This window comes from Streptomyces sp. NPDC041970 (genome assembly GCF_055588985.1).
In genome coordinates, this window is sequence record NZ_JBVJCD010000001.1 from 134,549 (window position 1) to 191,527 (window position 56,979).

Below are 56,979 nucleotides of genomic sequence, written 5' to 3' on the forward strand. Positions count from 1 at the left end.
CCCCCGTGCCAGCAGGCTGAGTACACCTAACTCGCGGTAGGTGAGTTTTGCTGCCGGCGGCTCTTCCACGTCTTTCCTCCTCCTTGCTTCTTGCGAAGGGCATGAGAAAAAACGTCCAGGGGCTGCCATCGCACGGCCCCCGGGCGCTGCTGATGCTGTGCAGGGTCGGCGCCCACCACGTCCGGTGGGATCTCGCCCTGGTCACCCCGATCGGCGCCGGCCGGCGATCGCGGTGCCGCCCCGGCCGCTGGTCAACCCCCGGTGGACCTGGACGACATCACGAGTCCGGCCTCATCGCCTTCGTCGCCCGGTTGCCGGTTCGGCCGGGACGCGACGGTCCGACCTGCCCGTCCACGCCCCGGCGGTTTGTCGAAGAACGCGAAACGGCCCGGAATCACGGGGTGGTGAGGATGGCTACGACAGGTCCGGGGCGCCTCCAACTCGTGCGTCCGCTCCGACGCCACGACGCATACGGCCAGTCGCTCGGTGACGAGTCCGTCGGTCATGGCCACCGCAGTACCTTCCGCCGCCTGATGAAAGTCCGGAGAAGCGTGGATCCCCACCAGGTCACCCGGTAGCCGGGTGTCTCGGCCTGGTGGTCGCGGCGTTCGAGGGGGGCATACGTCCGCTCATGCTCGTGCGTGATGGGAACTGCTCCCGAGTCAGTGTGAACTCCGCACTTTTCCTGGCGTGGCAGATGCGTTCGGCGTCAGGGATCGCATTTCTCCGCGCCTTGAGGAGCGAGGAGAAGCGCCGTTCGCACTCGTCCCCGATGTGCCGGTCGGGGCGCCCGTCCTCGGGAGACCGGAACCCTTTGGTGCATGGAGGTGGACGCACGGCGCGGCGATGGTTCCATGTTCCTGCGCCACTGCGTCATGGTCTTGTGCTCGCCGCTGCTTAGGAGGGGGACAAGGGCGTTGCGGGTCCAGCAGGTGAACCAAAAATCGTGCAGTGCGGTACGGGCCAGGTGGATGTTCTTGTCGAGCCGCTTGCGCAGTCGCTTCCCGGGTGCCGGTGCCGGGAACCTCGACTTCCTCGACGGCGCCTTGCTTGAGGGCCGGATGCCGCACGAACTGAGCACCGGCGGTTCTCTGGAGGGCTCCATGGTGCGCGTGTTGCCTCGGTTGGCTCCACGACGGGGGAGGGGAAGGGGGACGAACCTTCCTGGTCCGGAGGGGGATGGCTGCTCGCCGACTCGGAGGAGACCGGCGCGAGGCCGCTGCTGGAGCTTCCCTCCGTCTCCGTTCCGGGCGTTGCGTCAGCCTGCGGGACAGTGAGCCGGAAAGCTGAAAGTCCTTTCAGTCGATGTCACCCGAGGGGCGAACAGGGGCGTCGGTGTGCTCGCTCGGCCGAATCGAGCGGTATCACCGTCGCGTGTATATGTTGATGGCACTCCCGGCTCCCGTCCGTCCCTGTCCATTTCAAGCCCAGTCTCCGCTCGACCATGAAGACGTTACCTGATCGTGAGTTGAACCTGTCAACCCTTGGGCCACATTCCGTGGCAATGGTCTTACACGGAGCAGTCCGGTCATGGAAACGTAAAGAAATGGGTGCCAAACCTCGCCCCTGGAATATGGCCAGAAATTCCGATGACCTCCGCTGAGGGCATCGGTCGGCCCCTTGATCCTGTGCGGGGCCGCGCCCGAAGAACGGCCGACCTGAGCCGCCCGTTCGGCGCGGACGCCGACTGGCTCACCGGTATCGGCCCCCGTGGGGTCGGTCGCGGACCCGTACGGCCATGGGGACGGCCGGGGCGGTGAACGGCACCCTCGCCACCGAACTGATCGAGATCCGGGCCCCTTGGGCGGATTCCGGCCGGGTCGAGCGGGCGATCTTCCGACGGGCCGCACGGCACGACGAAGTGCGCCTGCGTTCCATGCTCGTCCACGCACCACCGACCGGGAACGGGAAATGCCCTGCGGGACCGGAGCGGACCCCGCGGTCCGTCTGAGAAAAGATCATTGGATGAAGCGAAATCCGGTCAGCTCCTATGTCGGATCAGCAAACGCGCTCTACTGCTCCGGACCAAGCGGTGCCGCTGCGGAACCGAGGGTTTTCGGGCTCCGTACGGTGCGTTCGAGAAAGGTCATTCCTCTCGCGGGGGAGCCTCCCAGGTGGCGGAGATGTCGCGGGCGACATCACGGAGGAGGTCGATGAGCATGTCCGCGAGGGGTATGAGGCCGGCGTCGGTCTTGGTCACGGCGTAGAGATGGCGGTAGGGCCTGGGGTGGGCCAGTTCGCGATGGGTGGTGCCCGGCGCCCGGGTCAGGGCCAGGCGCGAGACCAGGGCCACTGCGATGCCTGTGCTGACAAGGGCCTGGGCCACGTCGTAGGACTCGGTCTCGAACCGCACGGTGGGAGTGAAACCGGCCTCGCGGGCGGCGTCGTGGAACTGTTCGCGGGCGGCATGGCCGGCCAGGATGGAGACCCACGACTCGTCGCGCAGTTGTTCCAGGCGCAGTTCGGTGTCCGCGGGCTGTCCCGTGGCCAGCGGATGGTCGTCGGGGAGAACCACGACCATGGGGTCCGACAGGAGCGAGTGGGCCCGCAGGTGTGGGGGCGGCGTCAGCGGCGTGCCCCAGGACGCGACGATGGCGACGTCCAGGCGCCCCGCGCTGATCTCGTCCGCTCCCCGTCCGGACACCACGTCGATGACGGACACGTCGGCGTCCGGGTGGCGGTGTCGTAGAGTCGTCAGGGCCGGTGGCAGCAGGTGCAGGGCGGCCGCCTGGAACGTCCCGATCCGCAGCCGGAGCGAGAGGCGGCCGAGCAGTGCGGCCAGCTCCGCCTCGGCCCTGTCCAACGCCTCCTCCACCGTCCGGCCGTGGGAGGCGAGCAGTGCGCCGGCCGCGGTGAGCGTTGCTCCGCGGGGGCCGCGGATGACCAGGGGCACCTGCCAGTCGCGCTCGACCTTGGCCACCTGCTGGGTGACCGCCGCGGGGGTCAGGTGGAGTGCGTGAGCGGCCGCGGTCAGGGAGCCGTGCCGCTCGATCAACGCGAGAAGGCGTAACTGTCCCGGATCCACCACCATTCACTAATCCTAACGCTGCACCCTCCTTTCCTAACTTCTCTTAGGGGCATCGGACAGGAAGCCTGGAGCCACACCCGCCGGCCGCAATCCTCGGAAGGGGTCCTTTTCCCATGCCCACGCATGTGCCCGTTTTCATCGCCACCACCTTACTGCTGGCGATGCTGCCAGGCGCGAGTGCCGCCCTGATGATCAGACAGGTTCTGGAAGGCGGCCAACGCACCCTCCAGGGCACGCTCGCGGGCAATGCCAGCGGCTTCCTGCTGTGGTCCACGGCCGCCGCGGCCGGGCTGTCCGCCGTCCTGCTCGCCAGCCCCACCGCGTACGCGATGCTGCGGATCGCGGGAGGCGTCGTGCTGATCTTCCTCGGGGTGAAGACCCTGCGGAGCGCGCTCACCACCGTCGCCGCCCCCGCCCCTGCCGAGGGCGAGCACCGCACCGGCTTCGTGAGCGGGTACATCACCGGCCTGAGCACCAACCTCGGCAACCCCAAGGCGGGTGTGTTCGCCGTCTCGGTGCTGCCCCAGTTCGTGACCGAGAAGGGGCCGGTGTTCCTGTCGACCGTCGCCCTGGGGGCCCTGTGGGCGCTCGTCAGCGCCTCCTGGTACATGTTGCTCACCTGGGCCGTCGGCCGGGGGCGCGACCTGGTGTCGCGGCCGACCGTCCTTCGGGGACTCAACGTGACCACCGGCGTCGTCCTGGTGGGACTGGGCGCCGCGGTGGCCCTGGATGTCTGAGGGCCGGGCCGGTATCCCTTCCTGCATCCGGCCGCCCGAGGCGCCCGCCGCCCCGGGCGCCGGCCGTGACGGGGGCGCCCGGTACGACCGGCGGCGGAGCACGCCGAAGCGTTCGCCCCGGCGTCGCCGTCCGCTCATGCCCGCAGCCGCGCGGGCGCTCCGCCCGACGGCACGGAAGCGGGGAAGGCGATGACGCACGCCACGACGCCGGACGGAACCCGCATCGCCTACCAGCTCCGGGGGGAGGGGGCGCCGCTGGTCCTGCTGGCGGGCCAGGCCAACAACCACCACTGGTGGGACGCGGTCCGGGCCGACTTCCACTCCGCTCGCAGCACCCTCACGCTCGACTACCGCGGCACCGGTGACAGCGACAAGCCCGACACCCCGTACAGCACCGAGCTGTTCGCCCGCGACGTCATCGCGGTCCTCGACGAACTCGGCGTCGACCGGGCCGACGTCTACGGCACGTCCATGGGCGGACGTGTGGCCCAGCAGATCGCGGCCCGCCACCCTCACCGGGTGGGCGCCCTCGTTCTCGGCTGCACCTCGCCCGGCGGCCCGCACGGCGTCGAGCGGAGCAACGACGTCCGCCGAGCCCTGGCGCAGTCCCGGCCCGAAGCCGCGCGACAGGCCCTGCTGGAGCTGATGTACACCCCTCGGTGGCTCGCCTCGCATCCCGGCCCGCACCACACCCTCGGCGACCCCCGCATTCCCGCCCACGCCCGGCGCCACCACCTCGTGGCCAGCGACCAGCACGACGCCTGGGACCTCCTGCCGGACATCAGCGCCCCCACCCTGGTCGTCCACGGCAGCGACGACCTGCTCAACCCCGCCGCCAACGCCCCCCTGCTCGCCGACCGCATCCCCGGCGCCCGCCTGCACCTGATCCCCCATGGCCGGCACGCCTACTTCGAGGAGTGCCGCAGCCACGCCGGCCCCCTGGTCCTGGACTTCCTCACCACCGCGCACCGGCGGTGAGGATCCGGGCCCCGCGTGCCCGTGGCGCCGCCCGACCCCGGTCCCCCACGGACGGCCCCTTGCGCGCTACAGGTCGAGTGCGGCGTCCGCGGTCGCGTCGGAGGGCGGCGGCTGCGGACAGAGCCGCTGCACGGCGGAGCGCAGTTCGGCTTCGCAGAGATGGTGGGACAACTCGGGCCCGATCATCTCCCCCATGCGCCGAGCGGTCTGCGGGCTCGCGAAGTGGTCGCGCAGAACGGGGGAGGAGGCCGCCTCGCGGGTCAACAGCGTGACGAGCTCGGGGCTCGCCCCGGTGGCCGAGTGCCAGTGGGGGGCGAGCGGGCCGGAGGCCGGCAGCAGGCCGGCTCGCGCGGCCGCGATCAGGACGCGGCAGGTCTCGCCGGGACGCCGGTGCCGGGCGCCGGACCTCTCGTAGGAGTCCACGGCCTCCGCGACCGTCGCGGTCGACCAGTCCGACCGCGGCAGCCACGCGGACGCCCAGGCCACCGCGGCCGGATGCGCCACGGTGTTGGGCCGCAACGCCGGGACCACGTCCGGGAGGAGGCGCCGGCCGGAGTACTCGTGCAGCGCCTGGGCCGCCCACCCGATGCCGCTCCAGTGCGCCTCCGCGTCCACCACCAGGCGGCGGCCCGCCACCTGCTCCACGAGCCGCCCCACCGCCTGGGCCAGCGAGTCGGCGGATCTGTTCGCGACGTGCGCCACCCTCAGCAGACTGCCCGCCCGGTGGAGCCCCAGCGCGTTCGCCAGGACGTCGACGGGCAGCCCGAGCACGAGGCCGAGGACCTCGTCGAACGCATCGGTCCCACCGGTCAGCCACAAGGCCCGCAGCAGGCCGGGGACCTCCTGCAGATCCGACCGGAGAGCGAGGCGGAGCCGCTTGACCAGCCGGTTGACGTTGACGCTGGCGGCCAGTTGCTCGCCCCACTGCGGCTCCCACATGTGGGCGAGCGTCAACATCTCGGTGACCGCACGCGGGCTGGCGAAGAGGTGCATGGTGGACTCCCACCGGGTGGTGACCAAGGTGTGCATCCACTCGGTCTCCTCGGTGCGGTTGGTCACGCCGAGCCGGGCCAGGGCGCGCCCCACGTGGCCCTGGGTCAACGGGTCCTGATCGAACTTGAACGCCTCGACGAGCGTCAACCACCGCCGTCCGCCCCGCAGGGCTTCCAGTTCCGACGTGCCGAGTCCCGGTACGCAGCGCTCCACCTCGCTCAGCAGCTCGGCGGTGAGCGGTGGATGCACCACGCTGCGGAGCACGAGCTCCCGCAGGTGCGAGAGCTCCTGCCCGGCGTGCGGCCGGCTCAGGTTCTCCACGGCCGCTGCCGCGTCGCCCGGCTCCAGGGCGCGGAGCTGGCCGAGGGTGGTGGTGAAGGCGCCGACTCCGCGGCCGACCTGCAACCGCTCGGCCCAGTCCCACTGGGGGTTCTCCTCCTTGAAGGGGCCCAGGACGAGGTCGGCCGCATCGGCGTGGCCGCCGGCCCGGAGGGTGTCGGCCATCACCCGGAGCTTCTGTGCCACGTTGCTCGCGCTGCCCAGGAGCGGAGCGCGCACGGCCCTGTCCATGTCGAGCTGCCGTGCGTAGTCCACGCCGATGTCGGGCACGAGCGCGAGCCCCAGCCGGTGGGTGTGCACCAGGCTCTCCGGGTCGAGCCCCGTCTGGGTCATCCGGTCGCACAGCACCTTGCGGTCCAGCCGCCCAGCCAGCTTCTGGAGGAAGCCCTGGCCGAAGTACTCGTCCTGGATCAGCAGCATCGCCAGGCGCGGGCCCCAGGGACGGGCCGTGCCGCGCTGGGTGTGGATGCTGGAGACGACGAGCCCGAGCGCCCCGTCCTCGATGGCGTGCCGGAAGTCCGCGCCCGCCTCCCACAGCCCCCGCAGCAGGTGGTAGACGATGGCGGGCCGCCGCTCCCGCCGCATGACGTTCTCGACGAACTCCTGGCCGATCTCCATCGCGAGCCGGTGGCTGAACCGCTCCTTGGTGGCGCAGTAGAGGTCGTCCACGCGACTGACCGCGCTGAGCAACATGCCGGCGCCCCGCGCGTCCTCGAAGCCGCGGACCGTCTTGGCCAGTTCGCGGGCGAGTCCGGAGTCGGCGACCAGGTTGCCGTCCCGGTCCTCCCGGAACAGGAGCGTCCGCAGCGTGCCGCCGTGGATGTTCCGGACCGTCGAGATGAGGATGGCCGCCTCGGCGGGGGGCGCCGCCTTCACCACGGGAACAAGGGTGCGACCGAACTTCAGGTGGTTGAGGAGGCGGTTGCAGAGCCCGCGGTTGCTCTGCGCGAGGTCGTACAGGGCCTGGCTTATCTGGATGGCGTCCGAGTGCGCCAGAGCGGCCTGGAGCTGGGACTTGTACTGCTCGATGATCTGGTCCCAGTCGCCCGTGCCGTCGAAGTGCAGACGCAGCGAGATCCAGGACAGGATGGCGGCGAGGGACCTGTCCTTGGTGGGGGCGGCCTTGATGAGCAGCAGCGCGGGTTTGAACAGGGGACGCAGCGCCGACGCGGCAGGGTCGTCCTGGGCCTGCCGCGACCAGGCGAAGATCAGGTCGTCCATGCGCCGGATGGCGATGAGGTCCCGGTGGTTCGCGGGATCGGCGTCGCGCGCCAGCTCGTCGGTGCGCTGTTCGAGCCAGTCGCAGACCGTCGCCGTGGGCGTCGTGCCCTCGCCCGCCAGCTTGAGCAGGGCGCTGACGAGCCGGTACCGGTCGGTGAGGCTGGAGGGCCGCCCGAGGACCGTGTCCAGGCCGCCCCCTTCGCTGCCGACCCAGGCGACGAGGTCCGTCAGCTCGGTCGTCCCGGCCAGCCGGAACTCGTCGTCCCACAGGGCCGAGAGCCCGGAGGTGAGGTCGCGTACCGTCAGGTCCTCGACCTCCCGCAGGCGTCGGAGCACGGCCGGAAGAGCGGCGGCGGTCCAGTCGGCGTCGCTGTTGCGGCGGCACAGCCGCAGTACGGGCAGGGCCTTGCGCGGATGCGCCTTGGCCGCCCAGTCCGTGATCGCCTCGCGGACCGACGCGGACCTCAGCAGCAGCGCGAGCTGTTCGGGCGCGTAGGCGGCGCACTTGCGCAGCAGCGCGTCGAGCCGCGGCTGGTCGTCGCTCCGGAAGAGCTCCCGTACGTACGGTTCGAGCTGGGCGGGGAAGCCGTCCAGCCCCTCGGGCCTCGCGGCGGCGATCAGCGCCTCGGCCCGGACCGCGCTGGGGACGCGCGCCAGGCCGTGGTGGACGACGACGCCGAGGGCCTTGCGGGTCTCCTCGGGGATGATCCGCACCCGGGCGGTCGGAACCCCTTCGTCCAGCCATGACACCGCGGCCAGCAGGTACACCGCGTCGCGGGCTTCGGCGTCGAGGGCCTCGCAGACCGCCTGTGCCCGTGCCCGTACGCGGTCGGCCCCCAGCCCCTTGTCCGGCAGGGTCCCCGCGGAGGCCGGCTGGTCGGTGGGTTCCTCGCGCAGCAGATCGGCCAGCAGCCCGAGGTCCCCCCGGCACGCCTCGACGGCCAGGGCGACGGCCGCCGTGTCGTCGGCGCGGACCTTGAACGCGCCGGGCGCCTGCCGGATCATCCGCCGGGCCAGGTCGGGGACCCCGTGGGGCGGCACCAGGGTGACGTAGGCGGTCACCCCGTGGCTCTCCCAACGATGGGCGGCCCCGTCGACGTAACGGGTCAGGGCGAGCACGCCCACTCTCAGCTCGCCCAGGCACTCCAGGGCCTCGCCGACGTTGCCGTCCTCCAGGGCGTGCAGGTCCTCCAGCACCACGAGCACCTTCCGGCGCGCGGTGTCGACGCCGGTGGCGGTCAGCGCGGCGCGCACCACGGGCAGCAGGTCGCCGTCCGAGGGCAGTTGGCGACTGGCGGGAGACAGGACGAGGGTCGTCCAGCCGGCGGCCTCCAGCTTCCGCACCACCTGCTGGGCGCACACCGTCTTGCCCCGGTTGCGCGGCCCGGACTGGATCACCCGCGACAGGGGCCGCTGGTGGTACCGCTTGACGAGGAAGGAGGACCGTTCGAAGTCGACCAGCCGCTCGTCCGCCGGTCCGCTCCACCCCGGCTCGGAGTCGCCGGCGGCGGTCGTGTGGAGGATGCGCCACTCCTCCTCGTCGAGGATCCGCGCCGCCCGTCGCCGCACCGCGAGGTCCCACCGCTCCCCCCAGAGGAGGCGGGCGGCTCCCAGCAGCGTCGGCTCGGCGTCGGACTCCTCGGCGCCCGCCCGCCGCAGCCGCCAACCGTCGGCGGCGCGCCACAGTACGTCGAGCCCGGCCTCGGCGGCGGCCCCCTGCGCCTGCTCGACCACGGCCGGCGGCAGCCAGTCACCGCCCGGCGAGATGCCCGCCAGGGCGAGCACCCCCAGGTCGCCGAGGTCCGGGAGACCGCCCTCGGCGGCGATCCAGGACAGGGCGACGGCCACCGGCGCGGAGTCCGGGGCGACCGTGGAGGGGCTGAGGACGTACGGGGCGTCGACACGGGGGCGGGCCTCGGCGACGAGCTTCCTGCCCACCGTCGCCACGAGGGGCCGTGCCGCGTGCAGGCCCCGGTCGATCGCCGCCGAGTCGGGCAGCGACGACGGGAGCAGGGCCGCGTCGTCGGGGTCCAGCACGACGTCCGCGCCGGCGATGACATACCAGTCGTCCACCGGCGCCAGCAGCAGTGGCGCCCCGCCGACCGGCGCGGGCCGCACCGTGCCGCCGCCGGCCTCCACGCGCTCGGCCCTGGTCACCAGGTGGTCGAGTTCGGCCAGCAGCTCGGCGTCCAGTTCGCCCAGGAGGCCCTCCAGGCGCGTGGACTCGCCCGCGTACGCGAACAGCAGCGCGCCGGGGCCGATCGGCTCCCTCTCGCCGGAGAAGTCGAACGGGCGCCGGGGCAGCGGGACCTCCCTGTCCAGGGACCTGTGCCCGAGGCCGATGACCGTGCGGAGCCGTGACTCGACGCGGACCCGGTCGACCGATGGCGCCATCAGGTCCGTGGCCAGCGCATGGAGCGCCATGCGCAGTTCATGCGTCAGGGACGACGTCCTGGCGGCGGTGGACGGGCTGGGCTCGACATGGCTCACACGCGACTCCTCGGCTCCCCGTACGGTGCTGTTCATGGTGTGATGCGGACCAGGCCCTCGGCGGTGCCGACGACGATCCGGCCGTCGCGGTGCAGGTCCACCGCGTGGACGTCGAGGCCGATGTCGAAGTGGCGGGCCGGATCGGAGCCGGTGGGGGACGAGATCCGGATGTCGCCGTGGACACCCGCGCTGACCAGCACCTGCGTGTGGCCCGCGGTGCACAGCCGCAGTTCACCGACGCCGCTCGCGTGGGCCGTGATCCAGCGATGGGTGCGGCCGTTCCAGTCCGACCACCAGACGGAACCGTCGCCCGCTCCCGTGTAGACGCCGTGGGCGTCGGACGTGATCTTCACCAGGCCGCGCTGCTGCGGCGGTCTGAAGGTGTGCAGACGTTCGCCGTCGCCGTCCCACACGACGACCTCCCAGGCTGTGCGCGCCGCCACCCGGACTCCGTCCGCGGTCACCGCCGCCGTGGCCCCGCCCAGGCGCAGCCCCGGTCTGTCGATCCGCCGGCCGGTGACGCGCGCCCTGCGCCAGTGCCACCCCTCGCTCCCGGCGATCAGCAGGTCCTCTCCGACCTTGAGGCAGGTGTTGAGGGGGCAGTGGAGGTCCAGCGACGGGATCTCCAGGCCGACGCGGTTGAGCAGCGCGACCCAGGCCCCGCCCTTCACGTCCCCCGCGAACAGCGCGGGCCGCCCCTTGTGGTCGATGACCGAGGACGTGGTGATCCGCGGCGGGACGCCCCGGCGGCTCGGCACCTGCTCGGGGTCGGGGTCGAACGCGGTCCAGGCCGTGTCGTCGGCGTCTCCCGGCCGGTGGAAGACGCTGCTGCCGGTCAGCGCCAGCTCGCCGCCGTCGGGGAGGCAGTGCACCGCCTTGACGCTCCGGTCCGCCGGGAGGTCGCGGTCCTCCGGCTTAGGACGCCGGGACGGCGGCCGGCAGTCGACGGCCACGGCCTGCCAGCCCGACGCGTACGCGCGGGCGCGCCGGGAGAGTTCGTCCAGGGACCGCACCTGGGCGTGCAGGGCCAGCCGCGCCAGGGTGTGCCCGTCGGGCCGCCAGCGCGGCCCCATCAACTCCCGGCAGAGAGCGCGCACGTTGGCCACCCGGTCGTCGGTGGTCCTCTGGAGCAGGCCCAGGGTCCGGTACAGCGTCTCGCCGTCCATCGCGAGCAGGAACTCCGGATCGTCCAGGAACTCGTCCAGGACGCCCGCCAACCGCGCGTGGTGCGGGAGGTGTTCACGGGTGTACTGGTCGGCGCCGGACCAGTCGCGCTGCCCGGACGGCAGCAGGGGGAGCTGTTCGGTCATGGCCGCGACGAACAGCGCGTGGTACGTGCGCGCGTCAACGGCACCGGCCAGGTAGTCGGCGGTCGGAGGGCGGGTGAGCCTCCATCCGTGGCCGTTCATGCCGTCCTCCGGGACATCGAGGTAGTCCCTCGCCTCTCTGCACACGTCGTTGATGGCCGCGGAGTCCGCTCGGGGCCTGCCGGCCGCACGGACCACGGCGGCCCACAGCCGCCCGTCGGCCGGGAGCCCGTCCCCCTGGGCCAGCGCCACCGGAAGGAGCATGTCCCGGGCCCACTGGGGATCGTCGTCGTCCAGGCCGCGGCTGAGCCGCGCGAGCGTGTCCAGGAACAGGTCGGCGTTGGACCGCTCTGCCTGGACCCTGGCGTTCGCGGGATCCTGGGTGCTGGTGTCGACGGCGAAGAGGTAGGCGCGGAGCCAGGACCGGCCGGCCGCCGCGGCCGTGGCGAGCGCGATGGCGCGCAGCGACCGGGCGTCCGCGGTCGACCACCGCGTGCCCTTGCGGTTCCTGAGGACGTGTTCCACCAGCGCGACCACGTCGGCCTCGTGGAAGTACTCGTCCGCGTCGAGGTCGACGATCGGTCCCGCGAAGCCGTCCGGCACCGCGCTGGCGGCCATGACGACACGGGTCCGCGGCTGTGCGGCCAGGGGCGCCAGCACCGTGCTGTGGAGCAGCTCGGGCTCCTGGCTCGCGTCCACGGAGTCGAAGACGAGGCGCAGCCCCCGGTCGCCGAGGGCTTCCACCAGGCCGACGCCGTCCCGTTGATCGGGCACGCCGAAGCGGCGGGCCAGCTTGGCCACCACGGCGTCCGCACTCCGGCCGCGGACGTCCAGCAGCAGGTCGACGCATCCGCCGGGCGCGGCGGAGGGCGCCCGCGCCCCGGTCGGCAGGGGGCGCTCCCGCGACGAGGAGACGTGGACCCAGTCGAGCAGCACGGACTTCCCCGAGCCCCGCCGCCCGGTGACCAGGAGCGGCGCTCCCGGCTCCGACGACGGTGCTTCGGTCAGGTGGGCGGTGACGTCCCGCACGGCTTCGGCGCGTCCGCACAGGGCCCACCCGCTGTCGTCGTTGGCCTCGGGCGGCCGCCGTACCGGACGACGCGGATCGTGGCGCGGATTGGGGAAGGCCCGGATCTCCCGCCGAGGGGGCACCCAGTCCGGCAACTGGGGGTCCTCGGGGTTCGCGGACCCCTCCCTCATGCGGCGGGTCAGCTCCGCGAAGAGTCTGTACGCGCCGAGGTTCTCGTCGTCGTCACCGGCGTGCGTGTTGCGCAGGGCGCCCGCGAAGGCGTCGGCGAAGTGCATCTCCTGCGCGTCGGTGGTCCGGTCCGTGGAACTGATCAGGGTGAGCACGGGGAGGTCGGCGCCCTTGTCGCTCTGCTTGCGCGCCTCCTCGCCCAACCGGTTGACCGCCAGCCCCGACCGGCAGGCGTCGAGGAGGACGACGACCTCGCGCGGCCGCGGCCGCCCTTTCGCGCCGGGGATGATGAGCGACATGAGCTTGGCGACGTCCAACATGCTCGCCCGCTCGGCTTCCTTGCTGTCGTGCGCGGCGAGAAGGACGTCCCCGTCGCCGAAGTCGATGCCGTGCCCCGAGTAGTAGAAGAGCAGGACGTCGGGGGGACGGCCGTCCTCGCCCTCCAGCGCCTTCTCGAAGCCGCGTTCGAGGTCGTCGACCTCGGGATCGGTGCGTGAGGCGCGGTGGATGGTGAACCCGGCCTCCGCCAGGACGGCCCGCATCATCCGCAGCTCGTCGACCACGCGCGGCAGCGGCTCGAATCCCGCTCCGAACGTACTGGTCCCGCAGACGAGTGCCACCCGGTCGAGCTCCGCCGACCTGCCGACGGGGTGCGGGGCCGTCGTCACCGCTCGGCGGCGGGCAGCGCCGTGGCGACGGCCTCGGCCACCTCGTCGGTCGTGAGGTAGCGGAGCACGGAGTGGCTGCCGAAGAGGTATCGGCCGGGCCTGTGCCAGGGCAGGTTGACGACGGGGCGGTCGTCGACGCCGCCGAAGACGGGCGCGAGGTGCTTGACCAGGGCGATGGGATCGTCCTTGGCGGCCACGTTGACCCAGCGGGCGACGGAGGGCAGTGCGTCGCCCTCGGCGGGCGGCGGCGGCGCCAAACGGTCCCGCACCGCTCGCAGGCCCAGGGGGGAGCCGAGGCTGATGAAGCTGTGCACGTTCCACTCGGGGTGGGCGCGAAGCGCCTCGTAGGCCACGACGGAACCCAGCGAGTGACCGATGACGACCCGCGTCTCCGGGGTCACGACGCGCTCGAAACGCTGCTGCGCGCACGCCCGCACGGTGTCGGACGCGTCCAGATACCGGCGTACCTGGCGGATCATCCAGATGACGGTGCGGCCCGCCGGCTTCCCGAGCCCCTCGTGCCGCTCCAGCCGGCGCAGGGCCATCTGGCCGAGCCCCTTGCCGCCGGGCAGGGGGGCGTCGGCGCCTTCCGCGAACGCTTCCAGCAGCTCCAACTCGAACGGGTCGCGCACGTCGCCGATCCGGAACGACGGGATGTCCGCCAGCTCGTCCTCCACCCCGCCGCCCTTGCCGCCTCGGCTGCGGAAGCAACTGCCGTAGTACACGGCGGACACGTCTGCCGCGTCCGGCACGGGGCGCGCGGCGTCCGTCATGCCGACCCGCAGGGCTTCGTACCACTCGGTCAGCATCGTCTCGGCGTGCTTGTACTGGTAACCGATGCCGTGGCAGACGACCACACGCGACACTGCGCCCCCCTGGTGCCTCGGTCCGCGCGCTGGAGCCCGGAGACCTGAGGCCCCATGATGCCCCATTTCCCGAGGGCGGGTAACCGCTGTGCGTGGGCAACTCGGCGCGGCGACGGCGTAGTTGCCCACATCGCGGGGGCCCGCCGGCTGTCCGCCCGCTCAGGGTTCGAGGATGAGGCGGATCGGGTCGCCCTCTTTGGTCTCCAGCCGGCGCACCGCCTCGGCGGCCTCCTCCAGGGGCAGTACGCCGGAGATGGAGCGGGAGAACTCGAACCGTCCGGCCGCGACCAGTTCCACGAGTTGGGGCAGGGCGCCGGGCTGCGCGCCGTAGTGGCCGAGGAGCTTCTGGCCCTGGTAGGAGAAGGCGGTGCTGTCGTGGAGCGTGAGCGGCTTGCCCGTCAGCCCCACGAGCACGAGCCGGCCGCCCTTGCCGAGGAGGGAGAGCGCCTGGTCGCGCACCGCGTCGACCCCCGCGAAGTCGAAGGCGACGTCGAGCCCCCGGCCGTGCGTGGCCTCCTTCACGATCCGGTCCAGCTCCGGGTCGGCCGGATCCAGGGCGAGGTCGGCCCCGAAGCCCAGGGAGCGCTCCCTCGCCGGCGCGGCGGGGTCGATCACGATGACCGGGCAGGCCCCGACGGCCCGCAGGAGTTGTACGGCGTGGACGCCGAGTCCGCCCGCCCCCCAGACGCCGGCGGCCTCCGCCGCGCGGACCCGGCCGGTCTCGGTGATCGCGCCCCAGGGGGTGGTGACGGCGTCGGGGATGATGGCGCCCTGGTCGAAGGGGATGGAGTCCGGGAGCGGGAGCATACTGGCCGCGCCGGTGAGGGCGTACTCCGCCCAGCCGCCGTCGAACTCGACGCCTCGGGTCAGCCTGACGCCGTCGACGACCTCTCCGGCGCGCAGCAGCACGCGGTCGCCGGGCGTCCAGCCGGTGACGCCGGGGCCCAGCTCCGCGACCGTGCCCGACACCTCGTGCCCGAGGGTGACCGTGTCCGGACCGCCGCCGGCGGGCCGGGCGAGGGTGCCCTCGATCAGGTGGACGTCCGAGAGGCACACCCCGGCCGCCTCCACTTTGATCAGCGCCTTCTCCGGGCCCGGAACGGGCCTTTCCACGTCCTCGACGCGGAGTTCGTGCGTGGGGAAATGCAAACGCACGGCACGCATGGTGGCCACGGCGTCTCCTTGCCCTGCTCGAGGTCATGACTGCGAGTCGCCGACCGCGGGACTGCACGACGGCCGGGCTGTCACAAGCCATCTTGTCTTCCACCGTAACGGTCAGGCATGAGCAAAGCAGGGCGGAACGGGTTGATCTTCCCCATCGGGCATGTTCCGGCGGGCCGGTCGCCGGTCCGGGGCGGACCCGTCGCGCCGCCGGGCCGGTGTGCGTAGCCTCGGTACGGGGCGAGGGAAAGGACCGCGCGTATGGCGCCGAAGCGACCCAGGACCGAACTCGACACCCGGTACAGCTCCGCGCTCGCCCCGCGTCCGGGCGCGGAGCAGGCCGCCGCCACCGACTGGGACGAGGCCCTGCGCCGGTTGCGGGCCGCGGAGGTCTTCTGGATCACCACGGTGCGCACGGACGGCCGCCCGCACGTCACGCCGGTGATCGCCGTCTGGCACGACGGAGCGCTGCACTTCTGCACCGGTCCGGGCGAGCAGAAGGCGAGGAATCTGGCCGCGAACGCCCACTGCGCACTCACCACGGGGTGCGACTCGCTCTCCGCGGGCCTCGACATCGTGGTCGAGGGCACGGCGGAACGGGTGGCGGACCCGGCGCGGCGGGACGAGGTGATCGCCGCGTTCGCGGCGCGGTACGGCGACCGCGTCACCTCCCCGGAAGGGACCTTCCACGGCCTCGGCGACAGCGTCCGCGCGGGCGACGCCCTGCTGTTCGCGGTGGCGCCCGACACGGCGTACGGCTTCGGCCGCGACGGCCAGGCCTTCAGCCACACCCGCCACACCTTCTAGCGGGCCCTCCGGCGTCCGGCCCTCGGGCGCCCCGCGGCCGGGTGCGCCGGCGCCCGCACCCCGGCGCGGGCGCCGTGCCGTCGTCAGCCGGTGACGCGGTCCAGCCAGGTGATCAGGTCGCCTACGACCTCCTCGCGGTTGGTCTCGTTGAACAGCTCGTGCCGCGCGCCGGGGTAGCTGCGGTACGTGAGGTCGCTCAGGCCTGCGTCCCGGTAGCGCTCGACGGCGAGGTCGCTCAGGGAGAGGTCCTGGTTGAGCGGGTCGTGGTCGCCGACCAGGACGTAGACGGGCAGGTCGGCGGGGACGCCCTCGGGCGCGGCCAGACGCGTGGCCGCGGCGGTGGCGAGAGCGGTCAGCGAGGGCTCGTCCAGGGTGAAGCCGCACAGCGGGTCCGCGACGTAGAGGTCCACCTGGGCCTCGTCGCGGCTGAGCCAGTCGGCCTCCGTGCGGGCGGGCTGGAACCGGGCGTTGAAGGCGCCCATGATGTCCCCGCCGGCCGCCGCGAGATGGGCGAAGAGGCCGTCCACCGCGGTCGTCCCGCAGAGGGCGACCGCGTCGGCGAGGTCGGGGTGGTCGAGCATGTACTGCTGGGCGGCGAACGATCCCAGGCTGTGGCCGAGCAGGACGACGGGGAGCCCCGGATGGCGGTCGCCGATGATCCCGGTGAGGGTGGCCAGGTCCTCGACGAGCAGGTTCCAGCCGTCGTCGCCGAGGGCGCCGGGCCGGCCGGGGAGCATGGTCAGGCCGTGGCCGCGGTGGTCGTCGGCGTACACCGCGTAACCGCGCGCCGTGAGCTGCTCGGCGAGGGGCGCGTACCGCGCGCCGTGCTCGCCCATGCCGTGGGCGATCTGGACGGCGGCGCGCGGCGGGCCCTCCGGGAGCCAGCTGCGGACGTGGACGGCCAGGCCGTCGCTGCTGGTGAAGGTGAACATCGTCGCTCCTGGATTCGGTTGCTCGGTCGCTCTGCGCAGGATCCTGCCGCAGGGGCCCGCGGCGCGTGCCGGCCCCCCCGCCGAGCCCGGCGGTGGACGCCGCGGGGAGGTCTCGGGGCGCGGAGCGTCGCGGCCGGGGCGGGCGGTCCGTCGAGACCGCGCCGGGCCCCGGCGGACGCGGCAGGGCCTGCCTCCCGTCACACGCCGTTGATGACCTGGCCATCGTCGTGTTTCCGACCGCTTCTCCCCATGGGTGGGGGGACAACGTCACGCCCCCGTGTTTGTTCCGAGGAACAAACACGCCGCCGATAGGATGGCCGGGTGACCGGTTCCCACCCGCCGCGGGAAGTCGTGGACGTGGCGCGCGAGCTGCTGGCCCGCACGGACGCGATGGGGGAGCGGCTGGCCCGGCGTATGCGGGCGGAGGTCGAGGCGTACGGCAACGAGGCGCTGCTTCCGTTCGACTCGATCCGCGCGTCGTGCACGCACAACCTCGAACTGATGCTGCGGCATTTCACCGAGGCCGGCCCGGTCGACGTGGGGCCGCCGCAGGCGACGGGCCGCCTGCGGGCCGAGCAGGGCGTGCCGCTGGCGGAGACCCTGCACGCCTACCGCATCGGCTTCCAGTTCCTCTGGGAGGAGCTGGTGGCGCGGGCCCGCGCCCATCCGGAGGTCACCGACGCGATGCTCGTCGCCCTGAGCGCGGACGTCTGGCGGCTGGCCGACGCGTACTCCGTGGCCGTGGCCGTCGCGTACCGCGAGACGTCGTCCGAGCTGGTGCTCCAGCGGGAGCACGAGCGCTCGGCGCTGGTGGAGGCGCTCTTCACCGGCGTGATCGCGGACTCCGGGACCCTCGGCGAGACGGCCCGGACGCTGGGGCTGCCCGTACGCGGCCCGTACATCGTCGTCGCCGCGACCGCGCCCGCGCCCGGCAGGGAGGCGCTGCCCGCCATCGCGTCCGACCTGCGGGCGGTGCGCGTCCCCTCGGCGTGGCGGCTGCTCCCCGACGAGCAGGTCGGCCTGGTGTGCGTCCCCGGCGCCGGTGCGCAGGAGGCGGCCGTCGCGGCGCTCCGGAAGCACCCCGCCCAGGTGGGCGTCAGCCCGCCGTACGACTCCCTGCGCGAGACGCCGCAGGCGCTGCGCTTCGCCCGGCTCGCCCTGGCCGGACTCAGGGGGCGCGAGCCGGGAGTCGCCCGCTTCGACGACGAGCCGCTGTCGATGCTCGTGGCCGCGGCGCCGGCGGAGGCCGCGCGGCTGGTCCGGGTCGGGCTGGGGCCGCTCCTCGACCTGCCCGAACAGGAGCGGTCCCGTCTCCTGGAGACGCTGGAGGGGTGGTTCGCCTCGCGGGGGTCCGCCGCGGAGACCGGGCGCAGGCTGTACGTGCACGCGAACACGGTGCGCTACCGGCTGCGGCGCGTCGAGGACCTCACCGGGCGCTCCCTGCGGGACCCGCGGGCGGTGATGGAGATCGGGGCGGCCCTGCGGGCCTTCCGCTTCCTGCCGTGACGTCCTCCTGCCGTGACGGCCCGGCGTTTCTGTCTTGTTCCTCCCCTGGCCATCCGAGGACCGCCCGGTCACCATGGGCCCCCAACGAGCATGGCCGAACGGGGGACGCATGACGGTGGTCGGACGGGAACCGGACGAAACGCGCTCCGCCCCGGAGGAGCCGCCGGACGCGGGGGAGGGGCCGGAGCCCGGACGTCCGGAGCCCGCGAGCCCGCCGGAGCCCCCCGGCCGACCGGAGAGCGACCCCCCGGAACCCGCGAGCCGCGAGCCCGCGAGCCGGCCGGAGGGCGGCGACGGCGACGGGAACGGCGACGGAGGCGGCGGCGGTGACCGAGCCGGAGGGCCGGGACAGGACGAGGAGCCGCTGCCGTTCCCGCAGATGATCCGCCGGCACGCCCTGACCCTGACCCTGGCCTTCCTCGGCATCGTCGTCAGCACCGTCGTCGCCGCGGTGGTCTCCGCCTACCTCGACATCTGGTCGAAGGAGAGCCCGCCGCCGGGCGCCCCCGCTCTCACCGCCAACACCAGGACGTGGTGGGACCTGAGCAGCGAGGAGCGGGTGGTGGTGGCCCCGAAGACGGCCGTCGACCGCCGGGGCGCGTCCTACGTGCCGGACGGTCCGATGCAGGCCATGGACGCGCTCGTCGCGGAGCAGGGGCTCAACGCCGGGATGATGCGGGTCGACATCATCCTGAACAACCTCACCCAGGTGCCGGCCTCCGTCACCGGCATCCGCCTCCGCACGGAGGGGGTTCGGGACGTGCCGTCCGGGTTGGTGTACCGCTGCGGGGGCAACCAGGGGGGCGAGGACATCAGCCGGGTCCGGCTCGACCTGAAGCGCCCGGAGCAGCCGGCGGTGGAGTACGGGGACGACGGCCGGCCCGTGGGCCAGTACCCCACCGCCCGCATCCAGGTCGCGGCCCAGGGGGACCCGGCCCACTTCAACGTGGAGGTCCGGGGCGGGCGCGTGGCGTACGACTTCGTCCTCGTCGTGACGTACCGGCAGGGCAGCCAGGAGCACGAACTCACGGTCGACGACGCGGGCCGGCGCTTCACGCTGGCTCCGCCGATCGAGCCCGACACCCCGTCCTTCCGGTGCGATCACGCGACGCAGACGTGGCAGGACGTCGACCGGTGAGAACACGTCGGACCGCGGGCGTCGTCCTCGCCCTCGTGCTGCTCTGCCCCCTCCTCACCGTGGGCGCCCTGCACGTGCTGCGCCCCGGGCCCGCGCAGCTCGTCGGCGCGCGGGCGGTCGGCGGTCTGCTCATGGACGACGGCCGCGGCCGCTGGACCGCGACGCTGCCGGACGAGGGGCAGCGGGCGCCGAAGGAGTACGCGCGCGCCTCCCGAGGCTGCGGGTCCCTCTTCCGCTGGGCGACGCACGCCCACGCCGTGGTCCGGGGCACGGTCCAGGTCGGTTACGCGGTGGGAGCGGCGCCCGGCACCGACACCGCGGTACGCCGGATCAGGCTGGTCACGGGCGAGCGGGTCGACCTGCCGCGGGGCGACGACGTGGGGTGCGTGGGCGTCAGCCCCGACGAGCAGAAGGGGCATCTGGGCTCCCGGTCCACCGCCTACCTCGGCGGGGTGCCGACCCTGTCGCTGGACGGCGGTGTGTCCGAGCTCCGCGGGGGGTTCCCGGTGCGGGCCGGCGGCACGGTCAACGGCGTCGTCGGTGTGTCCACCCGCGCCTGCTCCTGCACCTGGTGGCTGGAGGTCGACGTCGTGGAGGACGGCCGGGCCGGGACCGTGCGGATCGACGACGCGGGGAGGCCGTTCCGCTCGGCTCCGCCCGTGGACCTGGCCACCCCCGCCGAGCAGGAGTTCAGGAACTGGACGGGCCGGCCCTCGATCCGTTCCGCCGGCGCCCCCGGACCGGAGCGGGACGGCGTCTCGGCCAGCGTGGGCCTGGCACAGATGTCGTCGGCGTGGCGCATCGGCATGGACGAGGCGGTGGACGCCCCGGACGCCCTCGCGAGCGGTTTCGCCGCCGGGGGAACGGCCTGCCGGCAGATGGGCGAGTCGCTGCTCGACCGCGGCGGGGTCCCGGCCGGTTGGGCCACGCTGGGCCTCCAGATCAGTGCGCCGCCCGACGTCCTCGACGTGACGGTGGACGCGTCGGTCCGCGTACGGCGGGCGGAGTTGCCCACGGCCGGGAACCACCAGTACTCGTGCGCCCCGCGCGGGGTGGACGTGGACGACGTGGACCAGCGGCAGAACAGGGGGGCGGACCGTTCGCTCTACCCCGACACCCTGCACGCGCTGGGCCCGTTCCCCAGCGGCTCCCTGAAATACGACCCGGACTGGACCGTCCACCGGAGCGTCGGCCGTGCGATGCCGCTCGCCGTCGACGAGAAGCGCCACCTCACCGAGGACGAGTCCGGCGCCAACGGCGTCTTCATCACGGCGGACGTCTACGCGGAGACGGCCACGTTCCACTTCACGGTGGACGTCACCGTCACCCTGCCGTCCGGGCGGCGGCACCACTTCGCCCTCTCCGACCACGGGCGTCCGTTCGTGCTGGGGCCGGGCTCCGAGCAACTGGCGTCGGTGCACCGCACGGACTACCACGAGACGAGCGCGGACCCCTCGGACATGGCGCTGTACGAAGGCATGTGAAGGCTCGTCACACCGTGAAGGCTCCGGCCGCCACGGGCGCGCCCGCCCGCGCCGGCCCGCGTCAGGCCGCTCCGCGCCGGCCCGCGTCCGCGCCGGCCACCGCCTTGATGCCCCGCGTGATCTCGTCCAGGACGGAGAGCTTCGGCGCGTCCTCGCCGACGTCGAACCCGGACCGGACCACGACGAGCATGTCGGCGGAGGCGGGGGAGGGGAACACCAGCGATTCCACGTAGCCGTCGTCGCCCTTCTCCGTCACCACCTTCCACCGCACCGCGTAGCCCTTCTCGCCCGCCACGGTGACGGCCTCGGACCTCAACTCCTCGTGCGAGGTGATCCTGCCGTAGGTCTTTCCGCCGTACGACTCCTTCGCGTTGACGGCGATGTCCTTCTTGGCCGCCTCCTCCGGCGTCCCGGCGGCCAGCTCCAGGGCCACCGCCGGGGCCGAGGAGACTCCGCCGCGCACACAGGTCTCGGCCGTGTCGCCGGGGCACGGGTGCGCGCCCGTCGTCACACCGGCGCCGACCGCACCTGACCTGCCCTCCCACCCCTCGGGCACCGGCAGACCGATCCCGGAGGCCAGGTCCGTGGCGAACCCCGGCTCCGAAGGCGGGGTCCGGCCGCCGGGACCCGAGCCGTCGTCCTCGCCGCCGCCCTCCCGCCCGCCGGGCCCGCCGGGGTCGGCGGACGGGGAGGAGGCCGAGGCGCCCGGTCGCCCGGCGCCGTCCTCGCCCAGCAGGTACACACCGCCCCCGGCGGCGGCGAGCAGCACCGCCCCGACGGTCACGGCCGCGCCGACGCGGAGACCGCGACGGCGCGCCGCGGCGGGCGGTACGCGGACGTGGCCGGTCCACTGCGCACCGTCCCACCAGCGTTCCTGAGCGGGGCCTTCTCCTGCGTGTCCGGGGTCTGCATACCAGCCGGGCGGGGTCATCTGGGTCACGGGGTGCACCTTATGCGGGCCGGGTGAGAATCACATGAACCGCCCGGCCCGCCCGCCCGTCACGGTGCGGACCCGCGCGGCCCCCGCCCCCGCCGCACGGACGCCTCCGCGGTCCGCGACACCGGGGGACCGCTCAGGGGATCAGCGCCCAGTCCGCCCCGACGGCGGCCGGCAGGCCCACCGCCAGCAGCCAACTGGCCAGCCGCGTACGGCCGTTCCTGCTCAGCTCGATCGCCACGCCGCACAGGATGAGCGCGAGGCCGTACACGCCGACGACCAGCACCGACGAGCGGCTGGCGATCCGCAGGGCGAGGACCACGCCCATCGCCGCCATGCCCGCCGAGGAGAGGGCGATCCGCAGCCGACGGGCCTGACGCGGCGTCAGCCGGCTCTCCCGCCGCGCCCCGGCGGCGGTGCCGTCGCCCCGTGCGGCGGGCACGTCCGGTACGCCCGCCGGGTCCTGGGTCCCCGCCGCCGGGTCCGGTGCTCCCGCCGGAGCCGGTACGCGCGCCGAGCCTCGCGCGGGGGCGGAGTCGGGCCCGTCCGCGGAGGCGGCGGTGGAAGCGGTGGAGGCCGTGTCGGCCGGCGCGTCCGGTCCGTCCGGTGCGGGCGCGCCCGTGTCGGAGTCGTCGCCAGGACCGTCCGCCGCGTCCGGGGAGTCGCGCCCGCCCGGCTCCGCCTCGTCGACGGCTATCGCGGCGTCGGCGTCCCGGTCGCGGGCGGACGTCTCGCCGCCCGGTCCGTCCTCGCGTCGGGCCCGGCGCTGGTCCTGGTCAGAAGTGCTCATGGAGCCGGATCGTAGTAGCTGTACGGCGGCCCGGTCCCCGGCACCCGGAACCCGCCCCGCCGAACCGGCTCCGCACCGCCGTGCGCCCTACCCCAGCAACCGGGGCGCCTCGGCCGCCGCGTCCACCGCGCGCCCCGCCTCCACCCGGTCGGCCAACTCCCGTGCCCAGGCCGCCAGACCGTCGATCCGGACCCCGTGCGGCCGGTCCTCGCCGTACGGCGCGAGCGCCCCCGCCCCCCGGCGCAGCAACCGGGCGCCACCGGCGGCGTTGCCGCGCGCCGCGTGGGTCAGGCCCACCGCGAGCTGCGCCAACCCCCGCCACAGCGCCCGTTCCTCCTCCGGGCCCGACTTCCACGCGTCCTCGAACACCTCGTGGGCGTGGAAGGGCATCCCCGCGTCCAGCAGCCGCTGCGCCTCCCGGAGCGTCAGCGGGGGCGTGCGGACGACCCCCTCCGGCTGCCGTTCGACGCCGGGCGCCCCGTACGGCAGCGGGCGCCCCAGCCCGTCACGCGGGCGCGCGTTGCGCGCCCGCCCCTCGGCATCGCGGTCCCTGCGTGTCTCGTCCACTACTCGATTGTGCCCCGTACCTGCAAGGAATCGGCGGAACCCTGTCGGTGGCCGCCCGCGCACGACTAGGCTCGACCGTCGACAGACTGCCACTGTGGGGAAGGGTGGGCATGAAGCCGTCCCGGCCGTTGTACGAGCGTGAACCGGAACTCGCCGCCGCTGCCGAGGCGGTGGACGGCCTGTGCGGTGCGCAGGCCGTCGGCGGGCTCCTGGTCTTCAGCGGAGAGGCAGGGATCGGCAAGACCGCGCTGCTCGCCGAGATCCAGGCGATGGCCGCGGGCCGCTGCACCGTCTGGTCCGCCCGCGGCGGCGAGACCGTCACCTCCGTGCCCTTCCACGTGGTGCGGCAACTGCTGCAGCCGGCGCTGGACCAGTTCCCGCCTGACGAGAAGCGGGCCCTGTTCGGCGACTGGTTCGAGATCACGGCGCCCGCCCTCGGGCTGGCCGAGCCGAGCGGCCCGCAGCCCGACCCGCAGGGCGTCCGCGACGGCCTGGACTACGTCGTCGGGCGGCTGGCCTCCCGCCTCAGCCACCGGCCGCTGCTGCTCATGGTGGACGACGCGCACTGGGCGGACGGCGAATCCCTCGCCTGGCTGGCCTCGTTCACCGCCCGCCTCGGCGAGCTCCCCGTCCTCGTCGTGCAGGCGCACCGCCCGAAGGAGCTGGCCGAGCGCGACATCGGCCACCTCGTCGACCACGTCACCGACCGCGGGGACGGGCGGTCCGCGGGCGGCCGGGGCACGGTCAACCTGGTCTCCCTGCGCAGCCTCACCCCCGACGCCACCGCCGTACTGGTCCGGGCGGCCCTCGGCGAGCACGCCGACGACCCGTTCTGCCGCGAGGTGTGGGCCGTCACCGGCGGCAACCCGTACGAGGCGGTCGAGCTGGTCGCCAAGGTCCAGGACCGCGACCTGCCGCCGCTGGAGGAGTCGGCCGGCGAACTGCGCGAGCTGGGCGCGTCCGCGCGCGGCAGCGGGCTCGTCGCCCGCCTGGAACGGCTCGGCACGAACGCCAACCGGTTCGCCTGGGCCGCCGCCGTCCTCGGCACCGACATCTCCCAGGACCTGGCCGCCACCCTCGCCGGGATGAGCGCGGCGGAGGCCGCCGACTGCACGGCGCGGCTGCGCGAGGCCCGTATCGTCACCGGCTTCGACCCCCTGGAGTTCGTCCACCCGCTGATCGCCACCGCGGTCTACCGCTCCATCCCGCCGGCCACCCGCACCGCCATGCACGGGCGCGCCGCCTGGGCGATCACCCGCGCGGGCCGCGGCGCCGCCGCGGCCTCCCGGCACCTCCTCGAAGTCCACCCGGACGACGACCAGGAACTGGTCGCACAGCTCAGGGAGGCCGCCGGCCAACACCTCGCCGTCGGCGCCCCCGAAGCGGCCCGGCGCTGCCTGGAACGCGCGCTGGAGGAGCCGCCCCGCCCCAAGGACCGGGCCGTCCTCCTGTACGAACTGGGCTGTGCGACGCTGCTCAGCTCCCCGCCCACCACGGTGCGGCACCTGCGCGCCGCCCTCGACATGCCGGGGCTCGACGACGGCCTGCGCGTCGACGCCACGTTCCGGCTCGCCGCCGCCTTCGCCCACAACAACCAGCTCAAGGACGCGGCGCTGGCCCTGGCCGCCGAGGCGGCGCGCACCGCGCCGGGCCCCGGACTGATGCGCCTGCAGGCGGCGCACTTCATGTGGGAGGGGATGCAGGCCGTCGAGGAGGACGGCCCGGCCCGCTCCCGGCGGCTCACCCGCAACGCCGACCACCTCAAGGGCCGCGACAACGGCGAACGGGCGCTGCTCACCCTGCGGGCCTTCGACGCCATGCTGCGCGGCGAGAACGCCCAGCTCGTCGTCGACCTCTGCGAGCGCGCCCTGATCGACGGGAGCCCGGCCCGCGGACTGGGGTGGACCGACGCCGAGTGGGGTTTCGAGTTCCCCACGATGGTGGGCATCGCCTATGCCTTCACCGACCAACTGGACCGCGCGGAAAGCCTCTTCGGCGAAGCCGTACGGGCCTTCGAGATCTCCGGCTGGAGCGGGGCGCACCTCGCGTTCGCCCACACCCTGCTCGGCATGGTCCACCGCCGTCGCGGCCGCCTCGCCGAGGCCGAGGGCTTCCTGCGCGAGGGCCTCCGGCTCGCGGACCGCGTCGGCTCCGGGCTGCCCGTCCACTGGGACGCGGCGTGCCTGCTCATCGACACGCTGCTGGCCCGCGGCCGTACCGAGGACGCCCGCGGGATCGCCGACCGGTACTCCTTCGGCCCGCCCTACCCGAGCGCGATGGTGCTGCCCGACGCCCCCTGTATGCGAGGCCGGCTGCTGCTCGCGGAGGGCCGCAAGGAGGAAGCCGTCGCCGAGCTGGAGGCGGCGGGCGCGGCTCTGGAGGCGCGCGAGCGGTACAACGGCGTCTGGGCTCCCTGGGCCGGCGACCTGGCCCGCGCCCTCGCCGAGGACGACCCGGCCCGCGCCGCCGACCTGGCCGCCCGCGCACGGGTGCACGCCGAACGGTTCGGCACGCCCACCGCCATAGGGGAGGCCCTGCGCTGCGTCTCCCTCTTCGCGCCGCCCGAGCAGGCCGCGCGGCACCTCGCGGAGGCGGTACGCCACCTGGAGACGTCCCCGTCGGCGTACGAGCACGCCCTAGCCCGTGTCGACTACGGCATCGCGATCGGCTCCCACCGCGAGCTGGCCCGAGCCCAGAAGCAGGCCATGGCCTGCGGAGCCGAGGGGCTGGCCGCCCGCGCCCAGCGGGCACGGGCGTCCATCCGGTCCTCGGAGTGAGGTAATGTTTGTCCTGCGCGGCCGCCCGGCGAAACCGGGAGGAACCGCATCGGGACGTGGCGCAGCTTGGTAGCGCACTTGACTGGGGGTCAAGGGGTCGCAGGTTCAAATCCTGTCGTCCCGACTGGAGACAGTCGCAGATCAGGGCCGGTTTCGGAGCAATCCGAAACCGGCCCTGATCGTTTCCGTCGGCCAGGTGGAGGCCGGGATCGGCGGGCCGGGGCGGTCGGGCTCGGCGTCGGTGCTCCTGTGCGCGTCCGGGCCGGGCGGCGTCCGGTGGTCCGTGGCCGGCGGTCCCGCGTGAAGGTGTGCGCGGAGTCAGCGTCGGCGGGTCAGTCCGTCGCCGCGTCCGAGTTGCGGACCTTGCGTACGTTCTCCCGCAGGCCGTGGTCCGCGCCCTGGGCGCGTTCGAGGTCGACCATCGCGGCGGGTCGGTAGTTGAGGATGTACGCGCGGCGGGCGCGGTCCGTCGTGTTGCCTCGCGAGGAGTGCAGCGTGCCGCCGGCATGGGCGACGCCGTGCCCCGCGGGGAGGGGGACGGCGGTGGCGCCGGGCTCGTCCTCCGAGCAGTCGCACTCGATGTTGCGGCCGTCGCTGGTGGGGCGGTGCGCGCGCAGGGGCTGCTCGTGGGAGCCGCGGATGTACCACATGCAGCCGTTGTCGAGGGTGGCGTCGTCGAGGGCGACCCAGAGCGAGACGGCGCGGGTGTCCGGCAGGTCGACCCAGTACGCCATGTCCTGGTGCCAGGGCGTGGCCACCGCGGAGTGCGGGTCCTTGTGGATCAGCATGTCGAAGTCGAGCACCGCGTCCGCGCCGATGAGTTCGCGGGCCGTCTCCAGGGCGCGCCGGTGCAGCGGCATGTCGCGCAGCGCCGGGTGCAGGGCGGACGGCCACATGATCTGCGTGATGTTCTCCCGCCCGCCCTCCCTCTCGCCGACGTGGCTGCCGAGGTCCGAGCGCTTGTCCCCGCTGGCTATCTCGCCTCTGAGGAAACGGTCGTAGATGTCCCGGTAGGCATCGACCTCTTCAGCGCTGAGGAGCCGGCCCACTTCGGCGAAACCGTCTTCCTTGAATGTTCGGGCCCGATCGTTCTCGGTCTCCGTCATCACCGCGAAGCCTTTCTTTCTGCGTACGTGAAAAGCGTGCTCAGATATGGCTCGTCAACCGGATTCCCGTATGCGGAGTGTGTCGACGTCGGTGCACCGGAGGACAGTTAGAACGTAATGGCAGAGGTGCGGACGGTCAATGACCGTGGTGACGGCATCAATCCGCGGAAGCGGCATCGTCCAGCACTTCGAATATCCAGTGGGAGAGTTCCCGGTCCGCGCGCCGGGCAGCGGAATCCCAACGCCGCCGCCGTTCGCTGGAGACGGGAATGCGCAATTCTTTCGGTTCCGTCTTTCCCGTTCCCGATCGGTCCGGGGAGACCTCTGCGCGTATGCGGCGGCGCAATTCGTTGCGGGACCATCCGGCCGCCTCGGCCCGGTCCAGCCAGGCGTCCTGCAGGGCCGGCGGCATGGACGCGACCTCCGCGTGGTGCTGCACGCTGAGCCCCGAGCGGCGGCGGTTCGGTGGGAACTTGCGCGCGATCCAGGCGTAGTTGCGCAGCGTTTGGTAGTCGAGGCGGGAGCCGTCGACGGCGTGGCGGTAGCGCTCCGGGAAGCGGTCCTGCCCGTAGACCAGCCAATCCCCCAACCACCACGTCGCGGAGTTGGCGGTCGCGGTGAGGGTCTGGCCGATGTTCAGCCACTCGTCGATCTGCAACCGGGCGGGGAGGCGCAGTGCTGTCGGGTCCGTACGCAGTACGGGGGCGCCGGCCGGAGCCGTGCGGTCGGCGCGGGACCTCGCCGAGACCGCGGGCGCGGGGCCCGTGGACCGCAAACCCCTGGGCACGTGCCGGGGAGGTGGCGCCGGATCGGCGCGCCGACTTTCGGCGGAACGTCTCATCATGCCTCCTTGATCAACTCGCGTCGATCGTGGTCGTCCTTCATGCCCCTGACAATGGCTGGGGTTCGATTGGCCGAGAATGAGCGGTCGACCGGCGGCCGCGCACCGGAGCGCCGCCTCAGGGCCGTCCCATCGCCCGGTACTCCCACCCCGACGCCCGCCACCGGTCCCCGTCGAGCGCGTGCCGGGCGTCCACGATCCGCCGTGCGGCGACCGCTCCGGCCAGGTCCTCGGGCGCCAGCTCCGCGTACTCGCTCCACTCCGTGAGCAGCAGCACCACCTGGGCGCCCTGGGCCGCGGCCACCGCCGACGCGGCGCAGTTCAACGCCGGGTGCGCCTTGCGGACGTGGTCGAGGGCGGCCGGATCGTGCACGGACACCACCGCTCCGCGCTGTTCCAGGGCCGCCGCCACCGCGAGTGCGGGCGAGTCCCGGATGTCGTCGGAGTCCGGCTTGAACGCCGCGCCGAGCACCGCCACCTCGACCCCGGCGAGGGCGCCCCCGACCAGCTCCCGAGCCAGCTCCACCACGCGGTCCCGGCGGCGCGAATTGATCGCGTCGACCTCGCGCAGGAAGCCCAGGGCCTGCCCGGCGCCCAACTCCTCGGCCCGCGTCCACAGCGCACGGATGTCCTTGGGCAGGCATCCCCCGCCGAACCCGAGGCCCGGACGGAGGAATCTCGCGCCGATCCGGTCGTCGAGGCCCAGCGCCTCGGCGAGACGGACGACGTCCGCGCCCGCCTGCTCGCAGACCTCCGCCATCGCGTTGATGTAGGAGATCTTCGTGGCGAGGAAGGCGTTGGCGGCGCTCTTGACCAGTTCCGCGGTCTCGAAATCCGTCACCACATAGGGAATGTCGTCGCCGAGGGGGGCGTAGACCTCCTGGAGCACGGTCCGGGCGCGCTCGCTCCGCACCCCGAGCACAATGCGGTCCGGCCGGAGCGTGTTGGCCACCGCGAATCCCTCGCGGAGGAATTCCGGATTCCAGGCGAGTTCGGCCCCGGAGCCTGCCGGCGCCTTCCGTGCGATGCGGTCGGCGAGCCGTGCCGCGGTGCCCACGGGGACGGTCGACTTTCCGACGACGAGGCATTCCCGTACGAGATGGGGGGCGAGGGAGTCCACGGCCGCGTCGAGCTGCGAGAGATCGGCCGCGTATCCGTCGGGACGCTGCGGGGTGCCCAGGCACAGGAAATGGACGTCGCCGAATTCCCCGGCCTCCTCGTAGGAGGTGGTGAAGCGGAGGCGGCCCGAGCGCACGCCCCGCTTCAGGAGGTCGCCCAGATCCTTCTCGTGGATGGGGAGTTCGGCCCGGTTGAGGCGCTCCACCTTCTCCGAATCGATGTCGAGCGCGAGGACCTGGTGTCCCGACTCCGCCATGCAGGCGGCGTGGGTGATGCCGAGATAACCACTCCCGATCACCGTCATGCGGTAGGACTTGGGCATGTTCGTGCCCCTTCGAGGTGTTGGAATGAAGGACGGTCGGTACGGACGGGCCGAGGCGGCCCGCCCCGCGCGGTCGCGCACGGGAGCGCGCGGGCGCGCGAGGCCCGCCCGGAGACGTGCGGCTCGTCGCGGACAGGACTGGGTGCGGACAGGACTCGGTACGGAAACGGCTCGATGGGGAAACGGCTCGGTACGGAACGGCTCAGAGCGGGAACGGCCCGGAACGGACACGGCCCATCCGGACCCGGCCCGCCCTCGGCACGGCCCACCACGGCCGCACCTGCCTGACGGCCGCGCCCCGCTCACGGGCGGCGCGGCCGGTGCGGATCAGACGGGCGCGTCCAGGACCGGCGCCGGCTTGACGCCGGGCCCCGGTTCCGCGCGCCGCAGCCGCCGGATCGGGGCCGTGGCGATCAGGGCGGCCGCGCACCCGGTGCTGATCAGGGCGGAGAGGAGCAGCAGCTCGTGGACGCCCACGAGCGAACTGGCCGGGCCGGCGATCACCTGGCCGAGCGGAACGGCGAGGATCGACCCCGCGATCTCGTACGCGGAGACCCGGTTGAGCCGGTCCGCGGGGATCTGGGTCTGCACGGTGGTCGCCCACTGCACTCCCCAGAACGCCCAGCCCACGCCGCTGACCGCGTACCCGAGGAGCAGCGCGGGCAGCCCGAGGTGCGGGGCGAGGCTCGCGGACAGCGGCATCATCGGGAACAGGAACATCGCCACCGCCCCGCCGAGCAGCGGTCGCACCGGTCGGGCCCGGATGGCGACCAGGCCGCCGACGACGCAGCCGGCGCCGAACGCCCCCTCCGCGTAACCGAACGCGGCGCTTCCGTGCGCCCCGGTGATCGACGCCGCGCCGAGCGGCACGACCGGGCCCCAGACGAAGACGCCGAGCACCCACCAGATCAGGATGACCGCCCACAGCCACGAGCGGGAGCGGAACTCGTGCCAGCCGACCTTCAGGTTCTGCAGGGTGGTCTCCGAGCGGTCGACGACGTACGCGCCGAGCCGCAAGCCCAGCAGGCTCAACCCGCTGGCCGCGAAGGTCGCCGAGATCACCGTGAACGCCCAGGCCGGGGAGGCCGTCGCGACGAGCAGTCCGGCGGCCGCGGGCCCCGCCATGGTGGAGACGCCCTGGGCGACCCGCAGCACGCCGTTGGCCCGTTGCGGGTCGGTGGAGACCTGCGGCACCAGCCCGTTCACGCCCGGCTGGAACATGGCGGTCGCGACGCCGCCGAGGGCCGTGATGGCGACGATGAACCACAGACCGGGCCGCCCGTTCGCGAAGGCGACGGCCGTCGCACCGATCAGGCAGCACCGCACGGCGTCCGCGCCGATCATCAGCGGTCGCGGGTGGATGCGGTCCGCGAGGACGCCCCCGAACACCACGAACAGCGCGAACGCCCCCATCCACGCGCCCAGGGCGTATCCCACGGCGCTGACGCCGTACCCGAGCGCCAGCATCGCCACCGAGAGCGCCACGGGCAGCATCGCGTCACCGAGCAGCGAGGCGATCCGGGCCGTGAAGTACAGCGTGAAGTTGCGGGTCCACAGCGGCGCCTTCGGGGCGGCGGAGGCGGATTCGGTCATCTCAGAACTCTATCCGGACGTCGTACACCCGTAGCCAGTCGTCCAGTTGCAGCGCCGTCTCCAGGACCGCCCGGCCGACCCCCTCCAGGGCCGTCGCGTCCCGCAGGCCGGCCGAGAGCAGCGGCAGGACGGGGCTGTCGCCGGCGCGCACGACGGCGTGGAGGCGTTCGCGCAGGACGCGGTCGTAGGCATCGTCCCGGAGGTTCGGGTACGGGGTCTTGACGCGCATCGCGATCCGCTCGGGCAGCACGTCGCGCATGGCGGCGCGCAGCACGCTCTTCTCCCTGCCGTCGGACGACTTCATCGACCAGGGGATGTCGAAGGCGTACGCGAGCAGGCGGGGGTCGGCGAACGGCACGCGGATGTCGAGGCCCGCGGCCATGCCGAGCCGGTCGAGCCGGTCGAAGAGCACCCGGGCATGGCGGGTCAGCGCCAGGTAGGTGACCTCCCGGTGCCGCGCCTCGACCGGGTCGGCGACGACCTCGCGCGCGCCGAGTTCGGCGATCGCCGCCCGGTGGCAGTCGTGTTCGTACGTGGCGAGGTCCAGCGTCGCGAGCAGCTTGGCGTCGAACACGGTGGCCATGCCGTCGAAGCGGCCCCGGCCTTCCGCGACCCACGGGAAGGTGTCGGTGTGCACCCAGCGGTCGAAGCGCTGCCAGTTGTATCCCGCGAAGACGTCGTCGCCGAGCTCGCCGGACAGCGCCACGGGGGAGTACGCGCCGGCGGCGCGGAACAGGCTCAGCAGTGAGGCGTACTGGTCGCCCTTGTTGATGGGGATGTCGTACGCGGCCAGGACGTCACCGCGCAGCCGCCGATCGAGGAGGTCCAGGCTCGCGAGGGAGACCTCGTGGTGGTCGGTCCCCGCGTGCTCGGCCATCATCCGTGCGTAGAGATGGTCCTCGTTGCCCGAACCGCCGTTGGAATCCTGGTCGTTGACGGCGATGCTGCGGAGCGGGCCGGTCCCGAGCGCGGCGGCCTCGCGGGCGGCGAGCGCTGTCAGGGAGCTGGAGTCCAGACCGCCGGAGAGCAGCGAGGCGGGCGGCTCCCCACCGGGCCCGAACTGCTCGGAGACCACCGTCTCCAGCAGCTCCCGGACGGTCGCGGCGGTCTTGTCCAGGCTGTCGGCGTGCTCCCCGGCCCGCAGGGCCCAGTAGACCCTCTCGACCGGCGCGCGTCCCCGGCCGATCCGGACCACGGCTCCGGGCCGGACCTCGCGCATCCCCCGGAACACGGCGTGTCCGGGCACCCGCGCGATGGAGAGGACGTCGCGGAGGCCGCCGGCGTCGACGGCCGGGGCGAAAGCGGGGTGCCGCAGGATCGCCTTCGGCTCCGACCCGAACAGGACGCCGTGCGCCATGGGCGCGTAGAACAGCGGCTTCACCCCCATCCGGTCGCGCACGAGCAGCAGCTCCTCGCGCCGCTCGTCCCAGACGGCGAAGGCGTAGACGCCCTCGATCCGGTCGACGCAGTCCTCGCCCCACCGCTGGTACGCGCGCAGCACCACCTCCGCTTCCTGGTCCGAGGTGAACTCCACGCCCAGGGAGCGCAGTCGGGAGCGCAGCGCCTGCGCGTTGCCGAGGCGTCCCGCGAACGTCACGACGGCGCGGCTCGCCGCCGTGTCGACCTCCACGGGCTGCGCGTCCGAGGGCGAGACGCTCCGGTGTCCCAGTCCGGCGTGGGCCGACCGCCACAGCCCCTGGCCGCCCGGTCCGCGCCCGGCGAGTGCCGAGGTCATGGCGTCTGTCGGGTCGGGCGCTCCGGCGGCGTGCGCGAAGTCGACCCATCCGGCTATCGCTGACATGCAAGTGAACCTATCTGGTGGGGAGTCGGGAAGGATCAGAGGCCGGCGGCCGCGGAGACGGTCTCGTCGTAGTCCCCGTGGATGTCGCAGGCGTACCACTGGGCGAGCGCCCGCATCGCCTCCGTGAGGGGAGCGGTGGGCCGCCAGCCGAGTTCGCGCTCGATCAGACCGGTCTCCATGGACCAGCGCGGGGAGATCGGCTGCTGGCTCCACTCCCAGGGCGTGCGCCGGGAGACGTCGGCGAGCAGCCCGGCGAGTTCCACTTCGCCGTGCCGGGCGGAAGCCACGTTGAGGACGGGCTGGACCGGCGGGGCGGAGAGCACCGCGCGGATCGCGTCCGCGAGGTCGCGGTGGTCCAGGACCTGGTGCACGCCGAGCGGGTCGAGCAGCAGCGGGCGGCGCGTCCAGGCCAGGTCCACCCAGCGCACGCAGGCCGTGTACGCGGGCGCGTACGGCCCCACCGGATCGGCGATCCGCAGCACCTGTACGGGGATGCCGGCCGCCTCGCCCCATTCCCGGCAGCGCCGCTCCTCCGCCCACCAACCGCGGGCCACCTCGTCCTGCGGCGCGTCGGGGCCCACCGCCTCCTCGGTGAACGCGCCGGCGCCAAGGCCCCGGTACACGGCGGCCGACCCGACGTACACCAACCGCTCCGCCCCGGCCGCGCGCGCCGCTTCCAACGCCTCGTCGAGCCCCGCGCCGTCCCCGCTGCCCAGGTGGACGGCGCAGGCGGTCCGCGGGTCCGCGCCGTCGGCCCCGTGCCGCGCCCGGAACCCCAGGTCGCCCAGGGTCCCCGCCAGTTGCCGGCCGAACCCGCCGCCGCCGGACACGCGGAGCGCGGAGCCGTCGCGGACCGGCGGCGCGGGCACGCCCCGGCGGCCCTCGTCCATCGCCGCGAGCGCGAGGTCCCGGACGGCGGGCGCCATCGCCAGCAGAGCCTCGGCGGTGTACTCCTCGCACAGCCCGCCGGGGCCCAGTGTCTCCATCACGGTGGCGGCGGTTCGCCGGTCGGGCTCCTCGGCGTCCGCGAGGACGACCCCGAGCGCGTACCCGGTCAACCACACGGCGCGGGCGATCCGCTCACCGAGCTCCTGCCGGGCGGTGCGGTGCTCCGGCGCGTCGTACGCCGCGAGGCACCCCTCCGCAGAACCGTTTCGGCTCAGCCAGCGCTCGGTCTCCACGTACTCCCAGACACCGGTGTCCGCGTCCCGCACGGCGCATCGCGCGTCTCCGTACTGGTAGAACGGCACGACCGGGAACCGGGGGCAGTCGCCCGCCCCGGCGTCGAGCGGGGTCGTCCCGTCGAACCAGGTCGCCTGCCGGAACCCGTGGTAGCTGTTCCCCGCGAGGCTGGGCAGGGCGTCGTGCTGCACCGTGCTCGGCGTGCAGAAGCGGACCGGCACCCCGCGCTCGTTGAGGAACCGCTGGACGACCACGTCGTACGGCCAGCCGCCGCCGTGCTTCTCCTGGAACTCCCCGTACTCCCGCGCGAGTTCGGCGGGCAGCATCAGCGCCTGGCACGGCACGTGCTCCTGGAGGGTGTACGCCCAGGCGACGCCGCTCAGCGCCGCCAGCCGGGCGACCGCCCCGTTGCGGGCCTCCCAGCCGCCGTAGAAGGAGATCGCCTCCCCGGCGGGCGCGGCGGCGGCCGCCCGCTCCGCGTGCTCGTAGAACCCCTCGGCGAGCACCACGTCGTCCTGGAGCACCAGGTGGTGCGTGGCATCCGGCGCGACACAGCCCCAGGACACCGGTGCGGTGCGCAGCGCGGTGGGCCGCCCCTCCGGGTCCGGGTCCGTCGTGACCAGGATGCGCCCCCGCGGATCGGCGTCGGCGAGCCGCCGGGCCTCCCGCATCCGCTTCGGGTGCGCCATCACGGCACCGCTCAGCCTGACCTCTGCCCCATGACGGTCTACAGGTCCCACATCTCCCCCTCGACAGCAGTGATGTACGAGGCCCTCCGGGGCCGCGGCACCGCTTATATTGACCACGCCTCCCTCCCGCATCAAGGTCTATACCACTCTGCCGACCGTGCCCGGCTCCCCGCGGACCGGAGCCCGAACGGCCCCCAGTGTCCCGCCGGCGGGACAGATCCCCGCGACCCGTCGCCGCCGGCCGCCCCGAGGAGTTCGCATGACCGTCCTTGCCTCCAGCCCGCCGGGACCGCCCGCCGAAGCGGTCTCCCCGGACGGCCTCACCGTCCGCGCCCGCCACCGCCGCAACCCCTACCGCTACCTGCTCTCCGACTCCGGCCTGGACGCCCTCCTGCTCGAACTCGGGCTGCGCCGCGCCGCCGCCGTCTGGCGCCACCACCACGCCGATCCCGCCGCCGCGCCGCGCGACCCCTACCCCCGGCCGGCCATGGCCTTCGTCCTGCTGGACCCCACGGCCGATCGCTGGACGCGGCACGAGGACGCCGTGCTCGGCGCGATCACCATCGGCGAGGAGGGCCACCGCTTCCTGCCGAACGCCGCGGCCAAGGCCGCCGGCCACCGCCGCATCGGCCGCAACTACGGGGAGGCCGTGCACAGCGACCCGCACCTCTGCGGTGACGGCGCCTTCCGCTACGGCCACTCCGCCGAGGTCCGCGGCCTGATCGTCGGGGCCAGCGCGCAGACCCCCGACCAGGACCTGTACGAGGCGTCGCTGCTCGCACAGGACTTCCTCGCCGCGTTCGCCGACCTCCACGCCGCCTGGGAGGGCGCCAACGGCCCCACGGACTGGTTCGCGTCCGACGACGCCCCGGCGCCCTGGACGACCGAGATGACCGCCTTCTTCGGGGATCGTCCGCCGCTCGGGTGAGAGCGGGCGGCGGGACCGGGCGGGCGGTGGTCCCGCTCGCGTCCTGGACGAGGACCTGGTCGTGCGCGCGGGGCGGCGGGGCCCGGCCCGTAGCCGGAATGAACCGGTCCGGTGCCGCTGCGCCGCCGGTCGCCTCACCGCCCGCCGCCGTCCGCCCCCGGCCCCGGCCCTGTGCGTCAGGAGCGACGCGTGGCGTCGAGGGCGGTCGCGTGCAGAGCGCTGTGCGCGGCGTCGAGGAGGCGGCGCAGCCGGCGCCCGTCCGGGGCGACGGCGGTGACGAGCGCCGCGGGCCCCGCCAGTGGTGTCAGGACGGCCTGCCCGTCCTGCGGGGCGTCGCCGTGCAGCCGGGCCGCCGGGGGACTGTCCCCGAACACCGGGTCGACGACGAGGACCTGCCCGGTCGCACGGTTGCCGGCGAGCACCGCCGGGCCGTCCCAGCCGGGCGCGCCCGGACCGTACGCGGCCTCCTGATCGAGGAGGACGTGCCCGCCGCGCCGGACGGTGAGGCGGGTTGCCACGCGGCCGGAGGGCTCCCCGGCGCGTCCGAGCACCTGTTCCTCGCGCAGCACGAGCCGTGCGGTGGGGGCGAGGTCGACGGTCCACGTCTGGCGGAGGTTGGAGCCGGCCGCGCAGATCAGCGGCCTGGGCAGCCAGTGGAGCTCCGCGTGCTCCGCGACGGTGAGGCGGACGTCGTAGGCCGCGTGCTCCTGGGTCGGCCCCCGCAGGGCGAGGGTCGCGGCGGCGGAGGTGACGTGGAGCACCGCGGCCTCGTGGACGGTGGCCTCGATGCGGAGGCGGTCGCCGCCGAGCGGGGCGCTCATGGCGCCGACGACGCAGACGCGCGCCTCGGAGCCGTGTGAGCGCGTGCGCCGGAGTTCGAAGGGCCCGTCGCCGTCGAGGACGGGCAGGGTGGTGGTGCGGCCCCGGACGGCCGCCGTGATGCGGGCCGTGGCCCGTACGCCGACGGCCGGGTTCCGGGGGGCCGGCGCGGCCCCTCGCGCGGTGAGGGTCATGCGCGGACCGCGGTCCAGTGGACGAGGCGTTCGCGGACCCAGTCGGCGACCGGCTTGACGCCGCCCTCCTCCTTGAGGGAGGTGAAGACGACGGGCAGGTCGCCGCGTTGGGCCCCGGCGTCGCGGGCCATGCCGGCGAGGTCGGAACCGACGTGGGGGGCGAGGTCCGTCTTGTTGACGACGAGGAGGTCGGCGGTGGTGACGCCGGGGCCGCCCTTGCGCGGGATGTCGTCGCCGCCGGCCACGTCGATGACGAAGATCTGCGCGTCCACGAGCCCCTTGGAGAAGGTGGCGGTCAGGTTGTCCCCGCCGGACTCCACCAGGATCAGGTCGAGCGGGCCGACCGCGTTCTCCAGGTCCTCGACGGCCTCCAGGTTGGCGGAGATGTCGTCGCGGATCGCCGTGTGGGGGCAGGCGCCCGTCTCGACGGCCTGGATGCGCTCCGGCGGCAGGACGGCCTCGCGCAGCAGGAAGTCGGCGTCCTCGCGGGTGTAGATGTCGTTGGTGACCACGGCGATGGACATCTCGGCGCGCAGGGTCCGGCACAGGGCGGCGACGGTGGCGGTCTTGCCCGAGCCGACCGGGCCGCCCAGCCCGACGCGCAGGGCGCGCCTCGTGCCGTCGGGGTGTTCGGGGGCCGCGGCGCTGTAGGTGTGGCGGTGCGGGAACTTCTCGTCGAGCTCGTGACCGAGGTGCATCTGTGCTCCTTGCGTAGGTCGTACGTCGGGTGTTCAGGACGCGAACAGGCGTACCGGCCAAGCGGCGTGCTGCTGTGCGCCGATGTCCAGCAGCGGCGCGGAGGCGGCGGGCAGCGCGTCGACCCCCTCCTCGGGGACGCGCCGCGCGGCTCGGGCGGCCGCCGCGGCGACCTGGTCCATCTCCGGCGCCAGGCGGGCCAGGGCGGCGGTGGCGTCGAACGGGTCGAGGCCCAGCAGCCGCACCGTCGCGGTGGCCGGCCCGCTGACGGTCTCGTACGCGGCGGCGCCGGCGGCGTCCAGCGGGGCCAACCCGGCCGACCGGGCGGCCAGGCCGAGGACCACGGGCTGGTGGGCGCCTCGGGGCCGAGCCGCGGCCAACCGGTCCAGTTCGGCCGACGGCCAGGAGGCGCGGGCTGCCCGCATCATCTGGCGGCCGAGTCTGCGGGCGGTGGTGCGCAGGGCCGGGGCCGGGGTGCGGGCGTCGGCGGCCTCGTCCAGCTCCAGCGGGTCGTGGCCGGTCGCGGCCGCGGCGGCCAGCGCCGCCGCGACCAGGCCCGAGGTGTGCAACCGCCCCCGGCAGAAGTCCTCCAGCGAGTCCGCGTCCCTGATCCGGCCCGCGGCCACGGCCGCTTCGGCGCCGCCGGAGTGCGCGTGCCCTCCGGCGGGGAACCGCCCGTCGGCCAGGACGAACAGCGCGGCACGGCTCAGGGGGGATCGGCCACTCGTCGTCGTCATCTCTTCCTCTGCCTTGCCTCGTGTGTCGCCGGGGGGAGTCGCGGGCGGGCTCAGAAGAGGAAGTACCTCTGGGCCATCGGCAGTTCGGTGACGTAGGCGCGGTCGACGATCTGGTCGTCGACGAACGTGGTCACGTCCGTCACGGTGGCTCCGCCGATGACGACCTCGTAGGTGTCGGGGTCGACACGGACGTCGGGGGTCGCGCTGTTCTCCTTCATGTCGGCCTTCGTGACGGCGCGCGTGTCCGTGATGGCCTTGAACCGCTTGGCCAGTTTGCGCCCCTCGGCGATCCCCTTCCCGATGGCCCGCTCGGTGACGAAGTTGTACGAGAGGGAGCCGGGGGCCAGACCGGTGGCGCCCCACACGGGGCGCGGCAGGACGGGCTGCGGGGTGGGGATGGACGCGTTGGCGTCGCCCACCTGGGCGTACGCGATCTGTCCGCCCTTGATGACCAGGTGCGGCCTGACGCCGAAGAACTTCGGCTCCCACAGCACGAGGTCGGCCAGCTTGCCGGTCTCCACCGATCCGACGACGCCGTCGATGCCCTGGGCGAGGGCCGGGTTGATGGTGTACTTCGCGACGTACCGGCGGGCGCGCCTGTTGTCGGCCAGGGGCGGCCGGCCCGCCGGCGTACTGTCCGCCGGCGTCCCGTTCTCTGGAGCGGTCCTGGGGGCGTCGTCGCTCGACTGGTCCTCCGCGAGGAAGCCGCGACGCGCCTTCATCACGTGCGCGGTCTGCCAGGTGCGCATGATCATTTCGCCGACGCGGCCCATGGCCTGGGCGTCCGAGGACATGATCGAGATGGCCCCGAGGTCGTGGAGGACGTCTTCGGCGGCCATCGTGGAGGGCCGGATCCGGGAGTCCGCGAAGGCCAGGTCCTCGGGGACGGCGGGGTTGAGGTGATGGCAGACCATCACCATGTCGAAGTGCTCCTTGACCGTGTTCACGGTCAGCGGCCGGGTGGGGTTGGTGGAGGCGGGCAGGACGTTCGGCTCGCTCACCATCCTGATCATGTCGGGGGCGTGGCCGCCTCCGGCGCCCTCCACGTGGAAGACGTGGATCGGGCGGCCGCCGATGGCCTCGACGGTGTCCTGGACGAAACCGGCCTCGTTCAGCGAGTCGGCGTGCAGGGCGAGCTGGACGCCGGTCTCCTCGCAGACCTCCAGGCACGCGTCGATGACGGCCGGGGTGGCGCCCCAGTCCTCGTGGACCTTGAGCCCGATGACGCCGGCGTCCACCTGGGCGTACATGGACGCCTTGGACATCGTCGCGCCCTTGCCCAGCAGCCCGATGTTGACCGGGAAGCCGTCCAACGCCTCGAACATGCGGTCGATGTGCCAGGCCCCCGGCGTGACGGTGGTCGCCTTGCTGCCCTCCGCCGGGCCCGTGCCGCCGCCGATGAGGGTGGTGACGCCCGAGGCCAGGGCCTCGTCGATCTGGCCGGGGCAGACGAAGTGGACATGGGTGTCGATGCCGCCGGCGGTGAGGATCCTGCCGTTGCCGGCGATGACCTCGGTGTCGGGTCCGACGACGAAGTCGATGGGCTTCGGGCCGATGCCGTTGTGGCGGACGGAGCCCTCGTGCAGCGGATCCATCGTCTCGGGGTTGTACGCCTTGCCGAGCGCGATGATGTGCCCGTCGCGGAGGGCGACGTCGGCCTTCACGACGCCCCAGTGGTCCAGCACGACGGCGCCGGTGATGACGGTGTCGGGAGGCAGCACGGCGCCTGCCTCCTCGGACGCGCCGCCGGGGTCGCGCGGGGCCACGGACTGCCCCATCGACTCCCGGATCACCTTGCCGCCGCCGAAGACCATCTCGTGGCCGCTGCGTCCGGGGCCGCCCGACCAGTCGTCCTCGATCTTGATGTGCAGGGCCGTGTCGGCGAGGCGGATGCGGTCGCGGGTCGTCGGGCCGTACCGGTCCGCGTAGTCGGCGCGGGGGAGGGGCGCGTGGGGGTCGGGCCGCGTGCGGCAGCAGGCGCAGTCGGGGTGGCCGGTCGGGGAGTTCACATCTGCTCCTTGCGGAAGGGGCCGTTGGTCCGGTCGAGCGAGCCGTCGATCTTCTCGGGAAGACCCTCGACGGGGCCGCGCAGTCCGCGGACCACCCGCTCGCCCTCGATGGGCACGAGCTCGACCTCCTCGGTGATGCCGGGCTCGAAACGCACGGAGCTGCCGGCGGGGATGTTCAGACGCCTGCCCCACGCGTCCGCGCGCGGGAACTCCAGCCCGTCGTTGACCTCGGCGAAGTGGTAGTGGGAGCCGACCTGGACCGGGCGGTCGGTCGGGTTCTCGACCGTCACCCTCGTGACCCGGCCCTCCTGCCGGTCGCGCTCGTTGAAGACCACCACCTCGTCCCCCTCGCGCGGGGAGAACTCCACCTTCCCCGGCCAGACCGCCGGCTCCTCGTCCCCGCCCGCCTCGGGGAACGGGCCGTGCACGGTGACCAGCTTCGTGCCGTCCGGGAACGTGGCCTCCACCTGCACGTTCTCGATCATCTCCGGGACGCCCTCCATCACCTCATCCCTGGACAGCACCTTCCGGCCCGAGGACATGAGGTCGGCGACGGTCCTGCCGTCCCGTGCTCCTTCCAGCACGTGCACGATCAACAGGGCCATCGCCTCGGGGTAGTTGAGCCGCACCCCCCGAGCCCGCCGTTTCCCCGCCACATCCGCCGCCACGTGCAGCATCAGGCGTTCCTGCTCATGCGTCGTCAGGTGCACAGCCACGTCCCCGCATTCGTCCACGCCCAGGGCGTCCGCCCCGAGCCTCATGTGTTCGGGCCCGACACACGCCGTCGTCGGCGGGCGGGACCGCGTCCGGGCGTCATCCCGCCCCCGGCGCAGCGGACCGCCCGTCCGGGCGGCGCGCCGTCCCCGGAGTGAGGCAACCCGACCACGCGGACGGGTCGGGACCCGAGAGTTCGTCCCCGCCGACACTCGGACGAGTGACTGTGTGCGGCGCTCCCGGCGGGAATGCGGTATAGGCGGATGCCCGGTGCGCCTCGCGGCGGTGGACGCCCGGCGCCGGCCCGTCGCCCGAAGCGGGGTCGTCGCCGAGCGAGGGGCGCGCGAGGCAGGGGCCGAACGCTCCCGATGCTCCCGACCGCGCCTTCCCCCGAGGGAGGACAGGGAGGAATCGTGTCTTCTCCCGATCTGTGCACCAAGGCGGTCCCCGTGGCGACGAACAGCACCAGAGACGACTCCCCGGCCGCCCCGGAACCGGGGCCGCGCCCGCTCGTGGGCGGGAGCGGCCGCCGCGGCGGCGCCACGGCGGTGGCCTGCGCCGTGGCGTTCGTCGGCGCGGTGGCGGCCGCGGTCATGAGCCCGCTCGGAGAGCACGCGGTGGGGGCCTTCCTCGACGAGCCGGGCTGTCCGGGCGAGGCCTGCGACGGGAAGGACCCGCGGAAGCGGGGGTGCGACGAGGACGCGCGCACCTTCAAGCCCGTCCTCGACAACCCCGCCGCCCTTCAGCTCCGCTACAGCGAGAACTGCCAGGCGGTGTGGGCGCGGGTCGAGCGGGGGAGCGAGGGGGACCAGGTGACGGCGGAGGCCGCGGGGGGAGCCAGACGCACGGCGGAGATCGAGTACGGGGGCGACAAGTTCACCAGCATGGTGCGCGTGGGCGGCGAGTTCCGGGTCACCGCCTGCGCGATCCCCCGTATCGGCGGGGAGAGCACGTACCAGCGCTACTGCGTCCACGCGACCGAGGCCAGCGCCTGGCGGTGACCCGCGGGGCGCGCCGGCCGCACCGGGCGCGCGACGTGGGAGTCGGGCGCGGCACGCCCCGGCCTGGCGCCTCGGGGCGCGCCGGGCGGTGGGGCCCGGAGCCGGTCCGGGCGCACCGTTTGCACGGGGCGCGCCACCGGGTTTCAGTGGAGGGGTCCGCACTCGCCCGTCCGGAGTCGGTGCGCCGAGACGGGGGAGAGGCCCTCGGGCCGATCAGGCCCCGCGGCGGCCGACGCCCCGACGGCAAGGAGCGACCGATGTCCCATCACCACCACAAGTCGAACGAAGAGGTCGAGGGCGACCCCGACTCCGGGCACGGCCGCGGAATGCCCCGCCGCCCGGACGAGGAGGAACTCGACGAGCGCCTGGAGAAGGACCGCGAGGAGGTGGGCCTGCCGCCGGAACCGGACGCGGAGGAGAACCCCTAGGGGGTGTCCGGCGGATCAAGGCCGGGCCCACGACGCCTGGCACGGCACGTCGCGGCGTCGCCTGAACGCCCGAATCGCTCCGCGACGAGGGCATTCCAGCGCCCTGCGACGCACCGCACCCGACACCGCGGCCTGTCCGGCCCTGTTCCGCGACACCCCTTGGCCCCCGCGGCCCCGCGGCGTCGGTCGGACGCGGTCGGCGCCTGCCCGGCCCGAGCTCAGGCCACGGTCTGCGGTTCGAGCCGTTCCGCCCCGGCGTACACGTTCATCGACGTACCGCGCAGAAAGCCGACCAGGGTCAGCCCGCTCTCCGCCGCGAGGTCCACGGCGAGCGAGGAGGGGGCGGAGACGGCCGCGAGGACGGGGACGCCGGCCATGACCGCCTTCTGCACCAGCTCGAACGAGGCGCGTCCGCTCACCATCAGCACGGTCCCGCGCAGCGGCAGCAGCCCCTTCCGCAGCGCGTGGCCGACGACCTTGTCCACGGCGTTGTGCCGGCCGACGTCCTCGCGCAGGCACAGCAGCTCGCCGTCCCGGTCGAACAGCCCGGCGGCGTGCAGGCCGCCGGTGCTGTCGAAGACGCGCTGGGCCGCCCGCATCCGGTCCGGCAGGGCCGACAGGACGTCCGGCCCGAGCCGCAAAGGGTCCTCGGCGACCGACCACGCGGCGGTGGTGCGGACCGCGTCCAGGCTGGCCTTGCCGCACAGGCCGCACGAGGACGTCGTGTAGAAGTTGCGCTCCAGGGAGGCGTCCGGGGCGGCCACACCGGCCGCCAGGCCGACGTCCACCACGTTGTAGGTGTTGCCGCCGTCGGCCGTCGCCCCCGCGCAGTACCTGATCCCCGCCACGTCCTCGGTCGCGTGCACCACGCCCTCGCTCACCAGGAAACCGGCCGCGAGGTCGAAGTCGTCGCCGGGCGTGCGCATGGTCACGGTCAGCGGTCGGCCGCCGACCCGGATCTCCATGGGTTCCTCGGCGGCGAGCGTGTCGGGCCGGTGCGACGGCACGCCGTCCCGGATGCGCAGGACGCGCCGCCGCGCGGTCACTCGTCCCATGGTGCTCTCCTCTCGTCGCGGCCCCCAGTCCCTCGCCGCCGCGCGGGCGGAGTTCCGTGCCGCACGGCCGGGAACCGCGGCGCACCCCTGACCGGCGGCGCCGGGGCGTCGGTCTCCGGATCATAGGCCGCGGCCGGTGCGCAGCCTGCGGACCGCGCCTCAGCGGGCCGCTCGGGCGCCGGTGACCGCGAGGTGCTTCGTGACCGGCCGGCCGCTCCGGGTGCTGTGGTCGCCCAGCGCGCACAGGACGTTCATCTCCGGCATGTGGCCGGCCGCGCCGCCGAGTGCCCCCGCGGACGCGCCACCGTGCGGGGCTGCGCGTCGATCTTCCCGCGGCTACGCTGAGCGCGCGCCGTTTCGTCCGTATTGCGCCTTCTGTGTCGATGGGAGTCCCCATGGCCTCAGCTCAACCCGCTGTCCCGGCGGTCGCCGCGGTCGCCCCGGAGGCCTGAGGCCATGGGCCACTGGTTCATGCTGTCCGCCACCCCCCGGCTGGCCGCCTCGGCGCTCCTCGGCGCCCTCGTCGGCGTGGTCACCGGCCTGCTCGGCACGCCCCCGCTGGGCGTCCTCTGCGGCATCGCCGCGGCCGAGACCCTCTTCGTCCTGTCCGGCTGGCTCGTGCTCTACGACATGGACGTCGCCGCCACCCGGCGCAACGTCCGCCGTGAGAAGTTCCGGCCCATCGCCGAGGAGCTGGCCGTCGTCGGCACGGCCCTGTGCGGCCTGGGCGCCATCGTGGCGCTGCTCCTGGTCGGCGGCGGCCTGACCCGCGCCGCGGCCGCCGCCGCGCTGTGCGGGGTGTTCATGGCCTGGGCGGCCCTGCACCTGATGTACGCCACCCGGTACGCGTTCATCTACTACTCGGCGCCCGAGGGCGGGATCGACTTCAACACCCCGGACCGCCCGCGGTACATCGACTTCCTGTACTTCAGCTACAACCTCGGCATGACCTACCAGGTCTCCGACACGGACGTCTCCACCTCGGAGCTGCGCGCCGTCGTCGTGCGGCACTGCCTGCTGTCGTACGTGTTCGGCACCAGCATCCTGGCGACCGCCATCAACCTCGTCGCCGGCATCGTCACCGACTGAGGGCGACCGCCCCTACGCGCCGTGCCGCGCCGTGCCGTCCCCGCCGCCGATCGACACGACGACGGCGGTCGAGGGGCCCTCGGGCGTGCCGTAGTGGACCGTGTCGCCGGGGCGGCGGCCGAGCAGCGCCCGGCCCAGCGGGCTGTCGGCGGTGACCATGGTCGGGTCGTGCGCCTCGGCGACCTCCCCGATCTGGACGGTCGTCTCCGTGCCGTCCGAGAACCGCACCGCCACCGAGCTGCCCACGCCGACCGCGTCGCCGCGCGGGGGGCCCGCGGCGGCCCCCTCCCGCAGCCGCCCTTCGAGCAGGGCGATGCGGCGGTCCAGCCGTACGAGGTCGGTGCCGCGTTCCAGCTGGTCGGCCTCGTCCGCCCGGTCCCCCGTCTGGTCTCCGCCGCCGCCCCGCAGCGTGACGGCGACCGCCTCGCGCTCGGTGCGGAGGTCGGAGAGCTCCTGCTCGATCGCCTCGCGGGCTACGGCGCTGATGGGCTCGGGTCCACCGGTCATGCCACTTCCCCTCGTGCGGGCGGCGGTGCGAAGCGCCGCGGGCTGGGTCCCGGCACGGCTGCCGTGCCGGGCGGTCGTGGGCCCGCGCGGGGGAGGGGCCGTCGGAGGGGACGGCCGCCCTCGCCGGGCGGGCCCGGCCCTCGCGGGCCTCGGCGGCTCAGGCGAGGAGTTTCGCCTTCGCCCGGTCGTACTCCTCCGGGGTGAGCGCGCCCTTGTCCTTGAGCTCCGAGAGCTTGGCCAGGTCGCTCACATGGCCGCCGCCTCCACCGTCCCGCGTGCCGGCGGCGTCCCGCACGTAGTCGCGGAAGGCGGCCTCCGAGGCCCTGGCCGCCTGGGCGTCCCGCTCGCGCATACTGCGCCCGCGGGCGATGAGGTAGACGAGCACGCCCAGGTACGGCAGCACGATCACGAAGATCAGCCAGCCCGCCTTGGCCCAGCCGCTCATCGAGTGGTCCCGGAAGAGGTCGGTGACCACCTTGAACAGCAGGAAGAACCACATGACCCAGAGGAACAGGTACAGCATGGTCAGGAACAGGTTCAGGAGCGGGTAATCGTCCATGGGGCCTACTCCGATCGCATGGGTGGTCCCTCCTTCATACCGCCCGCCCGATGCGCCCGCATCCGTGGAGGCCGTGCGGCGGGCGGGCCGCACGGCCCGCGCTCACTCGCCGAGCAGCTCCAGGAAGCCGGTCAGCTTGTCGCGGGTCCGTCGCACCTGCTCCTCCAGCGTCAACGACTCCTCGAACCGGCTGCCGGGCGCGGGCGTCTTCTTGCCGCGCACGTAGAGCGAGCAGTCCAGGTCGGTGCAGAGGTAGATGCCGACCGAGTTCCCGTCGCGCCCCGCCTGCCCCCGCTTGCGGGCGGTCATGAGGGAGACCCCGCTGCCCGGATGCGTGGTCAGGCAGACCGAGCACATGCTGCGGTGCAGGAACCCGCGCTGGTGGGAAGGGAACCGCAGGGTGATCCCGACGAGCGTGCCGTGCAGCTCGGTGACGATGTAGCTCCGGTCCGGCGCGGAGAGGTCGCGCCAGCCCAGGAAGTCCAGGTCCTCCCACGGGCGCTCGTCCAGATCGCGGGGGAGCGGCAGACGCTTCGCCTCGCCCTTCGAACAGTTGATGAACGACGTGCGGATGTCCTGTTCGGTCAAGGCTTTCATGCCGTCGACGCTAAAAGGACGCGTGCCTTCCGGGCAAACGAATATGACGCTCGGGCGGACGCCGGCGAAGGGCCAGGTCGGAGGCGGTCATGGTCCGAGCGGCCCGCGGGCGGGGAGGCGGGCGGGCCCGGCCGCCGCCGGGAGCGGGGCGGTCGGACGGCGGCGTCGGCGGCTTCCCGCGCGGGGGGCGCCGGGCCGGGCTCGGGGCCGGGCGGGTGACCTTCGGCACATGCGCCGTGAAAGGCGCGGCGGGCGTCGTCCGCGACCGGGGTCCGGCCCGCCGTGCGCGGGGCGGACACACGGTCGGCCGGTGCGCCGCCCCCGTCCCCACGGTGCGGCGGCCGGGTGGACCGCCCCATCCGCTGGGACGGGCGGTCCACGTCTCTCAGGACTCCGGCGCCTCCGCCGTGAGCCCCAGGTTCGGGAGGACGACCCGCTCCACGAACCGGGTCAGGTACGCCGCGTCGGCGTAGCGCCCCTCCAGCAGCGGGCGGGCGCGCATCACGCCGAGCAACTGGGTCGCCACGTACGCGGCGGCCGGGTGGTCGGCCGGGATCTCGCCGCGCTCCCGGCCCCTGCGGACCATCGCGTCGATCGCCGCGACCTCCGGCGCGATCAGCGCCTCCCGCAGCGCGCTCAGCAGCTCCGGGCTCTGCAGGGCCGCGTGGCTGAGGGCGTGCATCAGCGGGGTGTCGCGCCCCGACGCCTCGCCGATCATCCGCGCCGCCTCCAGCAGGTCCCCGGCCAGCGTCCCCGTGTCGACGTTCGGCAGGCGCATCCGGCGAGTGCCGTGCAGGGCCGCGACGACCAGCTCGGGCTTGGAGCCCCACTGCCGGTACAGCGTGGACTTCCCGCAGCGGGTGCGGGCGGCGACGCCCTCCATGGTCAGGGCCTCGTACCCGCCCTCCCGCAGCAGGTCCAGCACCGCCGCGTACAGCTCCTGCGCCCGCTCCGGTGTGATCTTCGACCGGGGCGAGGCGAGAGGCGGCTCGGATGCGGAATCGAGCGACGGCATGGGCGGTACCTCCTGCTGCGGTGCGGTGAGGCTCTCGATACGCCAGTGTACCGATACGCGTGTGTACCGATACGCCCACGTATCGGTACACTGGCGTATCGATACGGCACGGGCGGAACCCTGCCGTCCTGACACCGCTTCGCATCCAAGGGGGCACCGGGTGACGTACGCCCGCACCGAGCCCGCGGACCAGGAGCCGGACATACGTGCCCGACCGCCCCTCGTCCGCGAGCTCCTTCTCGTGGCCGGCCTCTTCCTGGCCTACAAATTCGGCCGCCGGGCGGCCAACGGACACGTCGAGGAGGCGTTCCGCAACGCCCAGGACGTGTGGGACCTCGAACGCGCCCTGCGCCTCCCCGGCGAGGGCGTCGTCCAGAGCGCGCTCCTGCACGGCCAGACCCTCGTCCACACGGCGAACACGTACTACGCCGCCGTGCACTTCCCCGCCACCGCGCTCTTCCTGATCTGGCTGTACTGGCGCCGCCCCCGGCACTACGTCTGGTCCCGCCGGGTCCTCGCCGCGCTCACCGCCTCCGCCCTGGCGCTGCACCTGGCCTTCCCGCTGGCCCCGCCCCGGATGCTGCCCGTCGCCCGCCTCGTCGACACCGGCCAGGTCTACGGGCCGACGGTCTACGGGCAGACGCCCGCGACCGACTCGATGGCGAACCAGTTCGCCGCGATGCCCTCGCTGCACGTCGGCTGGGCCGTGATGGTCGCCGTCGGACTGATCGTCGCCACCCGCTCCCGGTGGCGCTGGCTGTGGCTGCTGCACCCGGCGCTGACCCTGGCCGTCGTGGTGGGCACCGCCAACCACTACTGGCTCGACGCGATCGTCGCCACCGCGCTGCTCGCCGTCGCGTTCGCCGTGTTCCCGCTGCGCCCCCGGCACGCTCCGGCGCTCGCGGCCCGGCCGTCCGGGTGGCCGAGCACCGACCGCACCGTGCCGCACGCCGCCTCCGCACCGGCGTGCGGCACGCGCGCCGATGCCGCCGCGGAGGCCGGAGTACGACCGGCGTACGTCCGGGACGGGGGCGCGACGGCCGAGGCCGGGGCGGAACCCGCGTACGCCGGGTGGCGCGAGCGGGCCGGAGTCGCGCGATGAGCGCCACCCTGTTCGCCGTGGCGCTCTCCCTCGTCTCCGCCGGGGCCTACGCGGCCGCCGCCGTGGCCCAGTCCCGGATCGCCGGGCGCACCGAGCCGTCCGCCGGGACCTGGCGGCTGTTGGGCCGGGGCGTGTGGTGGGCGGCGGTCGGCCTCAACGCCGCGGGCGCGCTGCTGCACGTCGCCGCGCTCAAGTACGGCCCGTTGACGCTGATCCAGCCGCTCGGCGCGCTGACCCTGGTGGCCGCCGTCCCCCTCGGGGCGCGCGCCGCCGGGCGCCGGGTGGGCCGTGTCGAGTGGCGGGGCACGGTGCTCACCCTGCTCGGGCTGGGCGCGCTGCTGCTGACCGCGGGCGGCTCCGCCCCGCACGAGACCCTGAGCCTGGCCGAAGCGCTCGGCGTCGGCGCGGCCACCATGGCGGTCGTCGCCGGACTCAGCCGCCCCGGAACCCGTCCGGGGCTGCGGCACGCGGCGGCCTCCGGCATCACCTCCGGGGTGGCCTCCGCCCTCACCCAGACCCTCACGGTCGCGGTCACCGACCACTCGGGCGGCCCGTTGTTCAGTTGGCGGCTGCTGACGGTGGCGCTGCTCGTCTCGGCCTTCGCGATGGGCGGACTGCTGCTGTCCCAGACCGCCTACCGGGGCGGGCTCGGCGCTCCGCTCGCCGTGGTCACCCTCGCCAACCCGATCGCCGCCGCCGCGATCGGCCTGGCCCTGCTCGGGGAACGGCTCCAGGGCGGCCCGGTCAGCGTGGCCCTCGCCCTCCTCGGCGCGGTCGCCGCCGTACGCGGGGTGGTCCTGCTCACCCGGACCCCGACGCAGGGCGCGCCCCCGCGGACGGGCGCGACGGCCGACGAGGCCGAGGCCCCCGAGCCGCTCGCCCCGGCCCCGCCCCGGTTCTTCGTCGCCCGCCCCCGGCGCGCCGAGACCGCCGCGCTCGCCGCCGACCGCCTCACCGCCGGCACGAGCCGCTGACCGGGCCCCCGCGGCAGGGGACGCCCGTCAGCCGTCCAGGTCGTCGAGGGCGCGGGTCAGCCAGCCGGTCCAGAACGTCTCCAGGTCGATGCCGCCCCGCAGCACCAGATGGCGCAGCCGGCCCTCGTCCGTCGTCGGCGCGGGGGTGAAGTCCCGAGCCTCGATCTCCCGGTACTCCGCCAACTGGCGCTCGTGCAGGTCGAGGTGGCGGCGCAGCTCCGCGCCCAACCCGTCCGCCCCGACGACCGCCGCCGCCCGCATCCGCAGCAGCAGCGGATCGCGGACCGGCCGGGGGTCCTCGCGGAGCGCCACCCAGGCCGCCAGCTCCCCGCGGCCCGCGGGCAGCACCTCGTACTCCTTCCGCTGCCCCCGGACCGGGACGGCGGCGGGCAGCGCCCTGATCCGTCCGGCCTCCTCCAGCCTCCCCAGCTCGCGGTAGATCTGCTGGTGCGTGGCGGACCAGAAGTAGCCGATCGACCGGTCGAACCTGCGGGTCAGTTCGAGACCCGAGGACGGCTTCTCCAGCAGGGCGGTGAGAATCGCGTGGGGCAGTGACATGAGGGGCATCCTAGGGACGTACGGGGCCGGGGCGTCCGGGGCCCGCCCCGCCCACTCACAGCGCCGCGGCCAGCTCCGTGCCCTGGCGGATGGCCCGCTTGGCGTCCAGCTCGGCCGCCGCGTCCGCGCCGCCGATCAGATGGACCGGGCCGCCCGCCGCGCGCAGCTCCTCGTACAGCTCCCGGCGCGGTTCCTGACCCGCGCACAGCACCACGGTGTCCACGCTCAGCACCCGCCGCTGCCCGTCCACGGTGAGGTGGAGGCCCTCGTCGTCGATCCGCTCGTAGCCGGCCCCGGAGATCATCTCGACGCCCCGGTGGCGCAGTTCCGTGCGGTGGATCCAGCCGGTCGTCCTGCCGAGCCGCGCCCCGACCTTGCCGCTCCCGCGCTGGATCAGGTGGACCGTGCGCGGCGGCGCCGGGCGCTCGTGGGCGCGGAGCCCGCCGCGCCCGGCGTAGGAGGTGTCCACGCCCCACTGCCGGAAGAAGGCGTCCGCGTCCCGGCTCGCCGCGTCGCCGCCGTCGGTCAGGAACTCCGCGACGTCGAAGCCGATGCCGCCCGCGCCGATGATCGCGACGCGCTCCCCGACCGGCGCGCCGCCGCGCAGCACGTCCAGGTAGCCGACCACGTCGGGGCGGTCCGCGCCGGGGATCGCGGGGGTGCGCGGCTCGACGCCGGTGGCGAGCACGACCTCGTCGAAGCCGGCGAGGTCCCCGGCTGCGGCCCGGACGCCCAGGCGCAGCTCGACGTCCAGCTCGGCGAGCCGGGTGCGGAAGTAGCGCAGCGTCTCGTCGAACTCCTCCTTGCCCGGCACCCGGCGCGCCACGTTGAGCTGTCCGCCGATCTCGTGCGCCGCGTCGAACAGGGTGACCGCGTGGCCCCGCTCCGCCGCCGTGACCGAGCACGCGAGGCCGGCCGGGCCCGCGCCGACGACGGCGACGCGCTTGCGGGTCCGGGTGGGGCTCAGCACCAGCTCGGTCTCGTGGCAGGCGCGCGGGTTGACCAGGCAGGAGGTGATCTCCAGGTTGAAGACGTGGTCCAGGCAGGCCTGATTGCACCCGATGCAGGTGTTGATGGCGTCCGACCGGCCCGCGGCCGCCTTGGCGACGAACGCCGGGTCGGCGAGGAAGGGCCGGGCCATGGAGACCATGTCCGCCCGGCCGGAGGCGAGGATCTCCTCGGCGACCTCGGGGGTGTTGATGCGGTTGCTCGTCACCAGGGGCACGGAGACCGCGCCGCGCACCTTCTCGGTCACCCAGGTGAACGCGCCGCGCGGCACGGAGGTGGCGATGGTGGGGATGCGCGCCTCGTGCCAGCCGATGCCGGTGTTGATGATCGTCGCGCCCGCCGCCTCGATCTCCTTCGCCAGGGCCACGACCTCCTCCAGCGTCGAGCCGCCGGGGACCAGGTCCAGCATGGAGAGCCGGTAGATCAGGATGAAGTCGCCGCCGACCCGCTCGCGGACCCGGCGCACGATCTCCACGGGGAACCGGATCCGGTTCTCGTAGGAGCCGCCCCAGCGGTCGGTGCGGTGGTTGGTCGCGGAGACGATGAACTCGTTGATCAGATAGCCCTCGGAGCCCATGATCTCGACGCCGTCGTACCCCGCGAGGCGCGCCAGCTCGGCCGCCCGGACGAACTCCTCGATGGTCTCCTCGACCTCGTCGCCGGTGAGGGCGTGCGGGGTGAATCCGCTGATCGGCGCCTTGAGCGCGCTCGGGGCGACCAGGTCGGCGTGGTGCGCGTACCGTCCGAAGTGCAGGATCTGCAGGGCGATCCGGCCGCCCGCGGCGTGCACCGCGGAGGTGATCTCCGCGTGCTGGGCCGCCTCCGCCTCGTCCGTCATCTTCGCGCCGCCGGGGAACGAGCAGGCCCGCTCGCTGGGCGCGATGCCGCCGGTGACGATGAGCCCCACGCCGCCTCGGGCGCGCTCGGCGTAGAACGCCGCCATCCGCGCGAAGCCGCCCTCGGCCTCCTCCAGGCCGGTGTGCATCGAGCCCATGAGCACGCGGTTGGGGAGGGTGGTGAACCCGAGGTCCAGGGGGCTCAGCAAGGTCGGGTACAGGCTCATGGGTCTCCTCCGCGGGGTCGTCGCTCAGTTGTAGACCACCGCGGAGTGCTTATGCAACTAGTTGCACAATGATCTGCGTCGCATCCCGGACCCCGTGGCGCTCACCCGAACGGCCGAGCCCCGGGGGGCCGAGGGGGCCGGGGCCGACGACAGTGGAGCCGTAGTCGGTCCACTCCAGCCCCCTCACCTCGGGAGTCGTCATGGTCTGCGTCAATCGCCGTGATCTCGGCCTGCTCGCCCTGCGCGTCGGCACCGGCGCGGTGCTCGCCGCCCACGGCAGCCAGAAGCTGGCCGGATGGTTCGGCGGCGGGGGCATCCAGGGCACCGCCGCGGCGATGGAGGCGATGGGCTTCCACCCGCCCCGGCGCAGCGCCGCGGCGGCCGGGCTCGGCGAGGCCGGCGGCGGCGTGCTGCTCGCGCTGGGCCTCGCGACCCCGGCGGCGGGCGCGGCGGCCGCCGGGGCGATGGCGGGCGCGGTCGCCGTCCACGCCCCGGCGGGGTTCTTCGCCCAGAGCGGCGGCTACGAGTACCCGGCGTTCCTGGGGTTCACCGCCGCCGCCATCGGCCTCGCCGGTCCCGGAAGGTACTCCCTGGACCACGCCACCCGCCATGTCCTCGACCGCCCGTGGACGGTTGTGCTCGCCTTCGCGGGCAGCGCGGTCGCGGCGGCCGCGGTGGTCGGCAGGCGCGCGAAGGGGCAGGCCGCCCGGGCGCCGGAGGAGTCCTGACGCGGGATCCCGCCCGGCGCCCTCCTCGTCACCGCCCTCCGGGTGTCCGCCGGGCCCCGCTCCCGGACGGCGTCCCGCCCCGGCCGGCCGCCTCCCCGCGGCTGAGCGCCCCCGGCCACCACGCCTTCGGCCCGATGTCCCTGACCAGGGCCGGGACCAGGAGGGAGCGGACGACCAGGGTGTCCAGCAGTACGCCGAAGGCCACGATGAACGCGATCTGCAGCAGGAACGCCAGCGGGATGATGCCGAGCGCCGCGAACGTGGCGGCCAGCACGACGCCCGCCGACGTGATGACCCCACCGGTCGCGGTCAGCCCCCGCAGGACGCCCTCCCTGGCGCCGTGGCGCAGCGACTCCTCGCGCACCCTGGACATCAGGAAGATGTTGTAGTCGACGCCCAGGGCGACGAGGAAGACGAACCCGTACAGCGGCACCGACGAGTCCGTGCCGCTGAAGCCGAACACATGGGTGAAGACGAGCGAGGAGATGCCCAGCGTGGCGAGGAAGTTCAGGGCCACGGTGGCCACCAGCAGCACCGGCATCAGCAGCGATCGCAGCAGGAAGACCAGGATCACCAGGATGATCGCCAGCACCACCGGGACGATCAGCGTCCGGTCGTCCTCCGCGGTGCGCTGCGTGTCGTACTGCTGGGCGGTGTAGCCCCCCACCACGGCGTCCGCGTCCGGCACGGCGTGCACCGCCGCGCGCAGCGCCGCCACCGTGTTCTTGGCCGCGTCGCTGTCGGCGGCGTCGGCGAGGGTCGCGTCGACGCGCACCCGCCCGTCGACGACCAGGGGCTCGCCGCCGCCCGGCCGGCCGTCGGCGGAGACGGGGGCCGCCGAGTCGACGCCCTCGGTGCGCTTGGCGGCGGCCGTCACCGGGCCCAGCGCGTCGGCCGCCGCGATGATCACCGCGGGATTGCCGGAGCCGCCGGGGAAGTGCTCGCTCAGGGTCTTCTGGGCGGCCACGGACGGGGCGTCGTTGACGAAGATCTCGTCCAGCGGCACGCCCTTGGAGGTGAGGGTGGGGGCGAACGCGGCACAGGCGACGAGAGCGGCCAGCGTGATCGCCCACACCTTGCGGGGCGCCCGGTCGACCAGCGCGGCGACCCGGCTCCAGACGCCGTGGCCGCCCGCCTTGTCCGCGGCCGACCGGGGCTTCGCGGGCCAGTAGGCGCTGCGGCCCAGCAGCACCAGGACCGCGGGCAGGAAGGTGAGGGCGCTCAGGACCGCGCAGACGATGCCGATCGCGCCGACCGGCCCCAGGGCGCGGTTGTTGGTGAGGTCGCTCAGGAGCAGGGCCAGCAGGCCGAGGGCCACCGTGGCGGCGCTGGCCGCGATCGGCCCGAAGGACTCGCGCAGCGCGGAGCGCATGGCCGTGATCCGGTCGCCGTGGACGGCGAGTTCCTCCCGGAAGCGGGCGGTGAGCAGCAGCGCGTAGTCCGTCGCCGCGCCGATCACCAGGATGGACAGAATGCCCTGGACCTGTCCGTCGACGCGGACGACGTCCCGGTCCGCGAGCGCGTAGACGATCGCGCAGGCGAGGCCGAGGGCGAAGACCGCGCCCAGGATGATCACGAACGGCAGCAGCAGGCTCCGGTAGACCAGCAGCAGGATGACCAGGACGGCGGCCAGGGCGACCCCCAGGAGCAGCCCGTCGATGCCCGCGAAGGCGTCGGAGAGGTCGGCCTGGCTCGCGGCCGGTCCCGCCACCTGCACCGAGGTGCCCGGAACGGCGGCGCCGGCCTGCTCGATCCGCTCCAGGGCGGTGGGCAGCTCGTCCCCGAGGTCGGGGCGCAGTTGCACGATGCCCTGGAGCGCGCGGCCGTCCTCCGACGCGAGCGCGGGGGAGGGGCGCCCCGCGACGCCCTCCGTGCCGGCGAGCGCCCCCAGCGCCCGCGTGGCCTGCGTCCGTTGCCGCCCGCTCACGGCGCCGCCCTCGTCCGAGGAGGTCCAGACGACGATCGCGGGCAGCGTCTCGTCCTGCTGGAACGCCTTCTGCGCCTCGATGACCTGTGTCGACTCCGCGTTCCGGGGTAGGAAGGCGGCCTGGTCGTTGGTCGCGACCTCGCCGAGCTTGCCCGCGTACGGGCCAAGCCCGCCGCCGATGCCCAGCCAGGCGACCAACAGGACGACGGGAATGATCCAGCGGACCGGCCGTGCGGCGGTGAACATGCCTCTCCCAGGGGGTGGGAACAGTGTTTCAACGGGAAACAATCTCAATTATTGAAAGACATTACCCCGGAAAGCGGCCTTGATACGCGGAGCGGCCCGCCGCACGGTCGGCACGAGTGAGAAGGGCGGGAGGGCGCGGACGCCCGGAGGGCGGGCGACGCGTCAGCGGCGCGGAGGGAGCTCCCGCGCCAGCTCCTCGTTCATCGCGGCGAGGAAGCGCAGGACGGTCGCCAGCTCGGCGTCGTCGAAACGTGCTCGGGCCCGCGCCGTGGCCTCGGCGAGCGGCATGAAGTACTCGCGGGCGGCGAGCCGGGCGCTGGGTTCGTAGTGCACATGGACCACCCGCCGGTCGGCGCTCTCCCTGACCCGGCGCACGTGCCCGGCCCGCTCCAGCCGGTCCAGGCAGGCGGTGACCGCCCCGGAGGTCAGCCCCAGGTGGTCCCGCAGCGCCCCCGGCGTCAGGGGGGCGGACGCGTCCAGGAGGGCGGCCAGCGCCTGCACGTCGGTGGCGTGCAGCCCCTGGTCCGTCGCGAAGCCGTGGGTCATGCGGTTGATCCGGCCGTTCATCCGGCGCAGGTGGACCGCGTACGCGTGGAGATCGGCCGGCGCCCCCTCGTCCAGGGGCCCGCCCCGGCCCTCTCGGCTGTCCGTGCTGGTCACCTGCCCAGCGTATAGAACACCGCCCGCCCCGCCGCCCGCGGAGCGGGAGCGCGGCGGCGGGCGGCGCGGGGCCCAGGGGCGCGCGGCACGCATCGTATGCCCGTGAACGGGCAACCGGCAGGACATGAATACCCGTTCGGTAGCAGCGCAGGGACGTGGCCAGGCGAGACGAGCCGCGGACAGCAAGGCGATGGAGGTGGCGGCCCGCGCGGGCCTCACCGCCCGCGGGGTGATCTACGTCCTCGTGGGCCTCCTCGCCCTCCGGATCGCCTTCTCCGGCGGCGAGGGACGACAGGCCGACCGCGGCGGCGCGATCGCGGAGATAGCGGGCAAGCCCTTCGGGCAGGTCCTGCTCTGGCTGCTGGGGGCGGCGCTCGTCGGCATGACCGTGTGGCGGCTGTCCGAAGCCCTCTTCGGACAGGTCGGGCCCGACGGCCGCAAGCCCACCAAGCGGGCCATGGCCGCGGTCCGCTGCCTGTTCTACGGCTTCGTCGCCTACTCCGTGCTCTCCTTCGCCGCCGGGAACACCACCAGCGGCAGCGGCTCCTCCGACCAGCAGTCCCAGGACGTCACCGCCCGCGTCCTGGCCCTGCCCGCCGGCCAGTGGATCGTCGGGGCCGGCGGCCTCGCCATCGGCGGCGCCGGGGTGTGGATCGCGGTACGGGCCCTGCTGCGCAAGTTCCGCAAGCACCTGGACCTGACCGGCGCGAGCCGGACCACGCGCCGCGTCGTCGACTTCACCGGCATGTTCGGCGGAACGGCGCGCGGCGTCGTCTTCGCCACGGCGGGCGGCTTCGCCGTGGCGGCCGCCGTCCGCCACTCGCCCGGAGAGTCCAAGGGCATGGACGACACCCTGCGGTCCTTCGCGACCACCGCCGCAGGGCCGTGGCTGCTGGTGCTCATCGCCCTCGGCCTCGCGGCGTTCGGCGTCTTCTCCTGGGCCAACGCCCGCTACCGCGAGGTCTGACCCGACCCGACGCCGAGCCGCCCCCCGCCCCCGCGGACCGCCCTGCGGCGGTCCGCGTCCTCACGGGCCGCCTCCTCGGGGTGGCGGCGGCGCCAGTACGGATTGTCGTGCGGCAGCCCGCCGGTCACCCGCCCGTACATCCCGAACGTCAGGATCAGCAGCCCCATGAGGAAGCTGAAGATCACGTTCGACATGCTGAAGTCCAGGATGTTCGCGGAGCCGTCGAGGATGAAGACGTGGACGAACCCGCTGAGCAGGAAGAGGACGCCGACGGTCATGTTCACGGTCGAGGCGACGTTGCCGCCGACCACGGCCCCGGCGATCAGCACGCAGCCGACCACCACCGAGATCAGACTGAGAAGGCCGTTGGTCGACAGCCCCGCGATCCGCTCGCCGCTCGTGTCGAAGAAGGCGAGCCGGTCCGCGAAGCCGAGGATGCCGAAGGCCAGCAGAATCGCGCCGCACAGTCCCGCCCCGATCCGGTACACGGTCGCCAACCGGTGGTCGACGGGAAGTTCGTCGCTCAGTTTCATGGCTGCCTCCTGACGCTGGGAACGGGGAACCCTCAGCCTCCGATTCTTCCCCGGCCGCTCCCATCCGGCCTCTTCTGGCGGCGGAGCGCCACGGCCGCGGGGGCGTCCGCCCCCGCCTCGCCGTCAGCGCAGGAAGTCCGCCAGCCCCGTCAGGAGCCGGTCGACGTCGTCGGCGTCGCTGTACGCGGACAGCCCGACCCGCAGCCCGCCGCTGTCGCCCAGGCCCAGATGGCGCGAGGCCTCCAGGGCGTAGAAGGACCCGGCGGGGGCGTGCACGCCCGTGCGGGC

At 74.0% G+C, this 56,979-nt stretch carries 46 protein-coding genes and 1 tRNA gene (1 of these 47 running past the window's edge); 16 read left to right on the plus strand and 31 right to left on the minus strand.

Translation table 11 applies throughout. The features are described from left to right. Positions 1–2,086: 2,086 nt before the first annotated feature. A complete protein-coding gene (locus tag ACZ6EJ_RS00625) occupies positions 2,087–3,031 on the minus strand; it encodes a LysR family transcriptional regulator (protein WP_469263391.1) in 945 nt (314 codons plus the stop codon). 110 nt (positions 3,032–3,141) lie between these two features. Here ACZ6EJ_RS00625 and ACZ6EJ_RS00630 point away from each other — a divergent pair, with 110 nt between their 5' ends. Beyond that, positions 3,142–3,765, plus strand: a complete 624-nt coding sequence (locus ACZ6EJ_RS00630; RefSeq protein WP_469263392.1) for a LysE family translocator — start codon at positions 3,142–3,144, stop codon at positions 3,763–3,765. A gap of 189 nt (positions 3,766–3,954) precedes the next feature. Continuing rightward, positions 3,955–4,743 carry an alpha/beta fold hydrolase gene (locus ACZ6EJ_RS00635; RefSeq protein WP_469263394.1) on the plus strand — a complete coding sequence of 263 codons (789 nt, stop codon included), beginning with the start codon at positions 3,955–3,957 and terminating at the stop codon, positions 4,741–4,743. Positions 4,744–4,809: 66 nt separating this feature from the next. On the opposite strand, the gene ACZ6EJ_RS00640 is transcribed toward ACZ6EJ_RS00635, so the two are convergent. The 4 genes from ACZ6EJ_RS00640 to ACZ6EJ_RS00655 form a co-directional block, all read right to left on the minus strand. After that, positions 4,810–9,720 (minus strand): hypothetical protein, encoded by a 4,911-nt coding sequence (locus tag ACZ6EJ_RS00640; protein ID WP_469263396.1) that lies wholly within the window; start codon positions 9,718–9,720, stop codon positions 4,810–4,812. A gap of 98 nt (positions 9,721–9,818) precedes the next feature. Next, positions 9,819–12,959, minus strand: a complete 3,141-nt coding sequence (locus ACZ6EJ_RS00645) for a caspase family protein (RefSeq protein ID WP_469263398.1) — start codon at positions 12,957–12,959, stop codon at positions 9,819–9,821. Further along, on the minus strand, positions 12,956–13,825 hold the full coding sequence (locus ACZ6EJ_RS00650) for an alpha/beta fold hydrolase (protein ID WP_469263400.1): 870 nt from the start codon (positions 13,823–13,825) through the stop codon (positions 12,956–12,958). Before ACZ6EJ_RS00650 ends, ACZ6EJ_RS00645 begins: the two co-directional genes overlap by 4 nt. Positions 13,826–13,984: 159 nt before the next feature. After that, entirely contained in the window at positions 13,985–14,998 is a 1,014-nt protein-coding gene (locus ACZ6EJ_RS00655; protein ID WP_469263402.1) for a zinc-binding dehydrogenase, read from the minus strand. A 249-nt stretch (positions 14,999–15,247) separates the two neighbouring features. Here ACZ6EJ_RS00655 and ACZ6EJ_RS00660 point away from each other — a divergent pair, with 249 nt between their 5' ends. Further along, complete coding sequence (locus ACZ6EJ_RS00660; protein WP_469263404.1) at positions 15,248–15,793, plus strand: pyridoxamine 5'-phosphate oxidase family protein; 546 nt, start codon at positions 15,248–15,250, stop codon at positions 15,791–15,793. An 83-nt stretch (positions 15,794–15,876) separates the two neighbouring features. Here the strand turns inward: ACZ6EJ_RS00660 and ACZ6EJ_RS00665 are convergent, their stop codons facing one another. Further along, a complete protein-coding gene (locus ACZ6EJ_RS00665) occupies positions 15,877–16,725 on the minus strand; it encodes an alpha/beta fold hydrolase (protein ID WP_469263406.1) in 849 nt (282 codons plus the stop codon). A 321-nt stretch (positions 16,726–17,046) separates the two neighbouring features. Here ACZ6EJ_RS00665 and ACZ6EJ_RS00670 point away from each other — a divergent pair, with 321 nt between their 5' ends. The 3 genes from ACZ6EJ_RS00670 (at position 17,047) to ACZ6EJ_RS00680 (ending at position 20,853) form a co-directional block, all read left to right on the plus strand. Continuing rightward, positions 17,047–18,231, plus strand: a complete 1,185-nt coding sequence (locus tag ACZ6EJ_RS00670) for a PucR family transcriptional regulator (protein WP_469263408.1) — start codon at positions 17,047–17,049, stop codon at positions 18,229–18,231. 109 nt (positions 18,232–18,340) lie between these two features. After that, positions 18,341–19,369 (plus strand): hypothetical protein, encoded by a 1,029-nt coding sequence (locus ACZ6EJ_RS00675; RefSeq protein WP_469263409.1) that lies wholly within the window; start codon positions 18,341–18,343, stop codon positions 19,367–19,369. After that, the gene (locus tag ACZ6EJ_RS00680) at positions 19,366–20,853 is read left to right on the plus strand and encodes a hypothetical protein (RefSeq protein ID WP_469263411.1); all 1,488 of its coding nucleotides are present in this window, start codon (positions 19,366–19,368) and stop codon (positions 20,851–20,853) included. Before ACZ6EJ_RS00675 ends, ACZ6EJ_RS00680 begins: the two co-directional genes overlap by 4 nt. Before the next feature lie 61 nt (positions 20,854–20,914). Here the strand turns inward: ACZ6EJ_RS00680 and ACZ6EJ_RS00685 are convergent, their stop codons facing one another. The 3 genes from ACZ6EJ_RS00685 to ACZ6EJ_RS00695 form a co-directional block, all read right to left on the minus strand. Then, complete coding sequence (locus ACZ6EJ_RS00685) at positions 20,915–21,793, minus strand: DUF2510 domain-containing protein (protein ID WP_469263413.1); 879 nt, start codon at positions 21,791–21,793, stop codon at positions 20,915–20,917. A 133-nt stretch (positions 21,794–21,926) separates the two neighbouring features. Further along, positions 21,927–22,580, minus strand: coding sequence for a hypothetical protein (locus ACZ6EJ_RS00690; protein ID WP_469263414.1), 654 nt, complete (start codon positions 22,578–22,580; stop codon positions 21,927–21,929). Between the two features lie 87 nt (positions 22,581–22,667). Beyond that, a complete protein-coding gene (locus ACZ6EJ_RS00695; protein WP_469263415.1) occupies positions 22,668–23,147 on the minus strand; it encodes a DUF309 domain-containing protein in 480 nt (159 codons plus the stop codon). Between the two features lie 110 nt (positions 23,148–23,257). On the opposite strand from ACZ6EJ_RS00695, the gene ACZ6EJ_RS00700 reads away from it, so the two are divergent. Both ACZ6EJ_RS00700 and ACZ6EJ_RS00705 read left to right on the plus strand, forming a co-directional pair. Next, a complete protein-coding gene (locus ACZ6EJ_RS00700) occupies positions 23,258–25,924 on the plus strand; it encodes an ATP-binding protein (protein WP_469263417.1) in 2,667 nt (888 codons plus the stop codon). A 50-nt stretch (positions 25,925–25,974) separates the two neighbouring features. Further along, a tRNA-Pro gene (locus tag ACZ6EJ_RS00705) sits at positions 25,975–26,048 on the plus strand. Between the two features lie 208 nt (positions 26,049–26,256). Here ACZ6EJ_RS00705 and ACZ6EJ_RS00710 read toward each other — a convergent pair. From ACZ6EJ_RS00710 to ACZ6EJ_RS00735, 6 genes are all read right to left on the minus strand, one after another. Next, positions 26,257–27,030: a phytanoyl-CoA dioxygenase family protein gene (locus tag ACZ6EJ_RS00710; RefSeq protein ID WP_469263418.1), complete on the minus strand. Its 774-nt coding sequence runs from the start codon at positions 27,028–27,030 to the stop codon at positions 26,257–26,259. A gap of 157 nt (positions 27,031–27,187) precedes the next feature. Further along, positions 27,188–27,874 (minus strand): LmbU family transcriptional regulator, encoded by a 687-nt coding sequence (locus tag ACZ6EJ_RS00715; protein ID WP_469263420.1) that lies wholly within the window; start codon positions 27,872–27,874, stop codon positions 27,188–27,190. A 115-nt stretch (positions 27,875–27,989) separates the two neighbouring features. Beyond that, entirely contained in the window at positions 27,990–29,312 is a 1,323-nt protein-coding gene (locus ACZ6EJ_RS00720; protein ID WP_469263422.1) for a UDP-glucose dehydrogenase family protein, read from the minus strand. Positions 29,313–29,639: 327 nt separating this feature from the next. Next, on the minus strand, positions 29,640–30,905 hold the full coding sequence (locus ACZ6EJ_RS00725) for an MFS transporter (protein ID WP_469263424.1): 1,266 nt from the start codon (positions 30,903–30,905) through the stop codon (positions 29,640–29,642). A gap of 1 nt (position 30,906) precedes the next feature. Next, a complete protein-coding gene (asnB, locus tag ACZ6EJ_RS00730; protein WP_469263426.1) occupies positions 30,907–32,706 on the minus strand; it encodes an asparagine synthase (glutamine-hydrolyzing) in 1,800 nt (599 codons plus the stop codon). Between the two features lie 35 nt (positions 32,707–32,741). Further along, positions 32,742–34,577, minus strand: coding sequence for an NAD-dependent epimerase/dehydratase family protein (locus ACZ6EJ_RS00735; protein WP_469263428.1), 1,836 nt, complete (start codon positions 34,575–34,577; stop codon positions 32,742–32,744). A 259-nt stretch (positions 34,578–34,836) separates the two neighbouring features. On the opposite strand from ACZ6EJ_RS00735, the gene ACZ6EJ_RS00740 reads away from it, so the two are divergent. After that, positions 34,837–35,505 carry a hypothetical protein gene (locus ACZ6EJ_RS00740; RefSeq protein WP_469263429.1) on the plus strand — a complete coding sequence of 223 codons (669 nt, stop codon included), beginning with the start codon at positions 34,837–34,839 and terminating at the stop codon, positions 35,503–35,505. Positions 35,506–35,681: 176 nt separating this feature from the next. On the opposite strand, the gene ACZ6EJ_RS00745 is transcribed toward ACZ6EJ_RS00740, so the two are convergent. The 5 genes from ACZ6EJ_RS00745 to ACZ6EJ_RS00765 form a co-directional block, all read right to left on the minus strand. After that, positions 35,682–36,518, minus strand: coding sequence for an urease accessory protein UreD (locus ACZ6EJ_RS00745; RefSeq protein ID WP_469263431.1), 837 nt, complete (start codon positions 36,516–36,518; stop codon positions 35,682–35,684). Further along, a complete protein-coding gene (ureG, locus tag ACZ6EJ_RS00750; RefSeq protein WP_469263433.1) occupies positions 36,515–37,216 on the minus strand; it encodes an urease accessory protein UreG in 702 nt (233 codons plus the stop codon). The genes ACZ6EJ_RS00745 and ureG overlap by 4 nt, the downstream gene beginning before the upstream one ends. 33 nt (positions 37,217–37,249) lie before the next feature. Next, complete coding sequence (locus ACZ6EJ_RS00755; RefSeq protein WP_469263615.1) at positions 37,250–37,924, minus strand: urease accessory protein UreF; 675 nt, start codon at positions 37,922–37,924, stop codon at positions 37,250–37,252. Between the two features lie 77 nt (positions 37,925–38,001). Continuing rightward, a complete protein-coding gene (locus tag ACZ6EJ_RS00760) occupies positions 38,002–39,960 on the minus strand; it encodes an urease subunit alpha (RefSeq protein ID WP_469263435.1) in 1,959 nt (652 codons plus the stop codon). Then, on the minus strand, positions 39,957–40,676 hold the full coding sequence (locus tag ACZ6EJ_RS00765) for an urease subunit gamma (protein WP_469263436.1): 720 nt from the start codon (positions 40,674–40,676) through the stop codon (positions 39,957–39,959). The genes ACZ6EJ_RS00760 and ACZ6EJ_RS00765 overlap by 4 nt, the downstream gene beginning before the upstream one ends. A gap of 411 nt (positions 40,677–41,087) precedes the next feature. Here ACZ6EJ_RS00765 and ACZ6EJ_RS00770 point away from each other — a divergent pair, with 411 nt between their 5' ends. Both ACZ6EJ_RS00770 and ACZ6EJ_RS00775 read left to right on the plus strand, forming a co-directional pair. Continuing rightward, the gene (locus ACZ6EJ_RS00770; protein ID WP_469263437.1) at positions 41,088–41,675 is read left to right on the plus strand and encodes a DUF2690 domain-containing protein; all 588 of its coding nucleotides are present in this window, start codon (positions 41,088–41,090) and stop codon (positions 41,673–41,675) included. 257 nt (positions 41,676–41,932) lie between these two features. Further along, on the plus strand, positions 41,933–42,103 hold the full coding sequence (locus tag ACZ6EJ_RS00775; protein ID WP_469263439.1) for a hypothetical protein: 171 nt from the start codon (positions 41,933–41,935) through the stop codon (positions 42,101–42,103). Positions 42,104–42,321: 218 nt separating this feature from the next. On the opposite strand, the gene fdhD is transcribed toward ACZ6EJ_RS00775, so the two are convergent. Beyond that, a complete protein-coding gene (gene fdhD, locus ACZ6EJ_RS00780; protein WP_469263441.1) occupies positions 42,322–43,158 on the minus strand; it encodes a formate dehydrogenase accessory sulfurtransferase FdhD in 837 nt (278 codons plus the stop codon). Positions 43,159–43,614: 456 nt separating this feature from the next. Between fdhD and ACZ6EJ_RS00785 the strand changes: the two genes are divergently transcribed. Beyond that, a complete protein-coding gene (locus ACZ6EJ_RS00785) occupies positions 43,615–44,247 on the plus strand; it encodes a DUF1345 domain-containing protein (protein ID WP_469263443.1) in 633 nt (210 codons plus the stop codon). A 12-nt stretch (positions 44,248–44,259) separates the two neighbouring features. On the opposite strand, the gene ACZ6EJ_RS00790 is transcribed toward ACZ6EJ_RS00785, so the two are convergent. The 4 genes from ACZ6EJ_RS00790 to ACZ6EJ_RS00805 form a co-directional block, all read right to left on the minus strand. Continuing rightward, the gene (locus tag ACZ6EJ_RS00790) at positions 44,260–44,754 is read right to left on the minus strand and encodes a GreA/GreB family elongation factor (RefSeq protein WP_469263445.1); all 495 of its coding nucleotides are present in this window, start codon (positions 44,752–44,754) and stop codon (positions 44,260–44,262) included. Positions 44,755–44,911: 157 nt separating this feature from the next. After that, complete coding sequence (locus ACZ6EJ_RS00795) at positions 44,912–45,313, minus strand: SHOCT domain-containing protein (RefSeq protein WP_469263447.1); 402 nt, start codon at positions 45,311–45,313, stop codon at positions 44,912–44,914. 102 nt (positions 45,314–45,415) lie between these two features. Beyond that, entirely contained in the window at positions 45,416–45,910 is a 495-nt protein-coding gene (locus ACZ6EJ_RS00800; RefSeq protein WP_469263449.1) for an FBP domain-containing protein, read from the minus strand. A gap of 385 nt (positions 45,911–46,295) precedes the next feature. Then, positions 46,296–46,925 (minus strand): TetR/AcrR family transcriptional regulator, encoded by a 630-nt coding sequence (locus ACZ6EJ_RS00805; RefSeq protein ID WP_469263451.1) that lies wholly within the window; start codon positions 46,923–46,925, stop codon positions 46,296–46,298. A 160-nt stretch (positions 46,926–47,085) separates the two neighbouring features. Between ACZ6EJ_RS00805 and ACZ6EJ_RS00810 the strand changes: the two genes are divergently transcribed. After that, a complete protein-coding gene (locus ACZ6EJ_RS00810) occupies positions 47,086–48,027 on the plus strand; it encodes a phosphatase PAP2 family protein (protein WP_469263453.1) in 942 nt (313 codons plus the stop codon). After that, positions 48,024–49,001 (plus strand): DMT family protein, encoded by a 978-nt coding sequence (locus ACZ6EJ_RS00815; protein ID WP_469263455.1) that lies wholly within the window; start codon positions 48,024–48,026, stop codon positions 48,999–49,001. Before ACZ6EJ_RS00810 ends, ACZ6EJ_RS00815 begins: the two co-directional genes overlap by 4 nt. Positions 49,002–49,028: 27 nt before the next feature. Here the strand turns inward: ACZ6EJ_RS00815 and ACZ6EJ_RS00820 are convergent, their stop codons facing one another. Both ACZ6EJ_RS00820 and ACZ6EJ_RS00825 read right to left on the minus strand, forming a co-directional pair. Beyond that, entirely contained in the window at positions 49,029–49,559 is a 531-nt protein-coding gene (locus ACZ6EJ_RS00820) for a PadR family transcriptional regulator (RefSeq protein WP_469263457.1), read from the minus strand. A gap of 55 nt (positions 49,560–49,614) precedes the next feature. Continuing rightward, complete coding sequence (locus ACZ6EJ_RS00825) at positions 49,615–51,630, minus strand: oxidoreductase (RefSeq protein WP_469263459.1); 2,016 nt, start codon at positions 51,628–51,630, stop codon at positions 49,615–49,617. 200 nt (positions 51,631–51,830) lie between these two features. On the opposite strand from ACZ6EJ_RS00825, the gene ACZ6EJ_RS00830 reads away from it, so the two are divergent. Further along, on the plus strand, positions 51,831–52,358 hold the full coding sequence (locus ACZ6EJ_RS00830; protein ID WP_469263461.1) for a DoxX family protein: 528 nt from the start codon (positions 51,831–51,833) through the stop codon (positions 52,356–52,358). A 28-nt stretch (positions 52,359–52,386) separates the two neighbouring features. Here ACZ6EJ_RS00830 and ACZ6EJ_RS00835 read toward each other — a convergent pair whose 3' ends face one another. Further along, positions 52,387–54,531 (minus strand): MMPL family transporter, encoded by a 2,145-nt coding sequence (locus tag ACZ6EJ_RS00835; protein ID WP_469263463.1) that lies wholly within the window; start codon positions 54,529–54,531, stop codon positions 52,387–52,389. 162 nt (positions 54,532–54,693) lie between these two features. After that, positions 54,694–55,191 (minus strand): MarR family winged helix-turn-helix transcriptional regulator, encoded by a 498-nt coding sequence (locus ACZ6EJ_RS00840; RefSeq protein ID WP_469263465.1) that lies wholly within the window; start codon positions 55,189–55,191, stop codon positions 54,694–54,696. Positions 55,192–55,315: 124 nt separating this feature from the next. Between ACZ6EJ_RS00840 and ACZ6EJ_RS00845 the strand changes: the two genes are divergently transcribed. Beyond that, positions 55,316–56,158 (plus strand): DUF1206 domain-containing protein, encoded by an 843-nt coding sequence (locus tag ACZ6EJ_RS00845; RefSeq protein ID WP_469263467.1) that lies wholly within the window; start codon positions 55,316–55,318, stop codon positions 56,156–56,158. On the opposite strand, the gene ACZ6EJ_RS00850 is transcribed toward ACZ6EJ_RS00845, so the two are convergent. Continuing rightward, on the minus strand, positions 56,143–56,691 hold the full coding sequence (locus ACZ6EJ_RS00850) for a DUF4383 domain-containing protein (RefSeq protein ID WP_469263469.1): 549 nt from the start codon (positions 56,689–56,691) through the stop codon (positions 56,143–56,145). The two genes, ACZ6EJ_RS00845 and ACZ6EJ_RS00850, sit on opposite strands and share 16 nt — an antisense overlap. Positions 56,692–56,814: 123 nt before the next feature. Next, positions 56,815–56,979, minus strand: partial view of a cysteine desulfurase-like protein gene (locus ACZ6EJ_RS00855; RefSeq protein ID WP_469263471.1) — the 3' end only. Its footprint extends 1,038 nt past the window's final position; only the last 165 of its 1,203 coding nucleotides appear in the window; its start codon lies beyond the right edge, outside the window; it ends in the stop codon at positions 56,815–56,817.

Excerpts from the sequence above, each read along its gene's own strand:
- ACZ6EJ_RS00625 (WP_469263391.1), bottom strand. The coding sequence starts at position 3,031 with ATGGTGGTGGATCCGGGACAGTTACGCCTTCTCGCGTTGATCGAGCGG.
- ACZ6EJ_RS00630 (WP_469263392.1), top strand. The coding sequence starts at position 3,142 with ATGCCCACGCATGTGCCCGTTTTCATCGCCACCACCTTACTGCTGGCG.
- ACZ6EJ_RS00635 (WP_469263394.1), top strand. The coding sequence starts at position 3,955 with ATGACGCACGCCACGACGCCGGACGGAACCCGCATCGCCTACCAGCTC.
- ACZ6EJ_RS00640 (WP_469263396.1), bottom strand. The coding sequence starts at position 9,720 with ATGGCGCTCCATGCGCTGGCCACGGACCTGATGGCGCCATCGGTCGAC.
- ACZ6EJ_RS00660 (WP_469263404.1), top strand. The coding sequence starts at position 15,248 with ATGGCGCCGAAGCGACCCAGGACCGAACTCGACACCCGGTACAGCTCC.
- ACZ6EJ_RS00665 (WP_469263406.1), bottom strand. The coding sequence starts at position 16,725 with ATGTTCACCTTCACCAGCAGCGACGGCCTGGCCGTCCACGTCCGCAGC.
- ACZ6EJ_RS00675 (WP_469263409.1), top strand. The coding sequence starts at position 18,341 with ATGACGGTGGTCGGACGGGAACCGGACGAAACGCGCTCCGCCCCGGAG.
- ACZ6EJ_RS00690 (WP_469263414.1), bottom strand. The coding sequence starts at position 22,580 with ATGAGCACTTCTGACCAGGACCAGCGCCGGGCCCGACGCGAGGACGGA.
- ACZ6EJ_RS00700 (WP_469263417.1), top strand. The coding sequence starts at position 23,258 with ATGAAGCCGTCCCGGCCGTTGTACGAGCGTGAACCGGAACTCGCCGCC.
- ACZ6EJ_RS00710 (WP_469263418.1), bottom strand. The coding sequence starts at position 27,030 with ATGACGGAGACCGAGAACGATCGGGCCCGAACATTCAAGGAAGACGGT.
- ACZ6EJ_RS00715 (WP_469263420.1), bottom strand. The coding sequence starts at position 27,874 with ATGATGAGACGTTCCGCCGAAAGTCGGCGCGCCGATCCGGCGCCACCT.
- ACZ6EJ_RS00720 (WP_469263422.1), bottom strand. The coding sequence starts at position 29,312 with ATGCCCAAGTCCTACCGCATGACGGTGATCGGGAGTGGTTATCTCGGC.
- ACZ6EJ_RS00725 (WP_469263424.1), bottom strand. The coding sequence starts at position 30,905 with ATGACCGAATCCGCCTCCGCCGCCCCGAAGGCGCCGCTGTGGACCCGC.
- asnB (WP_469263426.1), bottom strand. The coding sequence starts at position 32,706 with ATGTCAGCGATAGCCGGATGGGTCGACTTCGCGCACGCCGCCGGAGCG.
- ACZ6EJ_RS00735 (WP_469263428.1), bottom strand. The coding sequence starts at position 34,577 with ATGGCGCACCCGAAGCGGATGCGGGAGGCCCGGCGGCTCGCCGACGCC.
- ACZ6EJ_RS00740 (WP_469263429.1), top strand. The coding sequence starts at position 34,837 with ATGACCGTCCTTGCCTCCAGCCCGCCGGGACCGCCCGCCGAAGCGGTC.
- ACZ6EJ_RS00745 (WP_469263431.1), bottom strand. The coding sequence starts at position 36,518 with ATGACCCTCACCGCGCGAGGGGCCGCGCCGGCCCCCCGGAACCCGGCC.
- ureG (WP_469263433.1), bottom strand. The coding sequence starts at position 37,216 with ATGCACCTCGGTCACGAGCTCGACGAGAAGTTCCCGCACCGCCACACC.
- ACZ6EJ_RS00775 (WP_469263439.1), top strand. The coding sequence starts at position 41,933 with ATGTCCCATCACCACCACAAGTCGAACGAAGAGGTCGAGGGCGACCCC.
- fdhD (WP_469263441.1), bottom strand. The coding sequence starts at position 43,158 with ATGGGACGAGTGACCGCGCGGCGGCGCGTCCTGCGCATCCGGGACGGC.
- ACZ6EJ_RS00785 (WP_469263443.1), top strand. The coding sequence starts at position 43,615 with ATGGGCCACTGGTTCATGCTGTCCGCCACCCCCCGGCTGGCCGCCTCG.
- ACZ6EJ_RS00790 (WP_469263445.1), bottom strand. The coding sequence starts at position 44,754 with ATGACCGGTGGACCCGAGCCCATCAGCGCCGTAGCCCGCGAGGCGATC.
- ACZ6EJ_RS00795 (WP_469263447.1), bottom strand. The coding sequence starts at position 45,313 with ATGGACGATTACCCGCTCCTGAACCTGTTCCTGACCATGCTGTACCTG.
- ACZ6EJ_RS00800 (WP_469263449.1), bottom strand. The coding sequence starts at position 45,910 with ATGAAAGCCTTGACCGAACAGGACATCCGCACGTCGTTCATCAACTGT.
- ACZ6EJ_RS00805 (WP_469263451.1), bottom strand. The coding sequence starts at position 46,925 with ATGCCGTCGCTCGATTCCGCATCCGAGCCGCCTCTCGCCTCGCCCCGG.
- ACZ6EJ_RS00815 (WP_469263455.1), top strand. The coding sequence starts at position 48,024 with ATGAGCGCCACCCTGTTCGCCGTGGCGCTCTCCCTCGTCTCCGCCGGG.
- ACZ6EJ_RS00820 (WP_469263457.1), bottom strand. The coding sequence starts at position 49,559 with ATGTCACTGCCCCACGCGATTCTCACCGCCCTGCTGGAGAAGCCGTCC.
- ACZ6EJ_RS00825 (WP_469263459.1), bottom strand. The coding sequence starts at position 51,630 with ATGAGCCTGTACCCGACCTTGCTGAGCCCCCTGGACCTCGGGTTCACC.
- ACZ6EJ_RS00830 (WP_469263461.1), top strand. The coding sequence starts at position 51,831 with ATGGTCTGCGTCAATCGCCGTGATCTCGGCCTGCTCGCCCTGCGCGTC.
- ACZ6EJ_RS00835 (WP_469263463.1), bottom strand. The coding sequence starts at position 54,531 with ATGTTCACCGCCGCACGGCCGGTCCGCTGGATCATTCCCGTCGTCCTG.
- ACZ6EJ_RS00845 (WP_469263467.1), top strand. The coding sequence starts at position 55,316 with ATGAATACCCGTTCGGTAGCAGCGCAGGGACGTGGCCAGGCGAGACGA.
- ACZ6EJ_RS00850 (WP_469263469.1), bottom strand. The coding sequence starts at position 56,691 with ATGAAACTGAGCGACGAACTTCCCGTCGACCACCGGTTGGCGACCGTG.